Raw genomic sequence first — 57671 nt, 5'->3', positions numbered from 1 at the left:
GACCCGCTGGTTCTTGCTCGTTACCCACACTTCGGCGACCCAGCCAACGAGGTGGTGTGCCTGCACGAATCTCCCGTCAGCGCGTTGCCGTTCCAGGCCGTTGCCAGCCATTGAGCGAAAGCGTGAACCCGCAAGGCAAGGCGGTGATCGTAACTGGTGGTGCAAGAACTCAGCGGGCGTTTCACCGTGTTACGAGTGCGTCCTGCACCTCGGGACTATCTGACCACCAAGATGCGTTGGCGCATCGATCACGACGCTGCGTCTGCGGTTGAGTCTCGCACTCGCAAGCGCACCTCGACACTGCCCGCATTGCGGGTGGAACGGTTGCGGTAGGGACGGGGGTTACCCCCCGCCCCCCGCACAGATCCGTACGTGCAGAATTACCGCATACGGCTCCTGCCTCAGGTATGTGACGCGAAGAACCGCTCCTCAGGGTGTGGGTGCATGTTGCGGGCGGGCGGAATGAAACGATTGGCAATACGGCTGAACCTGTCCCACGGTAGTCGATGTCGCTGACTTCGACGCATCAGTGCATGTCGCCAAGCGCGACATATCTCACTGCGCATTCCTGCCAGGCGATACAGATTTCCCGGTACAGCGTGGTAGTTGAAGTACCCCTGAACCACGCGATTCAACCACTTGCCCACAATGGAGACGGATTCATGCCGTCGTCGCATCAGTTCTACACGGATAGCGTCGAGAGTCGCGCGCATTCTCTTCTTCACCGTCAGGCGCAGGACCTTGAATCGGCCTTGCCTGTCGGTACCACAACAGTGCGTAAACCCAAGGAAGTCGAATGTTTCAGGCTTGCTTTGTCCCCGACGTTTGCGATTGGTTGCGGCGAATCGACCAAACTCGATCAGTCGCGTCTTCTTCGCATTCAGGGTCAGCCCAAATTTGGCCAGCCGCTCCTGCATTGCTGTCAGGAACCGCCTGGCCGTCTCTTCGCTCTTGAATCCGAACACACTGTCATCAGCGTAGCGCACGACAATCACCTTTCCCCGTGCATATTTGCGACGCCATTGCCGCGTCCATAGATCAAGGGCGTAATGCAGGTAGATGTTCGCCAGCAACGGCGAGATCACCGCGCCTTGGGGCGTGCCCTTGAGCGCCGCTACCCTGCACCCGTCCTCAACCACCCCCGCTTTGAGCCATTTACGAATCAGACCCAGCATTCGCCGATCCGCAATGCGGTGTTCCAGAAACTTCAGCATCCAGTCATGGTCGATTTCATCGAAGAATGACGCAATGTCTGCATCCAGTATCCAGTTCACGTTTTGGCTCTTGATCCCGACCGTCAGCGCATCCAGTGCATCGTGCTGGCTGCGCCCCTGCCGGAACCCGTACGAGAATCCAAGAAAGTCCTCTTCGTAAATCGTATTCAGCACGGTCACCACCGCTTGCTGTACGACTTTATCCTCCAGGGAGGCGATGCCAAGCGGGCGCTGTCTGCCATCGGCTTTGGGTATGAGTACCCGCCGCGATGGTTTGGCTCGGTACGCACCGGTATGAATTTCCCGGTGCAGCCCGTGTACCCGCTCGTAGAGTCCTTCCTCATAGTCTCGCCACGTCACGCCGTCCACTCCCGCCGCCGCGTCGTGGCGAAGCGCATAGAAGCTCTCCACCAGTAGCTGCGGCGTGATGTGGTGCAGCAATGCCGTGAAACGCACCGTCTTGTTCAAACGGGCAACTTCGCGTACGCCGTCAAGACCCGTCGACGCGCAACTGTTCCGGCTCTGGGTCCGGGACGCGGGGTTCTTGTTGACGTTTCCTTTGGCTACGCCCCTTCCCTCCACCACCTCCGCCGGGTCATCCCCTTTGTTCGGCGGCTTCCTTGGTACTACGGGCGTATCCGACTTCTCATCTGCGTGAACGACAGGGTTACGGCTTTTAGCCTTGCCTGTCCCGCCCGAAGCTTGTGCATCGGGCACAGATGAGATCTCCCAGCTTCCGTGCAAGAGACTTCCCGGCGTGCTCAGGGTCTTCGACCGCGCGGGATCAGGGCATGACTGGCGTGTAACGCCATGCCCCGTATTGCCTTCTGCTTCGCTTAACAGCATCGGCATCCCGGTTTCCTGATTTCGCGGCTCCATGGCTGGCTCGCCGGTTTCCCCTGTCAACGCTTCGCTCCACACCTCGCGATGTGTAACGCATGACTCGGGGCCTGATTGATTCGCCATTTCTTACCAGTATCAAACTTTCATTGACTATCTCTTGCCAGCTTTGCTGGCGCACTAAGCGTTCCGCCAACCCATATTGACCGGGTGCAGCAACAGGCAGGCGATACGCAGCGGCAAGCTGGTGATCGGTGAGGGGGCGTGGCGGTGGCGCGCGGGTCGCCGGTAGCCCCGGATCAGAGTTGTCTAACTAACACCTGTTCTGTTAACATTCCCATATCACCCGAGTCAGGGGCGTGTCGCAGCCTGACGCTACCCAATCGCGAGGAAAGCTCCCATGTCCGTCGAACCCCCTATCCTGTTTGCGGTTGATGCCGACGGCATCGGCACCCTGACGCTGAACCGGCCGGATCAGCTCAACGCTTTCGATCTCGAAATGGTTGAAGCCTGGCGCGCAGCGCTTGAGCAGGCCGAGGCCGATGAGCGCGTCAAGGTCATCGTCGTCACCGGCGCCGGTCGCGCGTTTTGCGCCGGTGGCGATTTCGAGGAGATGGCCAAGTTCAGCGAAATGGACAGCATGGGGCGCAAGGACTTTCTGTACCGGCATGTGCACCGCATCGCGCTCACGCTGGAGCGCATGGAAAAACCGGTCATTGCCGCTGTCAACGGCGCGGCGCGCGGCGCGGGCTGTGACATGGCTTTGATGTGCGATATCCGGTTGATGGCCAGCTCGGCCACGCTGGCCGAGAGTTATATCAACATCGGGCTGATGGCCGGTGATGCCGGTGCCTGGTACTTGCCGCGACTGATAGGCACTGCGCGCGCGCTTGAGCTGTTCTGGACCGGTCGCGTGGTGGGGGCGGAAGAGGCCGAGCGCATTGGCATGGTCAATCGCGTGGTGCCCGATGCCGAACTGATGAGCGCCACCTACGAGATGGCGCGCACCATTGCCTCCAAGCCGCAGCAGGCAGTGCGCTTCTTTCGTCGCGCCGTCTACCAAAGCCAGACCATGGCGCTCGCCACGCACCTGGACATGGTGTCCTCGCACATGGCGGTGCTCGAAGACACGCCCGAGCATCGCGCCGGCATTGCGGCCTTCCGCACCCGCTCGCGCGCAAGCAAGTAAAAAAGGGCGGCGCCGTGCAAGGCATTCTGAATGGCATCACCGTCATCGATCTGTCCCGCTTGATTGCGGGGCCTTACGCGGCCATGGTGCTGGCCGACTTGGGCGCGCGCGTCATCAAGGTCGAGGCCATGACCGGCGAGGAGGGGCGGCATTTTGGCCCGCCGTTTTATGGCGACTCCAGCGTCGCTTTCATGACCTGCAACCGGGGCAAGGAGTCGATCGCGCTGGACATACGCACCCCGGCCGGGCGCGCGGTGCTGGAGCGGCTGATTTCAAAAGCCCAGGTGCTGGTGCACAATTTTCGCCCCGACTTTGCCGAGGCCCATGCGCTGACCTACGACGCGGTGCGGCGCCTCAACCCGACGATGGTGTACTACATGGTCAGCGCCTTTGGTGAGCAGAGCGACTACCGGCTCAGACCCGCGGTCGACAGCGTGGTGCAGGGCATGACGGGCGCCTTCTACGCCAGTGGTGAAGAGGGCGACGCACCGATTCGCATCGGCTTGCCAATCATTGACGTGGCTTCCGGCATGTGCGGCGCCTTGGGCGTGCTGGCCGCCGTGATGCACCGGCAGCAGACCGGCCAGGGGCAGCGCGTGGAGCTGTCGCTGGCGGACACCATGTTCAATTTTCTTGCCAGCAAGGTGGGTGAATATGCGATTGAACAGCGCGAGCCGATTCGCTCGGTGAACCTGCCGATTGCGGTGCCGAGCCGTCACTTTCGCGGCTCCGACGGTGCCTGGTTCAGCGTGTCGGTGGTGAATGAAGGGGCGTTCAAGCGCTTTTGCGTCGTGGTTGAGCGGCCCGAGTGGCTCACCGATCCGCGTTACCAGCGCAACGCCGTGCGCATTGCCAACCGGCCGGCGCTGCTGGCTGAACTGGAGGCGATTTTCATCACCCGTGCGGCGGCTGCCTGGGTGGCGGCCTTCGAGGCTGCCGACATTCCCTGTGGTCCGGTGAACACGGTGTCCGAGGCCATGACCGACCCGGTGCTGGCCGGTCGCTTTGTTGAACATCCGGCGATGCCCGGCCTGCCGCTGATCCCCTTTCCAGCGCAACTTGCCGCGGGCATGCGCCGGCCCGACGCCATGCCGCCACCGCCCAAGCTGGGCGAGCACAGTCGGAACATTCTCGGCGAGCTGGGTTACAGCCCGGCCGAGGTGGATCAACTCGTGAAAGACTGCGTGATAGCACACGAATTGAACCATCGTCATCAGTAGATCCCCAAACTTTAATAGGAGAGTCAGGCATGTCGGACCAGGAAGTCATTTACGAAGTCAAGAATTTCGTCGCCACCATCACCATCAACCGGCCCAAGACGCTCAATGCCTTCACCGGTGACACGATCAAGGACATGGAGCGACTGCTGGCCCAGGCCGGCAACGATCCGAAGGTCGGTGTCATCGTGCTGACCGGCACTGGTGAGCGCGCCTTTTGCGTCGGCGGTGATGTCAACTGGGAAAAGGGCGAAGGCGGCAAGAGCGGCCTGCAGGACCTGGAGTTCAACTTCAACCGGCAGATCGCCGAATGCCCCAAGCCGGTGATCGCGCGTGTCAACGGTTATGCCATTGGCGCCGGTCACCACATTGCCTACTTTTGTGACTTCACGATTGCCGCCGATCACGCGATCTTCGGTCAGAACGGGCCACGCGTCGGCTCACCGGCGGGCGGCTACATCGTCTCGCACGCGGCCAATGTGCTTGGCCACAAGCGGGCGCGCGAGCTGTGGATGCTGTGCCGCCGCTACAGCGCGAAGCAGGCGTTCGACTGGGGTCTGGCCAATTCGGTGGTGCCGATGGCCCAGCTCGACGCGGAGGTGCAGAAGTATTGCGACGAATTGCTGTCGCTGTCGCCGACCTGTCTGAAGATTGTCAAGCGCTCGTTCTACCACCACATGGCGCCGATCATGGGCAAGGACATGAACGACCTGATCCAGGAAGTGGCACCCAACTATTTCAACACCGGCGAGCAGCAGGAAGGGGCCAGCGCCTTTCTTGAAAAACGCAAGCCCGACTTCAGCAAATTCCGCTAACCGGTAACCTTTGTCCTGCGCGGCTCGGCGGGGAACTTTTAGAGACTGAAAATGATGAACCAAGAACGTTACCCCGAGTTGCGTGCCGCGCTGCGCGATCTTTTCAAACGCTTTCCCGACGAGTATTTTCGCAAGATTGACGACGCCCGTGCTTACCCCGAGGCGTGTGTTGACGCGCTGACCCGGGCCGGCTGGCTGGCGGTGATGATTCCGCAGGAGTACGGCGGTGCCGGCCTGGGTCTGGCTGAAGCCTCGGTGGTGATGGAAGAGGTCAACCGCTGCGGCGGCAACGCCGGCGCTTGCCACGGTCAGATGTACAACATGGGCACCTTGCTGCGCCATGGCTCGGATGAGCAAAAGCGCCGCTACCTGCCCAAGATCGCCTGCGGCGAGCTGCGCCTGCAGTCCATGGGCGTGACCGAGCCGACCACAGGCACCGACACCACCAAGATCAAGACCACCGCGGTCAAGCAGGGCGACCGCTATGTGGTCAATGGCCAGAAGGTCTGGATCTCGCGGATTCAGCACTCCGACCTGATGATTTTGCTGGCACGTACCACCCCGCTCAAGGATGTGAAGCGCAAGTCAGAGGGCATGTCGATCTTCATCGTTGACCTGCACCAGGCCATTGGTCAGGGCATGACGGTGAACCCGATCCGCAACATGGTCAACCACGAGACCAATGAGCTGTTTTTCGACAACCTCGAAATCCCGGCCGAGAACCTGATCGGCGAGGAGGGCAAAGGTTTCAAGTACATCCTGGACGGCCTGAACGCCGAGCGCACCCTGATTGCCGCCGAGTGCATTGGCGACGCCCGCTGGTTCGTCGAGCGCAGCGCCCGCTATGCCCGCGAGCGCCGCGTGTTTGACCGCCCGATCGGGCAGAACCAGGGCGTGCAGTTTCCGCTGGCCGAAGCCCACATCGAGACCGAGGCCGCCGACCTGATGCGCTGGCGTGCCTGCGAGCTGTTTGATGCCCACCAACAGTGTGGTGCAGAGGCCAATATGGCCAAGTACCTGGCCGCCAAAGCCTCCTGGGAGGCGGCCAACACCGCCATTCAGACCCATGGCGGCTTCGGCTTTGCCTGCGAATACGACATCGAGCGCAAGTTTCGCGAAACCCGGCTGTACCAGGTGGCGCCGATCTCCACCAACCTGATTCTGAGCTACGTGGCCGAGCATGTGCTCGGGTTGCCGCGCTCATTCTGAAAGAAATTGCCATGCGTCCATTGGAAGGAATGCTGATCGTCACGCTGGAGCACGCCATTGCTGCGCCGTTCTGCACCCGCCAACTGGCCGACCTCGGCGCGCGCGTCATCAAGGTCGAGCGCCCGGGCGAGGGCGACTTCGCCCGCGCCTACGACACCCGGGCCCACGGCTCGGCCTCGCACTTCGTCTGGTGCAACCGCTCCAAGGAAAGCCTGACGCTCGACCTCAAGCACCCGGATGCCCGCACCGTGCTGCAAAAGCTGGTGGAGCGCGCCGACGTGCTGGTGCAGAATCTGGCGCCCGGTGCAGCCGCGCGCATGGGACTGGACCACGCCAGCCTGGCGCCGGTCAACCCGCGCATCGTGGTGTGCGACATCTCCGGTTACGGCGACGGCGGCCCCTACACCGAGAAAAAAGCCTATGACCTGCTGATCCAGAGCGAAGCCGGTTTTGTGTCGGTGACCGGCACGCCGGAGCAGCCATCCAAGGCGGGGCTGTCGATTGCCGACATCGCCGCCGGCATGTACGCCTACAGCAGCGTGCTGGCAGCCTTGCTGGAGCGCGGGCGAACGGGGCGCGGCCAGCGGCTCGAAATCTCCATGCTCGAAGCCATGTCCGAATGGATGGGCTTCCCGCTCTACTACACGCTGGACGGCCAGCCGCCGCCGCCGCGTGCCGGCGCCTCGCACGCCGCCATTTACCCCTACGGCCCCTTTACCTGCGGCGACGGCAAGCAGGTGGTGCTGGCGGTGCAGCACGACCGGGAATGGGCCACCTTCTGCAACCAGGTGTTGCAGTTGTCCGAGCTGACCGCACAGTACCTGGGCAACGCCAACCGGCTGGCCCAGCGCGAGAAACTGCGCGGCATCATCGAAGGCGTCTGCGCCACCCTGACCGCGGCGCAACTGGTGGCGCGGCTAGACGCGGCGCAAATCGCCAACGGCCAACTCAACGAGATGGCCGACCTGTGGAAGCACCCGCAACTCGCGGCGCGCGGGCGCTGGACTGAGATCGGTTCGCCCGGCGGCCCGCTGCCGGCGCTGTACCCGCCGCACCACGTCCAGGGCAGCGAGCCGCCGCCCATGGGGCCGGTGCCTGCGCTGGGCCAGCACACCGAAGCCATCCTGACCGAGCTCGGCTACGGCGAGACTGACATCGTCCGGCTGCGTGCGGACCAAGCCATCTGACTGCGAGATCGATGCCATGACCCTGGATACAAACCCGAGCGCGACGCTGGCTGCCTTTGCCGCCGATCTGTCATTCGACAGCATTCCGGCGCCGGTGCTGCGCCGCACCGAAGACCTGTTCCTCGACTGGTACGCCTCCGCGCTGGCGGGCAAGGGCGCCCGGCCGGTCGAGGCCATCGAAGCCTATGCCCGCACCATGGGCCCGGCCTCGGGCCGCGCCGAGGTGCTGATCTCGCGCCGCACCACCTCGCCCCATTTCGCCGCCATGGTCAACGCCGCGGCCTCGCACTTCGCCGAGCAGGATGACGTCCACAACGGCTCGGTGTTTCATCCCGCGGCCGTCGTGTTCCCGGCGGCGCTGGCCATCGCGCAGGACATCGGTGCCAGCGGCCGCGAGTTCCTGGCCGCCGTGGTGGCGGGCTATGAAGTCGGCATTCGGGTGGGCGAGTTCCTGGGCCGCTCGCACTACCGCATCTTTCACACCACGGCCACCGCCGGTACGCTGGCCGCCGCTGCGGCGGCCGGACGGCTGCTCAAGCTCGACGCGACCACCATGCTGCATGCCTTCGGCAGCGCGGGCACACAAGCCGCCGGGCTGTGGGAGTTTTTGCGCGACGCCGCCGACTCCAAGCAACTGCACACCGCGCATGCGGCGTCCAGCGGTCTGGCATCCGCCTACCTGGCGCGCGCGGGCTTTACCGGCGCGCGCCAGATTCTGGAAGGTGCGCAAGGCATGGCTGCGGGCATGTCGAGCGACGCCGATCCGGCGCGCCTGACCGACCGCCTGGGCCAGCGCTGGGCCACGGCGGAAACCTCGTTCAAATACCACGCCTCGTGCCGCCACACCCACCCCAGCGCCGACGCGCTGCTGGCGCTTATGCAGACGCATGGGCTCAAGGCCGACGATATTGCCGCGGTGACCACCCATGTGCACCAGGGCGCCATCGACGTGCTGGGCCGCGTCACTGTGCCCGCCACAGTGCACCAGGCCAAGTTCTCCATGGGCACGGTGCTGGCGCTGGCCGCCGAATACGGCTTTGCCGGGCTGAATGAATTTGAAGCGCATTACCTCGCGCCGCGCGTGGCCGCCTTGCGCGACCGCGTGACGATGCAGCTCGACGCCGAGGTTGACCAGGCCTACCCGCAGCGCTGGATCGGCAAGGTGACGGTCACCACGCACGCTGGCCGCATCTTGAGCGCGCGCGTCGATGAGCCCAAGGGCGACCCCGGCAACACCCTGACCCGCGCCGAGCTCGAAGACAAGGCGCAGCGCCTGGCGGCTTACGGCAAATCCGCCACGCCGGCCGAGGTGCAGGCGCTGATCGCACGCATCTGGGCGGTCGCACAGTCACCGCGCATGGACCGCTGGCTGGGGGCATGAACATGGCAACCAGCCCCCGTAGTCTGTCGCGCACCTATCTTTTTGTGCCCGCCGACCGGCCTGAGCGTTTTGTCAAGGCGCGCGCCAGCGGCGCTGACGCGGTGATCGTTGACCTGGAAGACGCGGTTGCCCCGGAGGCAAAGGCGCGCGCACGCGACGCGCTGGCGCTCGCGCTTGATGAGTCGGGGCCGCTGGTAGTGCGCATCAATGCTGCCGGCTCGCCCTGGTTTGAAGACGATCTAAAGTTGTGTCGCCATCCTGGTGTGGCCGCGGTGATGCTGCCCAAGGCCGAGGGCATCGATGCCGTCTGCACCGTGGTCGAGACCACCTTCAAGGACGTGTTGCCCATCATCGAGTCGGCGCGCGGCCTGCATGAGATGGACAACATCGCACGCGTGCCGGGCGTGGTCCGCCTGGCTTTTGGCAGCGTCGATCTGGCGCTCGATCTGGGCATTGACTGTGCGCCCGATGGCGCGGAGACTGAGCTGCTGGCTTTCCGCTCCCAAGTGGTGCTGGCCTCGCGGCTGGCCGGGCTGGCTGCGCCGGTCGACGGCGTCAGCACCGCGATCGACGACCTGCAACGCTTGCAGGCGGACGCCGAGCGCGCACGCCGGCTCGGCTTCGGCGCCAAGCTGTGCATCCACCCGAAGCAGCTGGCCATCGTCCAGGCGGTGTTCACGCCGACCCCCGAGCGGATTGACTGGGCGCGCCGCATCTGCAAGGCATTTGCATCGGCCGGCGGTGCCGCCGTGGCCGTGGATGGCCAGATGGTGGACCTGCCGGTGGTCCAGCGTGCGCGCGCCGTGCTGCGTGACGCGGGCCTGAGCGCCTGATTTTTTTGAACCCACCCCCAACCGACTGGAATTCCTTTTGACCCGCAAAACCAAACCCATACGCTCCGACATTGCCTGGAGTACCCCCGACCGCATCGAAGTGCACGGCAAGAGTCTGCCTGACGAGATTCTCGGCCATCTCAACCTGGGCGACATGGCCTACTTGCAGATCGTCGGGCGCATGCCGACACCGCAGGAATCGAACGTGTTCAACGCCATTGCGGTGACGCTGGTCGAGCACGGCATCACGCCCAGTGCGCTGGTCGCGCGACTGACCTACGCCGGTGCGCCCGAATCGCTGCAGGCCGCGGTGGCGGCCGGATTGTGCGGTCTAGGCAGCGTGTTCGTCGGCAGCACCGAAGGCACCGCCAAAATGCTGTACGAGGCCCTGCCACCCGGAACGAAAGGAGCTGACCTAGAGCGCATCGCTTGCGACACCGTGGCAGCCTTTCGTGCGCGCGGCCAGATCATTCCCGGACTCGGTCATCCGCTGCACAAGCCGGTCGATCCGCGCGCCCCGCGCCTGTTTCAGATCGCCAGGGACAACGGTTTTTCCGGCGACTACATCCGGCTCGAACAACTGATCTGCGCCGAGGCCGAGCGGGTGGCCGGCAAGATGCTGCCGGTCAACGCCACCGGCGCCATCGGCGCCATCTGCTGCGAACTCGGGTTGCCCTGGAAGATCGTGCGGGGCATCGGCGTCTTGGCGCGCGCCATCGGGCTGGTGGGGCACATCCTGGAAGAAAGCAAGAACCCGATAGCGGTCGAGATCTGGCAGCGTGTCGAAGACGAGGCCACCCGGCACATCAGGCCACAAGGCGCCTGATGCGCTGCGGCTGGCCAAATTCGATTTTCAGGGTGACAAGCTGCTCACAACCGGTAACCTTTACTGGGCCAGCGACCTACGCCTGTTTGATACCCCGGGGCTGCTTGCCCGCTGAACTTTCTTGAAGGTGAAACCATGTCCCGTACCCTCCTCAAGTCCAAGATCCACCGCGCCACAGTGACGGCATGCGAACTGCATTACGAGGGCTCCTGCGCGATCGACGAGGATCTGATGGATGCTGCCGATCTGCGCGAGAACGAGCAAATTCACATCTGGAACATCAACAACGGTGAGCGCTTTGTCACCTACGCCATCAAGGGCGAGCGAGGCTCGGGCATGATCTCGGTCAACGGTTCAGCGGCACGCCGTGCTGCAGTGGGCGACCTCATCATCATCGCGGCCTTTGCCCAAGTGCATGAAGAGCGGGTCGCTGGGCATCATCCCCAACTGGTGTTTGTGGACGAGCACAACCGCCAAACAGCCTTGCGCCACCACGTGCCAACGCAGGCACTGTGATGTCGGCAAGCCTCTCCAGCCGCAGCACGGCCAGCGTGTGGCATCCCTGCACCCAGATGAAACGCCACGAGACCCAGCCGCCGCTGGCGCTGGTGCGCGGCAGCGGTGCCTGGCTCTATGACGAAGCGGGCAAAGGCTACCTGGACGGCTTGAGTTCCTGGTGGGTCAACCTGTTCGGCCACGCGAACCCGCGCATCAACGCCGCCGTGAAAGCCCAGCTCGACACGCTGGAGCATGTGATGCTGGCCGGGTGTACCCATGCGCCTGTGGTCGAGCTTTCCGAGCGGCTGGCGGCGCTGACAGGGCATGCACTCGGGCATTGCTTTTACGCCTCTGACGGTTCCTCCGCCGTAGAAATCGCACTCAAGATGAGCGCCCACTACTGGCGCAACAGCGGCCAACCCCTCAAGCGTGACTTTGCCTGCCTCGCGCAGAGCTACCACGGCGAAACCCTGGGAGCCCTGGGCGTTACCGATGTGCCGCTATTTCGTCAGGCTTACGATGGCCTGCTGCGACCGGCCCACATCGTCGCCAGCCCGGATGCGCGTGCAGCCCGTCCGGGTGAAAGCGCGCGGGACGTGGCAGCGCGCGCGGCGGAAACACTGCGGCAGTTGTTCGAGGCCAAGGCCGACACCATCGCCGCGCTGATCGTGGAACCGCTGGTGCAGTGTGCCGCTGGCATGGCCATGCACGATGCGCAGTACCTGCAGGACATCCGCCGCCTGTGCGACCAGTACCACGTGCATTTGATCGCTGATGAAATCGCCGTGGGTTGTGGCCGCACCGGCACCTTCTTCGCTTGTGAGCAGGCCGGGAATGGGGGAGGTGAGGGGGAAAGGATGTGGCCCGACTTCCTCTGCTTGTCCAAAGGCATCAGTGGCGGCTACCTGCCGCTGTCACTGGTGATGACGACGCCAAATGTCTACCAGGCTTTTTACGACGATGGCATCAACCGTGCCTTTTTGCATTCTCATTCCTACACCGGCAACCCGCTGGCCTGCCGCGCAGCCCTGGCTTGCCTGGACATTTTTGAAGAAGACGATGTGCTGAACGCCAACCGCGTGCGTGCCACGCGGCTCAGCATCCTGCTAGGCCCTGTAGCCGCGCACCCGCAGGTGCGGCATTTCCGGCAGCAGGGCATGATTTGGGCCTTTGATGTTACGGTTGAAGATCCCGCGCATGCGGCCACCTTCTCGCGGCGCTTTCATGCCCTGGCCTTGGAAAGCGGGTTGATGTTGCGCCCCATCGGTAAAACCGTCTACCTGATGCCGCCCTATATCCTGAACGACCACGAACAGACATTGCTTGCCGAGGGCGTGCAAAGCGCGTTGGCCGAAGCGCTGCGAACCTGAAACCACCATGCATTTGATCGACACCCTGGAGGCGCGCATGGTGCAACTCGACGCCCAACACCTGCGCCGCCGCACGCGCCCTACGCAATCGCCCTGTGAGCCCCATGTCAAGCTGAACAACCGTGATCGCCTGGCGTTTTGCTCGAACGACTACCTGGGGCTTGCCAACCACCCTGCGGTGGTGACGGCCTTGCAGGAAGGGGCCGGGCTGCACGGCGCGGGCAGTGGTGCATCCCAACCTCATCAGCGGACACAGCCAGGCGCACGAGGCGCTGGAGCACCGGCTGGCGGAGTTTGTCAGCCCCCAGTTCGAGACCTGCCGCACGCTGTTTTTTTGCACCGGCTACATGGCCAACCTGGCGGTGACGCCTGCGCTGGCAGCCACGGGCGAGCCCACGGCGATTTTTTCGGAAATGCTCAACCACGCCTCGCTGATCGACGCGGTGCGCCTGGCCCGAGGCGCGCGCGTGCATGTGTATCCGCACGGCGATTTGCAAACCCTGGAGACGAGGCTAGCGCAAGAGACAGCGACGAACAAGCTGATCGTGACCGACAGCGTGTTCTCGATGGATGGCGACATCGCACCGCTGCCGCAGTTGCTGGCCCTGGCCGAGCGCTATGGTGCTTGGCTGATCGTGGACGATGCCCACGGCTTTGGCGTGCTGGGTGCCGGTGGACGTGGCGTGCTGGAGCATTTTGGCCTGAAGTCTCCGCACATCGTCTACATGGGCACCTTGGGCAAGGCCGCCGGGGTAGGCGGGGCTTTTGTCGCGGCCTGCCCGCAAGTGATTGACTGGCTGGTGCAAAAGGCTCGCACCTACATCTTCAGCACCGCAGCGCCGCCGGCATTGGCGCACGCCCTGTGTACCAGTCTGGACGTGATTGCCGGGCTACAGGGGCATTCCCGCCGCCAGCACCTGCAAGCGCTGATTGCCCACCTGCGCGAACGCATGGCCAGCAGCTCGTGGCGCTTGTTGCCATCCGACACGCCCATACAGCCACTGATTCTGGGCAGCAATGAGACCGCGCTGGCCGTGTCTGCCCAGCTCGAAGCGCAGGGGCTGTGGGTTCCCGCCATCCGCCCACCGACAGTGCCACCGGGCACAGCCCGCCTGCGCATTGCGCTGTCTGCTGCGCACAGCATCAACGATGTGGACAGGCTGGCAGACACCCTGAAAGCACTGCAATGACACTGCCACCACCCCTACCACGCAGCCTGCCCCGTGCTGATTTTTTTGTCACAGGCACGGACACAGGCGTCGGCAAAAGTCTGGTGGCCGCCGCTTTGCTGCGCCACCTGGGGCGAGCCGGTCGGCGGACCGTGGGCATGAAGCCGGTGGCCGCAGGCGCGACACAGGTGGATGACCGCTGGTGCAACGACGATGTGGAAGCACTGAGCGCGGCCAGCAATGTACAAGCCCCGGCGCCATGGGTATGCCCCTACCTGCTGCGGGACGCCATGGCACCGCATATCGCCGCCGACCATGCGGGCGTCCACCTGAGTCTTGAGCATATGCGCGATTGTTTTGCGCAACTTCAGTCGGTATCCGACAGCGTGGTGGTCGAAGGTGCAGGTGGTTTTTCTGTGCCGATCAATGCCACCGACACCTTGGCCGATCTTGCCCAAGTTTTGGCTGTGCCGGTCGTGCTGGTGGTCGGCATACGCCTGGGCTGCCTGAACCACGCCTTGCTGACGGCGCAGGCGATCCGGCAGGCCGGTTTGCCGCTGGCCGGCTGGGTGGCCAATCACATCGACCCCGGGATGTCGGCTCCGGTCGAGAATGTCAACGCGCTGGCCCAGCGGCTGGGCGCGCCCTGCTGGGGGCAGATTCCCTGGCAAAGGCAGAGTCCTCGCTTTAATTTTGCAGATGGGTTGGAGGCAATTCCATCGGTCATTGTTCCGTCTTATTGAAAGAGAGTTTTTCATGTCCTCTGTTGTCGAGCAAACCGTTACCCTGCATCGCCGCGCTGATGCCATCGCCGCGCCCCAATCGGCGCGATGGACGGTCGAAGCCGTGCAAGCCCTATTTGCACTTCCCTTTCCTGAGTTGATGCACCGTGCGCAGACGGTACACCGGGAACATTTCGATCCCACTCAGATCGAATTTGCTACGCTGCTTTCAGTCAAAACCGGGGGCTGTCCAGAAGACTGTGGCTACTGCCCTCAATCCGCCAAGTTCGACACTGGCGTCGAGGCCAGCAAGCTGATGGAGCCCCAAGCCGTGCTGCAAGCTGCGCAACTCGCCAAGGCAGCCGGTGCCACGCGTTTTTGTATGGGTGCGGCCTGGCGCGCACCGAAAGACCGCGATATTGAAAAAATGGCCGAACTGGTCAGCACCGTCAAGGCCCTGGGGATGGAAACCTGCGCTACGCTGGGAATGCTGAATGACGGCCACGCCGAAACCCTGCGCGATGCCGGGCTGGACTACTACAACCACAACCTTGACAGCGCACCCGATTTCTATGGCGACATCATCACCACCCGTGACTATCAGGACCGGCTGGACACCTTGGAGCGTGTGCGTGGTGCCGGCGTCAAAGTCTGCTGCGGCGGCATCGTAGGGATGGGCGAGACACGTCTGCAACGTGCTGGCCTGATCGCTCAGTTGGCCAACCTTGACCCCTATCCTGAATCGGTGCCAATTAACAACCTGGTGCCCGTTCCCGGCACGCCGCTGGCCGACCAGCCACCGCTCGACCCTTTCGAGTTTGTGCGCACCATCGCTGTGGCGCGCCTTACCATGCCCTTGGCGCGCGTACGCTTGTCGGCAGGTCGCCAGCAGATGGGCGACGCGGTGCAGGCCCTATGCTTTTTGGCCGGTGCCAATTCCATTTTCTACGGCGACAAGTTGCTGACGACCGGCAACCCCGATACGCACGCCGATCTTGACCTGCTGCAGCGCCTGGGCCTGCGTCAAGCCACTACGCCTGCGACTGCGTGAGAACACTATGAGCGAGCAAACCACCCCACGCAAACCCCTGACCCTGCACCGCCTGCGTGAAATGCCCACCCTGGCGCAAAAAGTGACACAAACGCTCACGATACCCGTCATCGGCATCGGTGCGATGCGTGGCCGGCAGCGGTCAGGTGCTGGTGCTACACGACATGCTGGCCGTAAGTCACGGCAAACGCCCCCGCTTTGTGCACAACTTCATGGATGACAGCGCCTCGGTGCAATGTGCCGTGCCGTGCAGTGCAGTGCTACGTCGAGGACGTGAAAGCCAGCCGCTTTCCCGTTGAGAACATCCATACTTGCTGAGCGGTTGCGAACCCAGCGTTAGGCCACGGCCAGCCCCCTATTGAGCCTCACCTCCGTCCATCCTGACCCAACGATAAATGTACATCGCCCACACCATCGCGGATCTGCGCAACCACCTGGCGCGCTTTACCCGCCCCGCCTTCGTACCCACCATGGGTAACCTGCATGACGGCCATATTGCGCTGGTCAAGCAGGCCAAAACCCTGGGTGACGTCACGGTGGCCAGCATCTTCATCAATCGCTTGCAGTTTTTGCCGCACGAAGACTTTGATACCTACCCACGCACCTGGGACGCCGATTGCGCCCAACTCGAGGCTGCGGGCTGCAACGTGCTGTTTGCACCTGACGAGAAGGTCTTGTACCCTGAACCACAAACCTACAAGGTACACCCTCCGGCAGCACTCGCTGACATCCTGGAAGGGCACTTTCGCCCTGGCTTTTTCATTGGCGTGTCGACTGTGGTGATCAAGCTCTTCAGCTGCGTTTTTGGTAGCACACCCGGTGGGGTGGCTGTGTTTGGAAAAAAGGACTACCAGCAGTTGATGATAATTCGCCACATGGTGCGCCAGTTCGCGCTGCCTATCGACATCGTGGCAGGAGAGACCCAGCGCGCGCCTGACGGCTTGGCACTAAGTTCGCGCAACGGCTACCTGTCTGAGTCCGAGCGCGTCGAAGCTGTGCAGCTGTCACTGGCGCTCAAGCAGCTGGTGCGGGATGCCCACGACGCGAATGCAGAGCTTGCGGCGCGGTTGCCTGAGCTTGAAGCACGGGCCATGTCCAAGCTCACCAAACGCGGCTGGGTGCCTGACTACCTGACGGTGCGTCGACAACCTGACCTGCAGCCGCCGCAAGCCGGAGATGCGCTGGTGGCGCTGGGTGCCGCAAGAATTGGTTCGACACGGCTTATCGACAATCTGGAAGTCGCTTGAGCGGAGCGAGACCGGCACGGCCAGATGTTATTTATTCAGCAGAGAATTCAATATCACTACCACCACCCCAAACCAGGAAGCATCTGCACACGCGCAGGGTTACGTTTCGCGGCTATCAGCGTGAGGACGGGCTCTGAGACATCGAGGCCGAGATAGTCGACGTTAAAACCTATGTCCTGAAAACGCCTGCCTGCAGGCCTAGGACCCGATGCAGCAAATGGTTGGCTGCACAATGGGGCCGGGCTGGCGTCACACCATCGAGGAAAACCTCGGTGGAATCAAGGGCTGCACCCACTTGCGCGAATTGCTGTTCAACATGGCGACGGTGGCCTACCAGACTATTCCTGGCTATCGCGAGCATCAGAGCAAGCTCGCAGGCCTGCCAGCTCCGTCCGCAGGACAACCGCCATACTGAATCGCCCCGGTTTTGAACTGACCCCCAGAAGTTGGACGGTTGCGATTCCGCCAATCAGGCGGTGTTTCTCAGCCGGTATTCCACCGGGCTGAACCCTTGCAATCCGAGCTTAATGCGCTCGTGGTTGTAGTAGCGGATGTAATCGTGCACGCCCGCTTCGAGTGCCGCGATTCCATCAAGCGTAGCAAGATGATAGTACTCGGCCTTGAGGGTGCCGAAGAAGCTCTCTATCACCGCGTTGTCAAAGCAGTTCCCTCTGCGACTCATGCTTTGCCTGACGCCATGATGCGCAAGCATCGCTCGGTACGGCTGCATCTTGTAATGCCATCCTTGATCCGAATGCACAATCAGGTCACAGGTACATTCTGACCGGGCAATGGCTTCTCGAAGCGTGTCAGACACCAGGTCAAACACGGGCCGCTTGGCCATGCGGTACGCGATGATCTCACCGTTGTAGAGGTCCATGCAGGCCGACAGATAGAGCTTCTGCCCGTGCACGTTGAACTCGGTGACATCGGTCACCCACTTCTGATTCGGAGCCTTCGCGAAGAAGTCGCGTTGCAGGACATTGGGCACGTGCACATCGCTCAAACCCAGGACATTCAGGAAGCGCTTCTTCGCCCGAATCAGCGCGCGCAGTCCCATCTTTTGCATCAAGCGCTGCACGCACTTGTGGTTGACGGGCTCTGCCATTGAACGGCACAGCGTTGCCGCGATTCGTCTGTAGCCGTAGCGGCCCTTGTGCTCGTCATAGATGGCGCGGATCTTGACCTCCATGTCGCTCTTTTCTTCGTTACGCAGTATCGCCTGGCATTGGTAGTAGAACGTGCTGCGGGCAAGGCCCGCTACCTGCAGCAGGTCCGCCAGTTTATGGTGACGCCTTAACCCGGCGATCAGACGCGCTTTGTCGGCGCAGCCGATCTCTTCGCCCGGATTAAGGCTTGCAATTTTTTTAGGTACGCCACCTCCGCGCGCAGTTGCTCGTTCTCTTCACGCAGTGCCTGCGCCGAATCGGTGATAACGGTGCTTGGCTGCGCCGAGCTGCGTCGTTCTGACTTCATATTGGTGCGCCTTTGCCCCCCTTCGAGAAAGCCTCCACGCCGCCTTCATCGAAATTGCGTCGCCAGACCACCACCTGGTTGGGATTACGGATGTCATAGACCGCCGCCACTTGACGGCTCGAAAGCTGTTCACGGTCCTGATGGGACAGAACCTGCAGTTTGAATTGCGCACTGTACGCGCTGCGTTTAGGTAGCAAACCGTCTATGCCGTGCAGGCGGTAGTGGTTCACCCAGGTACGGATTTTTTCCTCGGGCACTATCCAACGACGCGCCAGCAACTTCGCCCCGCCGTCACCGGCCAAAAAGCTCTTTACGACTTTGAGCTTGAACTCTGTTTTGTACTTTTCCATGAAACCCTTTGAAGTTTGTCCAACTTCTGGGGGTCAGTTCAAATACGGGGCGATTCAAACCTTGCAATCAGGACTTCCTCAATTCAACTGGTACGCCGGTAGGGGGCAGGTCACAGTTACGCTCCGAAGTCTGGGCTTTGAGCTAATGCAGCGGTCACTGCAGTGTTGACAACTTCATTTCACAATTTTGGTCTAAAAATGACGGCTCAACGGCCAATGTGAGTTTTATGCGGATTTTCTTTCCGAGCAGCAGGGCGCATGGATGCTGGCTCTGACTCTGCGTGTTGACACTTTCATTTCCAAAGTGTTGTCAACTTCATTTCGCCGGATGGCTTACGATTCGCCGTACAGGAAATCAAAAAAACGAAACCTTGGCGATACCTGTTGGCACTTTCATTTCACAGAAAAGCTCCAAAGAAACTGTGGAAACGCGGAATTTCTGAAATTGACGGATTGTGATGGTGGCTCGGAACCCGCATGGGATAAGGAAAGGTGATCGAGTGTTGACACTTTCATTTCCAAAGTGTTGTCACTTTCATTTCGCCGGATGAAGTTGGGGATGCTCATTGGAGCCGCACGCGCGAGAGATGTTCGGCCACCACGTCGAGGATGGCCTCGGCGCGCTCCTCGAGCTTGAGGCCCTCGAAGGCGGCCGGCAGACCGCCCACCAGCATCTCGATCGGCGTCAGCTTGTCAAAGATTCGTTGCGGCGTGCGCAGGAAGCTCCAGAGCAGCGTGGTGTTGACATCGGCATCGACGAAGGCCTTGATGATCTTCACGAGCAGGCGCTGGTTCAGCTTGGGATGGAGCTGAAACGCGGGGAAGTGCCGCCCGCTCTTGCGGTAGGGCTCCAGCACCGAGAAGAGCTCGCCGGCCGTTTCACGTTGGTAGACCACAGGCGGCGTGAGCTTCATGCGATCGGCCATCTCCTTGGCGGTCAGCACCTGATAGAGCTCGTCGGCCGCGGCATCGGCGCTCGGCGTCTCCAGCAGTTTGACCGCATCGTGGAGCTGTTCCGGCGCCAGGCCGCGTAACGCGGTCAGGGCGCTGAGGGCGAAGTTAGACCACTCGCTGTCGTCGCGCATCGCCTCGGCCGTGGGAAACCCCATTAACTCGATGTGGGCCAGGCGGATTCTCCCCAGGATCTGCCCCGCGTCTTCGCCGGCATTGACGATCTTTCCGAGGTCGACCGCGCGGACCCGGTTCATGTCGACGCCGGCAGCGGCAAGGTTGCGCCCGCTGTCCAGCATAAGAAATATTCCTTCATCGTCGTCCGCCACGGCGGCAGCCACGATGCCCTTGGACGTCCGCGACGCACCCAGCGGCGCGCCGGTTCGGGCCCAGGCGCCCGTGCTGGCGCTCGGCTTGGCACTGGGCTTGCCCGGTGCCTTGAAGTGAAGATCTGTGGCCATGGTGCGGCTCCTTTTACGCGGTTCCTGATGAACACAGCATATGGGAGGGGCGTGGCTATAGTCAATAGCGCGGATAAACATTTACAAGAAAGTAAAGTGAATTAATTCCCTCATCAGGCTAAGTAACATTGACATGATGGCAAATTAACCCATAATGAAGTCACTTGCAAATTTGAATTGCGGCTAAGTCCTTGATTTGAAACCAATTTTTTGCGCCACCGACTTTGACCTGTCCAAAATCACGACCCAAACTCGCCCTGGTTGGCCGCGCCGCAGCCGCCCGGTGGGCGCACGCGCCGGCATGCCGGCGGGCTGTACCCCGGCCGCCGGGCGGCCCGGCAACGAGCGCGGACGGCAGGGCGCCCAGCACCAGGTGCGGATCAGCGGCGTGCCGTCGACGCGGGCGCCAGCAGGGCGCTCGTCGGCCGAGCACATGACAGACGCGTGGGTCATATAGAAAACTACACCATATGGAAAACTACACCATGCCCCGGCGGGGCCAGGACCCGGTGAAATGACCCAATCATTGAATCCCTCGGCCAGCGACCTGTCAACACCGCCCGACGCGCCGCCGGCGCTGACGCTCGAAGGCGCGCTCGACCGGCTACGCAACGGCGTGCGCATCGCGCCGTCCACGCAGTTTCCCGACGCTGTGAACGCACGCCTGGCCAGCGCCGCCCAGACGGCCGCGCGGCAGTGCGCCAAGGTGCCGCCGGCGGCCAGCCGCCGCGTGCTGGGGCTGCTCGATGTCGCCGTGAAAGCGCCGACGGCAGGCCAGCGCGTGGCCTGGCACCGGCGCGCCGCCGACGCGCTGGCCAGCGCCTTTGCGCCGCACGCGGCCTGCCGCGCTGGCTGCAGCCACTGCTGCCACATCCCGGTCAAGGTCAGCGCCGTCGAGGCGCGCGCCCTGGGCCGGGCCATCGGCCGCGCCCCGGTGCCGCTGGCCGATCACGAACCTGCCGCCATCGCCGGCTACGCCTCGCCCTGCCCGTTCCTGTCGGATGGGCGCTGCAGCATCTACGCGCAGCGCCCGGCCGTCTGCCGCAGCCATCTCAACATGGACGAAGACGCCCTGCTCTGCCAGCTGCTGCCCTCCGGGCACCAAGTCCCGGTGCCCTACCTCGACACCCGGGCGCTGCTGGCGGTGTCGGTGCTGATCGCTGGCGAGGACCTCGGCGCGGCCGACCTGCGCCAGTGGTTTCCCGCGCCTGCCGCCCCCACACGCCCCCCCAGAGAATGACAACCATGCCCGTTGACAACTACCCCTTCCGTCCCCACCAGGAACCGGCCCGGTCCATCCATGACGCGTTCCAGCGGGAGGCCGGCAAACGCAAGGAGCGCGCGCTCGACGTGTGGATCGCGGCCGAGCTGCAGGCGGTGTTCGCGGCAGCGCAGCTGGCGGCCGAGCGCCATGGGCTGCGCATGCTGAGCATGGACGAAATCAAGAGCGCGGAGCGCTACGCGCGCGGCTCAGCGGACTACGGCTCGAAGTGGGCCTACACGGTGGTGGACAGCATGCACCGCCCGGCGGCCAGGTCCGCCGCATGACGGCGCGCACCACCGTCTCGGGTTTCGTGGTGCTGGAGGCGCCGCCGCCGGCCCCCGGCGAAACCGCCCTTCCCCTCAAGCCCAAGCGCGGCCGACCCGTCGGATGGCGCATGCCCACGCTGGCGAACCTGGACCAGCTCACGCTGGAGGACTTTTCGTTTGTGCGCGGCGTCATGAGCGGCATGAAACCCGCCGTGGCCTACAAGCAGTTTTACGCGAACCGCCACTTCGACGCCGACGGCAACCCGATCATTCCGCACGGCACGGAGATCAACAGCCACGCCGACCGCCTGCAGCTGGCGATCCTCGCCGCCGCGCGCGCCTCCAACAAGCCCGAAGCCAAGTCGGCGGCGCTGGCCCTGGAACGCCCTACCCCCGAACCCGTGGCCGCGCCGGCCGCCGTCGCGCAGGCGCACCTGGCCTATACGCAGTGGACCGAATCGCAACCCGAGGACATGTATAACGAAAACGAGATAGTCGAGCGCTACAAGGACTACCTCGCCGACCAGGGTGTTCAGCCCGGCAGCGGCGGCCACTTCGAAGTCGCGGACCAGTCCTTGAGCGTCACCGCCAAGGTCAAGGCGATCAACGCCCTGCAGACCCAACTGGCCACCCTGCCCCAGCCCGAGCACAGCACGAAACTGTGGCTGGCCGCTTCGCTCGTCAAGGCGTTTGCGCGCCGCGGTGTCACGACCATGGCCGGTGTCGTGCAGTCGATCTCCGTCGCCGGCCGGCACTGGCACCGCGACATCAAGGGACTGGGCCCGGGCCGCGCGGCACGTATCGAGGGCTGGCTCGAAGACCACGCCGACACGCTGGGACCGTTGTTGCGCTGGGGTGCGCACTGGGAAGTGGCCCCTCCCCTGGCCCAAGTCATCGTGCCGCTGCAGCGCGCGCCCGCCGCCGCCCTGCTCACCTACAGTCAGGAATCGGGCATCGCGTCCCCCGCCCCGAACGCGCTGGCGCTGCGCTCCGGCATCGCGCCGCTGGAGCTGCTGCTGGTGCCGCCTGCCCTGGACGGCCAGGCCGGCATCTTCAGGACGCAGACGCCGAATCACCTGGGCGCGACAACCGACATCGAGGCCATCGGCGCCTGGCTCAATGGCTACCTAACCGCGGGCAAACAGCGGACCTTTGACGCCTACCGCCGCGAAGTCGAACGGTTTTACATCTGGGCTATGCTCGAAGCACAGTGCCCGCTGTCGTCGATCACCTTGAGTCTGGCCCAGCAGTACCAGGCGTTTCTCAGGGCGATCCCTGGGCGCTACACCACCACTGCACGGGTCCCGCGTCACGATCCGCGCTGGCGGCCCTGGCGCGGCCAGCTCGAGGCGAGCAGCCAGAACTACGCGCTCGGCGTGTTGTACCAGATGTACAATGCGCTCCACAAAAACGCCTACGTGACGGGCAATCCCTTCGAGAGCATCCAGTACGATGCCGGCGGGATGAAGCGCCACGCCATGGATGTGACGCGCAGCCTGCACGCCGACGACCTCTACCTTGTGCGCGAAGCGCTGGCCACCCTCCCCGGCCTCACGTCCGCAACGCTGCGCAAAGCCGCCCTCGCCCGCCGGACCCGGCTGATCCTGCACCTTGCCTTGACCACCGGCATGCGTTTGGCCGAGATCTCCTCGGCGAACATGAACAGCCTTGCCCACCCGCGTGTCGATGGCAGGGCCGCCGATGATTGGGTTATTACGGTCGTAGGAAAGGGTAAGAAGAAGCGCGCAGTTCCAATTAGCGTGAAGCTTATGAACATGATTGAGGAGCACCATGCGGACTGGCGGGCCTTGATGCCAGAAGATGCGGCACGCATTGCAGCCTTCGATCTCTCCCCTCCCCTCATCGCCGCCCTGGAGGCGCCGGTTCGCTCGGGTGGGCGCGCCATCACCGATGACACGGCGATGGCCCATGACAACGGCGCGCTGAGCACGAATGGACTCTATCGAACCCTGAAGACGTTTTTCCGGCAGATGGCCAGAAAAGAGCGGGGCCCAGAAATGCAGGCTCGCATCCTGAGGTTCAGCACACATTGGCTTCGTCATACCTACGCACACGAGGTCCTGCGCGAGAACAACGGCGATGAAGGCCTCAAACTTGCCCAGCAGCTGCTCGGTCATGCATCGATTACCACGACCGCGGAGTATGTGGAGCAAGATATTTCGGCACAGGTGAAGGCAGCTCGTAAAGTCAATCCCCTAGGAGACTAGGACTCGAAAGCTGGACTCAGAACCATGGTAGTGCCAACGCAGTTTCCCCGGGGAAACTGGAGGCCATTTTCGCGACGTTTTTTCAGTACCGACTACAAAAGAGCGAATGCGAATCTTCTTTCCGGCACCAATCCATCACCGGCGATAGGGTACAGCGGCACAGTTTCCCCGGGGAAACTGGAACTCGACCGCGACGCTTTGTCCAGCATCCCAGCCGTGAAAGCTATTGCTGCGGACTCCTTAGCGCCAAGCGATTCGCAGCACGAGGGGTGAAGGCCGCTCAGTTTCCTCGGGAAAACTGAGCGGCCTCGTGGCCACACATCCTCCTAAAAACCCGTCGAACGAAATTACCTCAACATTTAATTGGCGCTGCCCTGGCGGAATCCAACTGAATATCACTGAGCGTCTCTGCAGTTTCCCCGGGGAAACTGTCTGCGCAAGCCAGAGATCGTCCTCCCGATCAGGGGAATAGCTGCGGCGCCGTTTCACTAGAGCTTTCTAAGGCTGATAGGTTGCTACGCTCGCCCGCCCCGCCCCTGGCGTGCAATTCACTCGACACATTCAAATGGTCTGGAAGTGACGCAGCATCCCCGCATAGGCTAGTTAAGCGACGATGGTTAATATCAATCGACAATAGCTAATGGCGAGGGCAAGAGGCAAGACAACACCATTGGTCAACACGGAGCTCGATAAGCGATAACACGTATGCCCCTTGCAGCAAAAGACAGGCGAATTCCGATAGACGCGCATTGGACAACCGGAAAATCGGCATGGCACGCCGTGCAACAGTAGTTCAGTTTCACCGGGGAAACTGGTTCTCGCTACACGCGCGAACAATTTCACACCATCAACTCGCTTTTGGCCAGTATTACCCCTTGACAGAGTTATCTTTGCTGTTAAATTAGCTTCAGACCAAATGAGAAGCCGATTGTGGGCTGTTATCTGAATAAAAACTTTCAAAGTTCGCTGCTGGGGCACGTCCTCGGTGCAGCTATCGTTTTAGGAGCACTTGCCGGATGCTCCGAATAATCCGCGCCAAAAACCGCCGCCGGCCAAAGCAGCAGCAGAGGACTAGAGCGTCACTCAACAACGCCTCAAAGATCGAAAGAAGGAACACGATGCAAAGAACAAGGCGGTGTGCCTGGAAACCATCGGCAAAGCCAAGTGTGAGGAAGTCGGCTACGTCTTCGACTGATGCTTGCCAAAACTGGCGATTTCGCCAACCTTAAAACCCTATAGGAGAGTCCCGTGATCGTTCAAATTGGAGCCGAAAAAGGAGGGGTCGGAAAGAGCACCTATGCGGTGAATCTCTCCGCCTATCTTGCGCAGCAAGGATACAGTGTCATCCTGGTCGATACAGACACCCAGAAGACTTCCAGCAAATGGGGGGAGTTGCGTTCGCATTTCAAGTTGCAGCACAACTTCACCATCGTCGACAAAGCTGTTGACCCAACCGAGCACATCCGCATGCTCTCCGAGAAGTACGATGTCGTTGTCGTTGACGTCGGCGCCCGCGACTACGCCCGGCTGAGCGAACTCACCCGAATTGTCGACTTGTGGATTGCTCCGACTCGGGTGGGGCAGGGCGATCTTGAGTCCACCCTTGAATTGGCTGATGCCTTTGCCAAGGCGGACTCGAAGCACAAGAACGGGAAGATCCCACTGGTTGTCTCGATCAACGCAGTTCCCGGTGCCTGGAATACCACTGAAGGCGCGGATGCCTACGAAGCGCTTAAGGAGGCCCTCCCAGGCGTGCCTATTCTCGAGGCCTTAGTCCGCGACCGGAAGATCTGGCGTGACGCGCACCGCATGGGGCGAACCATCTTTGAAATGCCACCACGCGAGCGCGAGAAGGCAGAAGCGGAATTCACCCAGATGGTCGATGAAGCTTTTAAAGCATTCAACAAGTTCAACAAGGGGAGCAAGAAAAATGGCGCCTAACTCCAAGTCAAAACGCAAGCCAGTTCTCGGCCATATCCACCGCAACACGGACCAAGCGGCAATGAGCTTGGCGCTGAGCGACGTGCGGCCTCCCACCCCGATTCCTGCGCCGCCAGTGGCGCCCGCAGCTCACAGTTTGCCAACCGCGGACACCGACATTTCGACTTTGTACGCGGTTGGCAGCAAATACCCGGTTCCGTTGTTTCTCCTTGCGCGAAGCCCAAATCAAGCTCGGATCTTCTACAGCACAGAAGAGCTTGACGACATGTCTAAGTCGCTGCGAACAAACGGACAGCACCTGGCCGGGCTTGGATACGTGAGGTCTGGCCGAGTGTTCTTGATCGATGGCGTGAAACGCTTCCAGGGAGCCACCATCGGGGGTCTGGGCACCCTGGAAGTTGAAATCGTTCCCACGCCCGTTGATGACGCCGCTGAGTATGAAATGTCGCGGCGTATCAACCTTGAGCGCAGCGCGCAAACTGCGCTGGACGATGCCGTTCGGTGGAAGGACTTGCTGGCCAAAGGCGTCTATGCGGATCAGGACGCGCTTGCCCAGAGCCTCGGTATATCTAAGGCCACGGTTTCGAAGACGATGGGGCTGAATCGCATCCCCGAGAGGTTGCTTCGGATGATGAGTGACCATCCCCAAACTCGCGCTCTCACAATCGCGTATGAGATCAGCAATGTCTTCGCGGCCGACCAATTCAAAGAAGCGCCCGAGAAGGCTGAGTACATGGCCGAGGACGTCATTGAAGAGACGGCAAAGCTTGACTTGAGCCGGCACCAGGTGAGCACCCTTATCGCTTCGAAGCTCAGCGGTCCGAAATCACGACTTCGAGGTGAAGCCCATCCCGTCAAGTATGGGGAGAGCAAGGGGTCCTTGAAGGTTGTCCCATCGCGCGGCCAAGTGGAGCTGGTGTTCAAAGGGCTACCAGAGCCCAAAGTGGAAGAGCTCAAGGCACTTATCGAGCAGATGCTCGCTGGCCAACTGAGCATCTAAGCGCGCAAAGGTACCCGGGAAACCAACTATCGGTGTGGGCGTCCACTCACCAACAAAGGCCCAAAAAGCGAAGCATCATGCCCCCATTTGGCTCGTTAGACAGTTAGAAAAATGCCTCGCATGTGCTAAAGGTACCCGGATATGGGGCTTCGGTGACCTAAAACCTGAGAATGATCCGAATTCGCCCCATAAACGGGTACCTTAGACGCCCTTAAAGCTGGTTTTCGGGCCGCGAGCCCACCTTTTGGTATCTTTCACCCCATAGACGGGTACCTGATGTTTCCCCATAAACCGGTACTTTAAGCAATCCCCCATGGAAGGGTACCTTAGGAAATCCAAGCCTAACTGTCGCCAGATACTTGGGGAGCAGGTTCAGACGGGCACCGCGGATAGGGACCCATGCAGAAGGTAATTCCCCACAAACGGGTACCTTCATGCTGACCCATAAACAGGTACCTAAAAGTACGTCCCTGAGTCTGACGCCGACATAATGAGGTCCGCCGCCGAGCCGTCAGGGGTCGGTCCGCCGCCCCATAGATGGGTACCCAGGCCGTGCCCCACAAACGGGTACCTTTTGCGCTCCCCATAAACGGATACCTAAGATGGACCTGCACAGAACGAAGCCTGCCTCTTCAACTCAACCTTGGGACACGGGATTAGATCGAGGCCTGGGCAAGCCTCATAAACGAGTACCTATGAAGCGCCCCATATTCAGGTACCTTCAAAACGCCCCATAAACCGGTACCTTTGAAATTCCCCATTGATGGGTACCTTTGACCCCATATCCACATACCTGAAGACCCATAGAAGGGTTCCAGTCACCCATAAATGGCTACTTATTCCCCCACAAAAGGGGACCTTCCGCCCCATAGAGAGATACCATACCCCGCTGGAACCCGCATGGCTGCTGGGTTTCAGATCCCTAAATGTATTAAATTCTTAAAGTGTTAGTTAAATAAATACACAACGGGTGGTGACATCCAAACAAGGTCGTCCAAAGAAACAATCCAAGAAAAGAATTGCCTCAATCGCGGTACATAGGTACCATCAGAAATCTACATTCCGCCAGGCCCCGGCATGGGAACATCTCCACCACCTCCAGAGCACCAGATCAGTCTGTTCATGAAAAAGGAATCCCCGGATCCTTTTCGGAAAGCGGTTCAGATCGTTCACAGTATGCCGCTCGGCGACCTTACCGCTGTGCAGCGAAAGATGTCGAACAACTGGCTCAAAAAGGCAAACTCGACTGAACCCGATGCCGATGGATACTGGTCCATTCGCATCGATGAGATGAGCGATGACATCGGCTTCAATTCAAAGAATCGTAAATACCTCAAGGACGCTGCGCGAGCCCTGCAGCGAATTGTTTTTGCCTGGGACGTAGTAGCTCCAGAAGCGAAAAGGGCAAAGTGGATCTCCTCAGTGCTGTACCCCGACGTGGAGATCACCGCTGATACCATCCGCTTTCGCTTGAGTGAACCACTGAAGCCGTACGTTCGTAATCCAGATGTCTATGCGTTGATTGACGAAACGGTGGTTCGAAAGTACAGGCGCCTGGCGTCTATCGGTATCTATGAACACTGCGTCCGATTTGAAAAAGTTGGAACAACTACGACGGTGCCGTGGCAGAAGTTTCGCGACATCGTCTTGGGCGAATCGGCTACTCGCAAAACCTACGAGCAATACAAGGTGTTCAAGGCAAAGATCCTGAATCCCTCAATAGCCGAGATCAACGCCGAGGGAGCTATCAATATCGTCCTCAGGGAGACAAAGGCAGGAAAGTCTGTCGAAGGTGTCTTCTTCAAGGTAGCAAAGGGACGCCAGTACGCAGACGCTGCGGGTCTCGATGAGAATGAGACATCCCTGGTCGCACAGATGGTGAAACTTGGCGTCCTGTCCTCAGAGGCAAAGCGACTATTGAAGGACTATTCGCCCAAAGTGATCCAGGCAACGCTCGCATATACCAACGAGCGGAAGACCAGTAAAAAGTCGGAAAAGCTTGAAAACCCCCCCGCGTATTTCAGAATGGCGCTGCAGCGGAAATGGGCGATAAACGGCGAAGCTGTGGAGGATGTAGAGCCGAAGGGCGCGGAACCACCACCGTCCTCAGGAAAGCCGAACTTGAGTGCTCTCTATCGCACCAACCAAATTGCGAAGGCCGAAGCCTACTTCAAGGTGCTCGACGCGGATGATCAACAGGACCTCATCGCCAAGTACAACGAGCAACAAATTACTCCGGCACTCCGCCTAAAAACCAAAGCAACAAAGCCCTCTGAGGCCGCATTTTTTCAATGGCTAATGAAGGATTTGTGGGGCGAGCCAAATGCGGAAGACCTGCTTGAGTATGCGCAGACCCTTCTAAGCAAGATTTAGAAGGTTTCCCCCGCCTTCCACGGCTGGACTGCGATGATGGCTTCATGCCTTCCGATGCCCCTGAGTTACGCCGCCACCTGGCCAGCCTCACTCAGAATTGATCGCGAGTTCCACCCCAACTATGCCAACATCAGCCGACATCATGCTGTTCTGCGGCGACCCGCACGGGAAGTTCGACCACATCCTGCAGGCCGCCGGCGATTTGAGAGCGTCAGCTGTCATATTGCTTGGCGATATGGAGTCCGGGCAGCCGCTGCACGAAGCGATGGCGTCGATTGATGACAAGCTGTGGTTCATCCACGGCAATCACGATACGGACAGCGAACTTAACTGGAACAACCTCTGGGGCGGCAAGCTGGCAGATAGGAACGTCGATGGGCGGGTTGTAACCTTGCCCAACGGTATCCGGATCGCCGGGTTGGGAGGGGTCTTCCGCGAAAGCGTCTGGTATCCCAGCCTGCCGACACCGCCAAATTTCCGCAACCGCAAAGAGCATGTTCGGGCAACGCCATGGCAGGGGAGCGTGCCGTGCAAGCACTGGTCCACCATTTATCCGGACGAGCTGGATCGTTTGTCAGGAATGCCGGCAGACATCCTCATCACCCATGAAGCGCCTGGATATCACAACAACGGCTTTGAGCTCCTGGACAGCCTGGCGCAGAGCATGGGCGTCAAAGTGGCCGTTCACGGGCACCATCACGATAACCTGGACAGCTCCGATCGGTGGGACCGGCAGGGCTTCAAGAGTTTTGGCGTCGGCTTGCGAGGCATCACAGCCATCGACGCAAGCGGAATCTCCAAGGTGATAGTCCCGGGCGAACTGGACGCGCAGCGGGACTTCCGGCAAAAGTATCTGGATGTGTTCAAGGATGTCGCGCCTTGAACCCGGTTGACCTTGCTTTACGTCGGTACAGCGGCATTCGTGGCCAATGCAGCCTTCCAGTCATTCTTTGGTGAGAACGCCTGCCAGTGATCAATCTCCGCGACCAGATCGCCTCCAGAGTCAGGCCAGTACTCGGCTGCCATGCAACTCGAATAGACCGACAGAATCTCCTGGAACTTCTTGGCGCCATTGTTCATGAAGCTCTCGCCGGCGGTGATGACATGGATCGAATGCGGCTCATCACTTTCAGCAGCAATGAATTCGAACGGCTTTGCGCTAGCTGAACCCTCATAAAGGGAGCGCCCGAAGGTATACATGAACGCCTGGAAGTCGTAGCCCATGTCGTTCGCATCGCGCAAGAACGCTGAGCTGGTGGCGTGCCGGGTGGTCTTCAAATCGAAGCTGATCTCCGGGTGGTACAGATCGAACCGAACCTTGAGCATCAGTCCGGTCGTCGGCTCCTGGAAATAGATGCTCACCTCCGCCTGCCCCTCGGCGAGAAAATCACCAAAGAAGCGACCCCGAACACGGCGATACTTGATTTTTTCAGCAAGGAGAAGGCCCTTGCGAAATGTGGGTTCGTCAATTACCAGACGTGCCGGATTCGCAGCCTCAAAGGCCTTGTAATCCTTGTTGCGAGCATCCGCCAGTCCAGGAAAGACAGCAATCTCGTTGCCCACCTGTTGAGGCTCCAGCACGAGCGCATGAACGAGGCTTCCGAAATCTTTCGCTTTGCTTGATGAATGCAAATTCAGAAGGCTGGCCTGGAAATGCGCCGGCGAAATCAGAAGTGGCTTGAGCATGCTGCAGCTCAGAACCTCGCGGTCCGCATGGTACGCATGAGAGGTCATGTCGGCGTACATGCGGCTGAAGGGGGTAGCTCCTGCCGTCACGTTGAGACTCAGCTCGTCTGTCGTGCCAAACAGTGCCGCGGATGAAGTGAGGTCGAATACTTTGTTCATGTCTTGGTTGCTCCATTGATGGGCTTGATCTATGAAACCACGGACGCACCATCTGTCAAGACGCTCGATGGGTGTGAAAGGCCTCAAATATCGGAACAAAGCGGAAAATTCGTGCGTTGAGCGGGGTTGACGGTGCCGCTTCGCGTGATAGCTTTAACGTAAGGACAGCCGCTACTTTAAGAATCAAGAAAATGACCCCAGAAAAATTGACTAACTCCGCTGAAATCGACTTCAATCCTGAGCTTTTGCCTGAGACGTGGAGGGCTGCGCTCCAGACTGCCATCAAGTGCACCGATGAGGCTGCGATCTGGAAAATCATGAATGCCCAGCAACTCAACGCGGAAGCGCATGAGGAATTGGTCAACAGCATCAGCCGGCTGCACTACAGGCACAGGAACATCGATGTGTATTGCGAATTGTTCATGATGCCCGTTATCGTTCCCTCGGAGTGCGAACTCATCAACGAACCTCTCGTCTGGAAATCGGCGCGGGACACTATCAAGTCGGCCCTGAACAACTGGTTCGGGAAAAAGACCCGGATCGTCATCTTCGAGGGAGTCCTGCCGATGGACTGGATAACCACCTGGCGCCCTCGCGTGATTCGGCAACACCTCCAGAGGCTGGTTCCGGAGTCATCGAGGCAGGCGACTGAGTTCCCCGCAACGACCATTGAGCTGCCAGAACGGGCCCCTCGCCTCGGGTTCGTCCTTATCGCCTGCCAAAAGCAAGGGGAGTGGCCGGAGATACCGGAACTGAATTCATTGATGGACAAGCGTCTCAAGGACGTTGTCCGTTCATCTTTGTACTTAGCAGCCTCGCCGGCCGAGGCAATGGCTCCCTACGCTCCGCACGGTGGCTCGCGAGACTTTGAGGGCGAGCCGTTAGTCCTGGCCCCTGAACGGGTCCAGTTCGCTATTACGGATGGCATCGTCCTTTGGCTGATGAAACTCCACGCAATGTTCCCGGTTCTCGGATGGACCGTCTCGCAATCCATCGCCGCGTCGGACGTGGTGAAGTTCACCCTCCACTTGGCTGACTCCGCTGTTCGGCTTACCCAGTTCACGGTTCGGATGCACCAGATTGGCATGCAGGGGTTGAACGACATCACCATTGGCCTGGCAGGAATTGCTCCAAACATGGAAACGCCAGCTGACATGAGCAAAGACCAGTACCTCGCCATGCAAACACCCTCAGCGGTTGCTTGACAACGACCCCTTTCATGTTGAGATAGTCCCAACTATTCGCAACGCGCGCTCTTGGCGCACTTTTCCTGGAGAGTCAAATGGACATGAAATCACTAAGCATTGGCCCGTTCAACGAGGGGTTCATTCGCGTGGCTACGACCAGCGATCCCGCCTCCACCGAAACGAAGTTCACGGGCGAGATCGAAATACTGGCGCGCCACCATACTCGCCTTCCTAGTGAAATCGACGGCGAGCGCATGCGCCTGGCCAGTCACCCCGCAGGCAAGATGTTGCTTGAACGCGAGGCTGCGAACAAGGCCGCAGGGAAGTTGGTTGAGGTGCCGATTCGGATGTTTTTCAACAAAACAGCCAACGCATTGACTGTGAAGTATCAGGCGTTCGACGGGGAAGGTCGGCCGGTCTGTGTCGGTGATGGCTGCAATGCAAGGCGCACCTCACTTATCGAGGGTAATCAGCCTGTAACTGTGGACGCGCCATGCGCCGGCTCGGAGGATTGCGAGTTTGCTCAGTCCGGGGTTGTTTCTTGCAGACGCCAAGTCAAGATGCCGGTCCAGATCAAAGGGCAGGCGAACGCGCTCAGCGTCTTCGAGGTTCGAACCTCGTCGTTCAATGCCTACAAGACGCTCCGTGCCCAGCTGGAGCTCATCGAAAGCCGTTTTGGAGGCCTCCGGCATGTGCCCCTCAAGCTCTCGCTCTGGCAGGCCAGCAACGAGGCAAGCTCGTTCGAGCCGTTCGATGTCTTCAAACTCTCCTTGGATGGGAACTCGGAAGTCGAAGTGATGCGACAGGCGAAGAAAGAACGTGACGAAGAAAAAGAATGCGGCCTCGTTTCCGATCAAGACGCTATTTACGAGAAGCTCCAAAACGGCGATGCCGACAGCAAGCTCTCGCTGGCATTCGACGACTTCAATGAAATTTCAGATTTTTACGCCCCCGTTGCCATCCCCAAGGCGGAGCGGCGGAAGGGGAGCCAGTCGGTCTCCTCGCCGCTGACTAAGAGGCACGCGCGCAGTTCTGCGCCCCACTTAGCCGCCGATTTGATCTCGTCCTCCCTTGCGCAGGCTGGACTCGCACCGGCAGCGGAACAATCAACACCTACTCAATAGACTATGAGCGACCCAAACATCACGCGCCTAGTAGTGGGCCCGACAATGACACTCGCTATGGGTGTCCCAGTCGGCCAGGCGGTCACGCAAACCGACCTGTCTAAAACCCTACGCTGGAAGGACGGCCATTGGCAGAATTCCGCAAGCATTATAAAAAAGGCGCGCCAGTTCACCTTCCTGCCTGTGGATGTTCTCGAAATATCGGCGACCAGGCGAGCGAGTACCTTCCGGCACTTGCGCGCATACGCGCTGCCAGTTGCGGCGGTAGTCATCTTCTTGGGGACGGCGCTGGGCTTCGTCCTCCAGCAGCGCGATAGCGCGGAAGACATACCGGTAGCGACTTCCATCGCGCCTGCAGAGACACCCGTGGCGGTCAGGTCCGTGGATGCGCCTTACCCCTTGCCAGGCGCCTCGCCATCGGCACCGCTTCCGGGTAATAGCCAGTTGGAGGAAGAAAGTAGCGCGCGTGAGCTTGCGCCACCAGTGCCCGGCGCAAAGGGACCGGTGCAGGTACCGTCTGCCCCGCTGCCCACTGTGACTTCAGCCAAGGCCCCCGCATTGCCCGCCGTGCGACCGACCCAGCAAGCGGCACCAGTCGTCCCATCCCACAAGCAGGCGCCTGCCGTAGTGCCAAAGGAGGATGCCAAGGACGAAAAGGCCCGTCCTGCAGTGATCTTGGACGCGGATGTTCCATTCGCGAAGGCAAAGCTGCCCGAGGCGGTCTCGCAGCAAAAGGCCACTGCTCCACCACCGGCCTTAGGGCAGCTACCAAAGCCGCAGGCTTCCACAAGCGGATCTAGCAGCGTAAGCAGCGGCCTTGTCGCCTTGACTCAGGACGGCAAGTTCGCTCTTTTTACGAATGTGAAGACCCGGCTGCCTGAGAAGTTTGCCGTGGGCGACAGGCTCCCCACGGGCGAAGTTCTGAAGGCAATCGACAGAGTCAATGGCAAGGTCCAAACGGACGCAAAAGAATACAGGCTGGAATGAACATGACCGACGAAACCATAATTATCGATCCCGTTGGGATGAATATCATCAACCGACTTGCACCCGGGAGCAAGTTCATCGGGCAACTGGAAAGCGAAGGCGGACTTCTCATCGAGGGAACTATTGTCGGCAATGTGCTGGTAAGTGGCGGGCCGCTCGTTCTCATGGAGCATGGAAGCATCACAGGTGATGTGACGTGCGAAGACGATGCCTACCTGTTCGGCAAAATCCATCCGGCCGAGGGCAAGGACCACAGCGAACTGATCGCGGGTGGCGCTGTTTTCATGGCGCAAACCTTGGAAGCCCGCGCAAACATTACCGCCGGCGCAATCAAAACCTATGACGGCGCTCAGGTCGATGGCCGCATTCGCACGGTACGGCGCGCCAAAACAAAGTCCGCGGACGCTGGTTGACGCGCATGAGCGAAGTTGTTGTCAGCCATCGGTGGATTGCCCAGGTACTGAAGCAACGCGGAATCCCAGTACCGGACATAAAAGTATTGGAGGTTGCGGTTGCGCAGTGCAGTGAGGAAATCCGCGCACGGCTTCTAAACGCAGTAACTCTGATCGAGCGAGGGACGGAGGAGGCAGGTGACATCGAATGGGTAAGAGGGATCCTCAAAGCGCCGGCGCAGAAGGCTCGTAAGGTTTCGCCTGATCATGAGCATCCGCCTTTCGTGGTGAGTGCCGCGCCCGTTCCGCCCCAGGCGACTGAGCCAAGGCTGGACCGCGCCCAGTTTCAAGAGAAACGACGTCTGGCCGAAGTGCCTGGCGGCACCGTTGTACCGGTGAGGCGTGTAAAGCACCACATATACGCATCCAAAGCCGCGTTGACCATCGAGCTCGACACATTGAGACAACAGCCCGGTGAGGAGGATGTGGTGCGTACAGTTCTTATTGAAGCGGCGGTGACCACCTCCGGTAGCGGGTATGACTGGGAGCGGAAGATTCCGTTTCAGCTCATGCGCCGTGAGCTGCCGATCGTTGCATGTGCGCTCCTTGGACTACTCGACCGGCCGCTTGCAATTGAAAATCATGGGCCAGAGCGAAATAAATCGCTTCGGATCGAGCAACAAGGCAGCAAGCTTTTCGTGAAAGTCTCACAGGGCTCCCGCTCGATTGCGCTGCCTGTCGATTGCTCGGACGCATACGCATGGAACGCCATCGTGCTCCAGGCACTTCAGCTCAATGCTCCGTCGCTGTCCGACAGCCTGCAGCTGCAGCTGATTCATCGGGTCGCTGAAATGATGAACCACACCCCCACCAAATGAAAAACACCCATCTTGCTGAGCTGGTGCGGCGGTTCCAAGGCCCAGTGCTCGCTGCCGCTGCCGTTGCCGGGGCCGCGCTTGGTTTCCTCTCCTGGGGGGAGGGGAGAACGCCAATTCTCGCTGCCCTCCTTCCAGTGGCGGTTGGTATTTCCGGTTCAAGGACCAGGGCGCTCGCGCTCTCGATGGGATATGTGCTTGGAACAATGCGAGGTCTGCCGGCGTTCGCCGCGGCATGGTTTGACAACAGTTTGATCATCGGGTCGATGCTTTGGCTTTTGGTGGGCTTGATCGCGGGCGCCGCATGGTCACTTGCCTGGACCGCTTCAGAGGTGCCTTGGCGAAAGGCACTTGCCGTCGCAGTAGCGTGGGTTGTGACTCTGCTGCCGCCTGTGGCAGCGTCATCGCCTGGGCACGCTGTTGTCGCGTGGGGGTACATCACTCCCGGATGGGGGTGGATCGGCGTGGCGCTGAGTGTCCTTGTACCCGCGGCCGTCATGGCGGTTGTCACTGCGAAGAGGTGGTCAATGGCCTATGTACGAGGCGCGGTCGTTGGCTTGGCCGGTGCCCTAGCGGTTGTGTCGCATTTCCACGAGGAGATCGAAAACCGGTATGTCAATGACATGGTGGCGGTGAGCACCCGGTGGGGCGCCGCCTCAGATCCCTTCGAAATGCTCGATAGGGTAGAACGAATGGGGAAAACGACGCGGGCGCTGTCAGAAGAGAATGTCGCGTCAGTGGTCGTATTCCCTGAAAGCATCGTGCAGACCTATCACCCAACGCTCTATCCCATTCTCAAGGAAATCATCCTCGACGATGCGGCAAAGGCCGGCCAGACGGTGGTTATTGGGGCGGATTTGCCGACCGCTGATGGCAATTTCCAGACTGCAGCACTTGCCTTCTACCCCGATGGGAGTAGCGTGACCGCCTTGACGCGCCAACCGGTCCCCATAGCGCTGTGGAAACCTTGGAATGCGACGGGCAGCTTCCTCACGAACTGGCGGAGCAGCAACATCCTGCCCTTTCGCAGCGGCATCAAGGCGCGAGTGATATTTTGCTTTGAGGAGTTCATGCCGATTCTGAGCCTCCTCAATGAGGCGCTTGACGATCACCAGATGGTGATAGTGCTGGCCAACACCTGGGCTTCAAGGAGCGCAGAAACGGCGGTCATCCAGTCCCGGCACAGCGAAGGCATGGCGATCCTGTTCGGGAAGCGACTCATCAAGGCGGACAATAGGCCGAAAGTCGTCAAGGGGGAGCCAGAGAGGCGGTAGAGCGGTGGCTGTCGAAAGGCGAGTTCAATCCATGATCCCGAAATACTGTGAGTGAGATCTTTGCAGGCGTCACGGCCAGCGGCGAGACGCGACTAATCGGCGAGGTGGCGCAAGGTGCTGCCTGTGGGTGCTTTTGTCGAGCCTGCGGCAGTCCGCTGGTCGCAAAGCAGGGGGATGTTCTGTCGTGGCACTTTGCGCACGTTGCCAGACAGGAGAACCCCGAATGCTATGTGGGAGCGCTGAATTTGATCCGCAGGCTGGCCATTGAGGACATCCTTGGCAACGCTGTTTTGAACCTGCCCGAATGCCACGTCACGATTCGTCGCCGGAGTGGGCTGGGGCATTCTGATGCGAAGCTGGTCTGGCAGCCTGAATTCGAGCGATGGGTGGACTTTTCGATGGATGCACCGAAGGGGGCCACCGTTGCACGCATTCGCCTGGTGGACGGGGAAGTGGCAGAGCTTTCCGTAGAGGCTACCGAATCGTCAATTTCCGCGTTGCCGGTCGCGGTGGGCGACACTGGAATGATCGCTTGCCGGTTTCCGATTCCAGCTCCCCAGCACCTTCGGACGTTTGAAGCGGCGATGGCTCAAATTCGAGCTACGGCCGCATGGCAATGGATCCGTGTGCCGGCGGGCGCAGCACCGGTGAGGCACGCAATTGAGCAACTTGACGCCCAGGAACGCCTTGAGGCCGACAGAATCAACAAGTTGGCACATCAAAGGGCGGTGGAGGCAGGTAGCCGGTGGGCGGGCATAGCCAAGCGCAACCGTGCTGGAGAAGCTTTCCTGCGGCCACGTCCAGCGTCTGGCACGCCTCCCGAGGGGGGCGGGGCTGGGGCAGGGAATGCGCTGCCCGGCCGTTCGCCGGGGTGCACGCTGACCTTCTACAAGCTCCCTGGGGAAAAATTGTGGGTGCGCTACATGCGCGCGGATAAACGATACGTGGTCATCCCGGTTCCAGGCCATCCTTGGGTCGGGTGGGAAAATGACCTTCCGCCGGAAGTGGGGCGTTTTGACCCGGAGCTCCAGGCTTACGTTTTGGACGACGTGTTCCGTGCCATGGAAGCTTTGGCCGCGCTTTCTTCGACTGTGAAGTCTGGCCGAAGCTTGGCGGAATTCATTTCAGACCCCTGCGAGGACTGAGGGAAGCGTCCCGAACGCTGCCCTGGGGCACCGTAGAGCCCTGTGGCGCCATGTTCATAGGGAATTTGCTTCGGAGTGGATTCAACCTGCAGCTACTATCAACGGCCAGCGGAAGCGCGCAACGGATCCGCTGCCGCCCACCAACAAGGAAAACAAATGATCCCGTTTCAGAATTTTGCAGAGCAGAACGACCCCTCCATCACGGCTATTTGCGAGTCTTGTGAATGGTCAGGGCCCAGCAACACGGCAAACCACCTCGCCAATGATCCCATCTGCCCGCAATGCAAAGCTGCGGACCTGCAGCTCGTTGAGGCAGGTGAAGAAACAGGACGGGATCTCTGAACTCTCTGCCTTGTAGGACTTCCCGGACGGGAGGCCCCCTGCAGGGGAGCGATCACTAGCGAGCCACCTTCTGACTGGTCGAGATCTGTTGCAGCGCGGCAGATCGGCTGCTAATATGCCTCTGCCTCCTCACTTTGAGGACTCGCGTGCGCAATGCACGCCGCATTTCAACCCATACGGGGATTCACATCCCCTTGGGATTCGTGGGTCCCCGTTTTTCTTTTCAGAAAGACAAACCCATGACAGAAGTACTGGAACGGCCAATCGGCCAGGAATCGCCCGTCGTTCACGATCAGGGCGAGGACGTAAACATCGCTGTTGGCGAACTCGTCTCCGGGTTCAACTACCGTCGCCGCCTCAACGCAGCGAAGGAAGCCTCGTTCGATGAGGACATCAAACGCAACGGACAACTCCAGGGCCTGATCTTCAGGAAGCTTGAGACCGGGGGCCTTCAGATCCTTGCCGGCCACCGCCGCGCAATGTCGATCAGCCGCGTGTTTGGTCCGGAGTACCGGGTTTTTGGCAAGGCCAAGACGTACTCCAACGCCGAAGCCATCGCGGTGATGGTGAGCGAGAACTACAACCGCGAAGACCCCACCGCCATCGAAGACGCCGAAGCGGCGACCCGCCTCCTCGGTGAAATGAATGGCGACAAGGACGAGACCGCTCGCCGGCTCGGCTGGAAACGGCCGCTGCTCGATCGCCGGCTGGCGATCATGAATGCGACTGACAGTGTGCGTGACGCCTTCGTCGAAGAGAAGTTGCACCTTGGCCATGTCGAGATTCTTGCTGCCATGCCCCGCGAGGCGCAGGAAAAGGTTCTCGTGAAGTTGCTGGCTGCGCCAGTGATGCCCACCGTGGAACAACTGAAGGCCATGGCCGAACAGGTCCTGCTCGGGCTCGAGGCCGCGATTTTCGACAAGGCCGACTGCAATGGCTGCAAGTTCAATACTGGCAACCAGCAGGCCCTGTTCGACACATCGTTTTCAGGTACCCGCTGCACAAACGGTGCTTGCTACGGTGAGAAGACCGAGAAGGAACTCGAAACGCGCCGCATGGCGTTGACCGAGACCTACCAGGTCGTGCGGATTGTCCGCCCAGGGGATAACTTGACGGTCAATCCCTTGCGCGCCGAAGGCAAGCTTGGCGTGGGTGCTGAACAGGCGCTCGCGTGTCGCACCTGTGCTGACTTTGGTGCCTGCATTTCAGGGGTACCGGACAAGCTGGGTATGAGCTTCAAGGATGTCTGCTTCAACAAGACGTGCCTTGACACCAAGGTCGGCATCCGTGCCGCGGCAGAGGAGGCCGCGCGGGAAGCTGCAGCTGCTTCGATCGAGAGCGCCGCAAGCGCTGCAATTGACGCAAGCGCCAAGACGGATCGCGCGCCGGGAAGCGCTGGTGAAGGCCAGGGTTCCAACGAGGATCGGAAGCAATCGCAGAAGACCAAAACGTCCACCGTGAAGGTCGCTGCTTCTTCTGAGCCGCGGAACGCAGTGAAGGAATTTCGCGAGAAGATCTGGCGCGGGGTGTTCCATCGGGGCGCGCTCAAGTTGTCGGTGGAGAAAAGCCGGGCCTTGTTGCTCGCGCTGTGTCTCTACCGTCCGTCTACCCTCGACTCGCACGCAGCAGTGGAGGCGATTGAACGCGAAACGGGAATGGGAAGCGTTGGGAAACTTGATGCTTTCCAACTTACCAGCGAGATCCTGGCCATGGACGTTAAGGCCCTTGGCAGTGCGTTGTTTCAGATTCCAGCGGCGGTCACAACCAGCCTGGAGATCACGGCGGTTGTCGGATTTCTGAAGGCCTTGGGGATTCAGATCGAGAGCCACTGGAAGATCAACGCAGCGTTTTTTGATCTACTGACCAAGACCGAAATCGACGCCGTGTGCATCGAACTCGGGATGGACAAGGCAGTCGGCAAGGAATACGCAAAGCTGAAGAACGGCGGCAAGGCCGATTTCATCAAGGCCATCATGGCAATTGAAGGTTTCGAGTATGTAGGGAAAATTCCAGCGTTCATGCGCTGGTAGCTGCCCCTCGCTTCAGACCAATCACACAAACCTACGCGGGTGTTCTGCCCGAACGGGTAGTTCATCCGCATTTCTTCTCTTAGGATATGCAATGAATCTTTTTCAACAATTGGCCCCTCTGGTTTCGAGCGGGATCGTGATGCGGATGACAGTTCGCATGCATGGCGACAAGCTGCAGCTGGACATCATCCCCGAGGTCGAGGCAGGCAAAACCGGCATTTCCGTGCCGGCGCAGGCCTTGATCGGGACCGCTGAAGAACTTGACGCTGGTGTGCCGGGCTTCCTTGCAGCCTACGCACAATCAGCGGCAGACCTCAATGAGCAGATCGCTGTTGCAAATGCCGTTATGGGCAAGGCGCAGGATGCTGCCAAAGAGGTGGTGAAAGCTGCAGCATCCAGGGTCAAGCCTGCGAGTTCAGCCGGCGCCAAGCCAACTGGCAGCACAAGCGAAGCCAAAGTCGACCGCGCGGCTGCCGGCTTCCTGGATATGGATGAGGACGAGTCGCCAGAAAACGGGGCAGAAGTAAAGGCCCCTGCAGCTGTGGAGACCAGCAGCGTCGTAGCGACTGAGCTTCCGGTCAGCGAGACCGGCGAGAATCCGAACCTCTTTCTGTTGTGAGGCGAACATGCAAGTACTGAATATTGTTCGCAAGTTCAACTACAACGGGATTGCCTTGGTGGACCCGAATCCTGCGTTGAGCATTGATGCTGTGCGCGAGTTCTACGCCACCCAGTACCCGGAGCTCAACAATTCGGTCATCGAAGGCCCGGTTACCAAAGGGCAGGAAGCGACCTACAAGTTCCTCCGCGCTGTTGGCGACAAGGGTGCCAACAACCAGGGTGCAACCCTGCGTGGCAAGGTTCGCGATCTCGCCGCCGGCAAGGGCGGCACGACCGTGAAAGCGATTGAGCCAGTGTTGACTGGCTCGTGCGGGGTGATTTACGCCGCATGCATTAGCGTTGTCACTTCGAAGCAAGTCGGCCGCCCGATCAAGATGCCGTCACAGGCATTCGGAATCTGGGGCTGATCGTCGGGAACTGAACCCCGGCAGTGAATCGTTAAGTAAGAAACCACCTGGCCCCATTTATGGGGCCAGGTGGTTTTTTTTTGCCTGCTAATTTTCAATGGCTTCGATCGTTTGCCAGGCCGGTCAAACTTTAGTAAAGTCTTTTCGTCTTCGCATCATTGCGAGTCCGCGAGCAGGCCTCTAGCCTGTTTCGCATTACTTTTACCCACTGGGAATCCATACACCCAGCGGGTCCGTGGGTTTCCGCTTTCAATTGGAAAACCCATGAAATCATCAACCCAAGATCTTGCTACTCGCGCTCAGCTGGCGCGCTCGTCTGTGCCGTTCGAAAAACGCACATTCCTGAAATTCACTGCGCCGGGCCTGAATGGCCAGGATGTGACTTTGGTCTTCGAGGCAAGTAGCTACAAATGCGGCGCTCCGTTGCATCTGCAGCTCTGGTCGAACGACCGCGAGGAACCTTGCTTCTGGTCGCCGTATGTGACGCTCACGAAAAGCGCGGAGCCCAGCGGTTGCCAGGACGGTGAGATCGTCGTCAAAACCAGCGACGAGAACGTCCACCTTCGTGACGTTCTTCTGGCCCGCGGATTCTTCGAGGACACTGGCCGTCGCCTGCGTGCTGGTTATGGCGTGCTGGAGATTTGGACCCTGACGGACCTGTTCACGGCCGCACTTGAGGAAGTGCTCGGTGCGCACAAGCCAGCGAAGAAGACAAAAGCGAAAGCGGCTGCTTTGACTTGACCTGACACGTCGAATCTTCACCCGCAACACAACCAATTGAGGGGCCGGACACACATTGTGTGCCGGCCCCTTTTCACTATGGAAATCAAAAATGACTGATCAGTTTAGCTTTAACCTGGCTTTCGAACCGCAGGGGAACTACACCCTCCGTCTCGCAAGTGGAGCCACAGAGGCGTATCCGACCTTGGGCGACATGATGGTAGGACTCAACCGCACGCGTCGGGATCCCGAGGCAAGAATCCTGGGTCTCACTGGCAGCACGAAAGCAACCCTGAAAACGGGTGAAAGCTGTGAAATTGTCCAGGCCCACAATCACCTTGGGATTCGTTTGCCATCCGAGGACGGGAATTGCCAGGCCTTGATTGACGCGTACCTCGATGAAGTTGAGCCATACGGGAAGGACACGAATGGCCGCATCAAGCATCCGTGGGAAATGACGCAGGGCGAGTGGGCCGCGTTGACCTCGTTCGGGAGTGTCCTCTATGGGGTCATTCCGTGGCTATCACCCACCCAGAGGGCTCAGACCTGCGTGACAGCTGGAGCAGAGCGGTGTGGACCACTTGACTACGGACTCGACCTTTTCAGGCGGCGGATGGGCTACGGGCACAACGGCCCGACCTACGACGGCGAAAATACCAACTCGCGCCACGAGGTACACGTTGGGTACGCATTGGCGGCCGGCAAACCAGTTCCGCAGGCAGTGATCGACGAGTACCTGGACCAGGGAGAAGAGGTTCAGTATCGGGATCCGTGGTTCGAGGCACTGTTGGCGAAGCCTTTCCTGCGCGGAAGGGTAAGCCGTGATCGACTTGCGCAGTTGGTCACATTGTTGGACTGGCGCGGCGATGGACTTGCAAACCTTACCGAGGAAGTGGCCAGTCATGCAATTGAGCAGATCGCAAGACTTCCGGCATCTGCAGGACCCATTGAGGTCGACAACGAGCTCTACCTTGCCGGGATCCTTAAGGTACGCACCTTGAACGATTCGCTGAGCGCGAGCGACATTGGCACGGCTCACAACGAGTTTGCAGGCACCGTCCGGGACCTACTTGCGGCGGAGCACCGAAAGGCTGGACACCTCCGCGTGCAGAAGGGCCTGGATGACGGGCAGATGACATTTCGGGAGGCTGCTTTTGCTCGGATACTGGCAGATTCCACCGAGCGATCGACAACTTACTGCCACGCCAATCGGCTGGCCAAGGCGATTGAGGCAGGGGACATCGGTTTCCTGCTGGCCACACTCGACGGCAATGGGAACGACGTAAGCAAGAAGGCTATCGAAGCCTACTTTCAAACGAAGTTGCGCAATGTGAAGGCCGCCGAGCGGCGCAAGGCGATATTCGCGCTTGCCGGGCACGTCACCGAGCAGCAGATTGCTGATGCCGAGGCCGAATTGAAGGTCCGCCAGGAGGCAAGTCAGGCGGCGCGGGAGGTCATTGCGGAGGCAAAGCGCAAAAAAAACGCGGATGAACACGCGAAATGGAAGGCCTCTTCAACGAAATACAAGTTTGAGGGCCAGATAATGACGGGCGCTGAGTTCGTCGAGCTGGTTGTCAGCCGGGGATTCGTACGGTTGGGGGTCCGGAAGGTTGGGGCGGTAACACACCATCACCTCGCCAATCCGGCGACTTCGCAAAGCTACCGTTTGCGTGTCAATGACGGGACTCTCGACTATGCGAAATTGGTACTTGAGTGCCAGGTCGAGACCATCTAACTGCTGCTGTAGCAGCACCAAAAACACCCAGGCGATCGCCCTGGGTGTTTTTTTGGTGCGCCCGGCAGGGCGTACCTACTTGGAGGTGAAAGTCCTCTACTCGCCCGGCAAGGGGAAGAGTTAGCCAAAGGCAAGGGTTTCGCGGGCGACTGCGAGTCTGAAGGAAGCCGGAGGCAAAGCGCTGGCCTGACGAACAGGAAGCGGATATGAGGCGATGCAGCAGGGTGAGGTGGCCGAATTCATCAAAGCCCGAAACTTGCACGGAATGCTGCATCGTAGATCCGACAGGCATAAGCGTGAAGGTGGGTACGTGATACCCGGGGAGATCTGGCCACGGTGCCCGAAAGGGCTACCGGCATCGAGAGGTGACGGGAACCCACCAGCACCTCCAGCGTCCTGTTTGAACCGCCGTATGCGGGACCCGCACGTACGGTGGTGTGAGAGGGCTGAGGGGGCAACCCCTCACCCTACTCGATCCTGCCTCGAGACCCCGGATCACGGTCGAGCATTCATGCATATAAGAAAAGGTTGCTACAGATCCTGCCCGAATCGCTTTTCAGGTGTGCGCCGGCCGGTTGCCGGCAAAAAAGGAAAGAAATGAACGATTTCAGATTTTGGCTTGTAGCACTGCTGTGTCTGTTTCTCTTGAAGTACTGTTCCTGAGCATCCTCCCGGGGGGAGTCGTTGGCGCCTCCCGGGATTTCCCCCTGCCAGCCCGTCGACCCTTCTCCAGGTGACCCTGGGCGCGCGCCCGCTTAGTTGTGACCGGATGACGCATAGACCACCATCATTTGCGAACTCGTTCACTCCGGGGCACAATTCGATCGTCATTGGCTTCATGCCAGTTTCGCCGGACTAGTTTCGGCCCTCAACATCAATCCACCGGGATCCTCATCCCGGTCGGGCTGAGGCTCTCGGTTTTCTTACTTTAGGAATCCCGAAAATGAGTCTCAAACAACAAGCTGAAATCTGGCTGCGTGCCGTCGTTTCGAAACATCTTGGCAGCAACATCCGGCGCTACAAGTGGAGTTCGTATTTGGGCGACGTCAGCCACAACTCCCTCGGCGGAATCGCGTTCCTTCCACCATGTGAGGGAAAAGTGGCGGAAGTCGGTGGAGAGTTCACCCTCGTCAAGACCGCCGCAAGCTGCTTCTGCGTCGTTTCGAACGCATTGCTGGGTCAGCCGGTCGCTGAAGGCGACAAGATTGGCCTGACCTTCTACAAGCCCAAGCGCTTCGACGGAACCAAGGCCGACGGTTCGGACGATCCCTCGCATCGCGGGGTCCGAACCGTCATGCTCACCGGCGCGACAAGCCTGTTTCCCGTCAAATGGGAGGGCCGGTACCTGGGAATCAATGAGCGCTTTGCAGACGCCTACACCGAGATTCGCAATCCCTACCTGCGTGACTTGATTACGCAACTTGAACGGATGCCGGTGAGCAATGGGCTGCGCGCAGTTGTGAACGTGCTGATTGACGCCAACGCCACGGGTCTGACCTTCAACGATCCGGTGGAAAGTGAAAGCGCGTCAAGTCCTCCGGCAATCCGGATGTCTGTGAGCACTGAAAAGCACAAGGGCCAGGTCGAAATTTCGTATGACCGGGCAATGGACGTCTACTCTGTCAGGCTCACCCCCGACAGCGGCTCCGGTCCCCTGGTGCTCGAAAATGTGTACTTCAACCAGCTCGGCGAGGTGCTCATTGACGGCATTGATGACGGCCGCTGGATGCTCGCCGCGGTCGCGATGATCAAGCCGGCGCCGAAAAAGCGGAAGCTGGCCCAGCCAGCCGAAGCCTGACCGGTTGATTCGCAAAGGTCGTGGCTCTTGCCCTGAAAAGGGGTAGGGCCACTGCCTGACGCGACAACTGAGAGCTTTCCCACAAATTCCCTTCACGAGTCCTGCTCCTTTAGGGCGCAGGGCCATCCTTTTGGAGTCGCCTTGTCATCTTGCTCAAACTATCACCTGCTCAGCAGAACACGCCAGGCATTCTTTGGCCATCTTCGCGCCACTGGTGTGTTGCCGATTCATCACCTTGTCCGAATCATCCTTGACAAGGGCTACAGCGCACGGGTTCGCTCTGCTGCGCTTCGAAACTTGGTTGTCGCTGCGCCCGTTGAGGTCACCCTCGGGCAACCGTATGCCGTTCGCCGGCTGCTGGTTCGAAAGCACTACCAAGTCTGAAACGTCCATGTGACTGATCAGAAGCTGAATTTACAGACCAAACACGCTAATCCGCCTTCCCCTGGGAGGCGGATTTTTTTTGGCCGTCAACTTTTGCACTTCGCCCCGAAACCAGCTAGATTTGGGGTGTTTGGCTTCATGCCTTTCGCGCGCCTGCTCACTGCAGAGTGCGCATCTCATTCACCCTCGGGAACTCATCCCGTTGGGCATGGGTTCCTGTTCATAAGGAACTCCATGAAAAACAGTCTTTTGGAGCGCCCACGGCTGAGAAGCCCTGGCAGATTCGTGCTCCCCCAGATCGCCTCGGATATTCCGGTGCGTCTGGGAAAAGAATCCGTCAAGCACCAGGTACTGGCCAAGTTCGCGCTGGCTGCCGAAGCGATTGGCATACCACTGCCAGGTGGCAATTTCGTCTCGATCGAAGAGGTAGTGAACCAGCAATGGGGGAACTACTACAAAGCGACGATGGGGCCAGAATCGAACGATTTCCTCGCGGGCAACCTCGAAATCGTTGTCACGAACAAGCGACTGGAGGCGCGAATTGCGTCGAGTCCCAACCTCGTCATGGTTCAGGCAAAGCCGGTCATTACCGCTTTGGAATCGAAAATGGCCGGCCTCGGCTGGTATGTGCTAGATGTACTTGGACGGGCCGCAGGGCACGCCATGAACGTCTATGACTGCCGCCTCCTTGGGTATCAGTCGCAGGCCTATCTCTTCGAAGCTGAAAGCGACGAAGAGTTTGCCAAGAACCTTTACGCTGAAGAGCATGGCAACCATCCAGAGGACGCAGATATCCCAAAGCTCATTGAGGCCTACCGGGATGACTATGCGTACCTCCCGTCTGACGTGCTTCGCCAAGTTGATGGGCACAAGCACCTGCTTGGCTGGGCAGATAGCAGCGGCCCAGGTAATCGCAGGGCTTTCGTAAGCAAGCGAGCAGAAGCGGCGTTTGCTGGCATCGCTTTTGAACCCGAATTGGCCAAATGCGTTCAGGCTGCAATCGCGCTGGACAAGTTGTTCAAGAAGGACAAGGCCCACGCGTTCAGCTGGTCTGGCGAAGATGTCGACCCTGAAGACGGAGAAGACTTTGCCGACTATCCCGAACAGGTCGGAGCGGTCTGCATCGTGGCCTGGGAAGAGACCGACATACTGCTTGAGATGATTGAGCACTCGGAGAGGGGGGCCTATGAAAATGGGACAGCCTACGAGTACCAGGGTAGGGCCTGGGTTCCGCTCGATGCCTCAAGCAAAGAAATCAAAAATCTGGCCCGCGACCTGCGGGATTACCTAGGACGATGGAATGCGATGGCCATGCTGGTCTCGTGTTTCCCGTTCGCAGAGGAACAATGAAATGAAAACAAGTGTTTTAGTAACTGGAAGTCAGTTTGAAATCACCGGGGCGATTCTGCTCTACCGACAGAATCTTGATTCGATGTACGGACGCCAATCGAACGCCTTTGCAACGATTCACGCAGTCAGCGCGGATCAGAAACGGCCACAAATCGAAGCAGGACGCCCAATGACGGAGGAAGACTTTGCAGCACTCGTTGCTCAGCTCGCTCCGAAAAGTCGGCCCCAAGTTGAGTGGCAGGATCACAGTGTGCTGGCCAGGGGCCTCGGACGCATGATCTGGTGGACGCCACCAATGACGCGAGCCATGTTCTTTGCGGCATCAAAGCACAACGCCAGGTCCTTCAGGGGCCAGGCGATGTGCCCGGTGCCAGGAATGGTGTGGCAGGCGACAGGCACCAGCCTGTACGTCTACGCGTTTGAAGGGGATGGAATGCCAACGCAGGAGACCCCATTGTTTCAGGCGCCGCTCTTCAATGTTTGGGCGAGTGGGCAGGTCTGTCATGGCAATGCTGTGGCCCCTGTCGACGGGAAGAAGGGAGAAACCAGGGAGTGGGAGAAATTCCTGTTCGGCTCCCGGTTTACCCATCCGAACTTCACTGAAAAGGACCGGTTGATCCTCGGAGAGGATCCGGCTGTGTTTTGGAAAATGATGGTCACCAAGCCTCTGAAGACGTTTCCGAAAAAGAAGCTGGTGAAGATCGGTTTCAAGGTAGGCGATCTGCTGGCGCCGGATTTCACCGCTCGGGCATCCAAGATGACGGCGCAAGGGGAATTTTGATGGAGACGATGGACCAGGTCGTTCAGGCCGCCTTTCCGGTTGTCTCCGCGCCTCGCTTCTCAAGCCTTGAAGCGTCGGTAAAGCCGGGAGCGCGGCACATTTTGGCCAAAGATGGACTGTGGCGTGAGGTCACGCTTCCCTGGATTCGTAGCATTCATCTGATTGCTGCGTGCGATATGCCGCTGCCCTATGGGACGCTGCATGCCGAGCTCGAGTTGCTTTGCGGCCCGATACCAAGGGATCTGCGCCAGAAGTTTGTGCGTGACGCTTACGCTGCCGGTCCCGACGAGATGGCGGCGGCAATGATATGGAACCAGGCCACCGGTGGCTGGCGTTATGCAGTTCGCGAAAGCCTCTCGGCGGGGCACGCGTTCGTAAATTACAAGGAAGTCAAGTTGGAAGAAGGGGAATTCCTTGTTCTCGATCTCCATAGCCATGGGCAATTTGACGCACATTTTTCAAGAAAAGATGATGCGGATGACGCAGGTTCAATGAAATTCAGTGGTGTGATCGGCGACCTGAACAAAGGAACGCCGACGACAGTGATGCGTTTGAATCTGCTTGGGAAAACATGGGCGGCCACGATGGCCGCCGACGGAACACTGGAGGTTTTGGAATGATGAAACACAGTTTGCAATCTGACTTGCTGACGAAGCCCGTGAAGATCCTTTTGGTCGGCGCGGGCGGAACGGGAAGCAGGATGCTGGAGAAGCTGGTGTGCCTGCACAAGGCGCTCAAGGCGAAAGGGCACCCACACGGCTTCGACGTTGTGGTGGTGGATCCTGATACCGTCTCGCCGGCCAACATTGGCCGACAGGCATTCTATCCGGGCGACGTAGGCGCATACAAGGCCGACATCCTCGTGACAAGGGCAAACATGGCGCTGGAAGATGCGGTCTGGGAAAGTTGCGTTGCAAAGCTGGACACGCAGAGTAATCTGTCTGCCTACGACATCGTGATCGGCGCAGTCGATAACCGGGCAGCCCGGCTCGGAATCCTTCGGGGATTGGAGAACACCATGAGCGGGCTCCGCTACTGGATGGACATGGGTAACAGGCGAGCAGACGGCCAGGTAGTCCTCGGACAAGTCAGCAGCCGCCGAAAGGTGGGTGAGGACAAGTTGAGGCTACCTCATGTAGGCGAGCTCTATCCGGAACTCATCGATCCTGCATTTGAGGATTCTGACGATACGCCATCCTGCTCATTGGCGGAAGCGCTGGAGAAGCAGAGCCTGTTTATCAATCCAACGCTGGCTGACTTTGCCGGCAACCTGTTGTGGAATCTCTTCACAAAGGGGGAAGTTGACACGCACGGGGTATTTGTGAACCTTGAGCGAATGGTGGTAACACCACTTCGTGTGGACCCTGCGGTTTGGGCGCGCTTCGGCGTGGTCAGAGACGGCCGGCGTCACAAGGTGATACGTCCAAGCATCAAGGCGAGGACGGATGCGAAAGCGGCGATTGCGAACGCAGCATCTGCCTGAGGGAAAGTATGAAAAAAGCCACTGAAAAGTGGCTTTTTTTTTGCCCCGCTTAGGCCGATTATTTCAGGACGCCTAACACGCGAAGCCCGGCCGTGATCATCAACAGGCAACCCCAGAGGATGGCAGCGCCTGCACCTATCGCTGCGGCCAGTGCTGCCAGTTGCAAAAAGAAAAACACAGTTTCCATGGTTTCCGCCTTTAACGTTTCAGGGGCCGAAGACTTCGAGCCCGACAATCTGCATTCTCTCTATACGATGAGACCGGCCTTTGCAGCTTGCCAGTGCACCAAGGCAGCAACTGCCCCATCCCGAAAGGCATCGCTTTCGTATCAATTGTAGGAAGGGCAATAGTCCAGAGGCACATCATCGCCACGAGTAAGCAGCACGCGCAACGACTCACGCATGGCCACTGAGGCAGTGTTCCCAAGGCGCGCTGTGCGGCGGTATCCAATCACGCCTATGGCCAGTGAGGCGCCAAAGAGCAGCAAGGTCAGAATTGATGGGTCCATGTTTAGCCGACTATTTTCTTGAAGCGCTTATCGAAGCGTAATAGCCAAACCTCAACGACGATACGACCAAACACAAAATGAGCAATGAACATTGCCAAGGCGCCGTAAACCAACCATTCAGTTGCGAGCTGAACTATGTTGCATAGGACCATCCCGAGCACGGCGGAAATAAAAAGCGCCGTCCATTTCAACCAAAGCAGCTCTACAGTAATCGAGAGGGGGGTGTAAGAACTTTTGTGTAAACGGTCAATTGGCAGGAAACTGCTGCACTTCAATGGAACTGCAAACAAATGACCGTCACGAACGAACTGATCGACAGCCTGCTGGCTGACTACAAGAAACCTGAAGACCTCATCGGTGAGAACGGCTTGCTCAAGCAACTCACCAAGAAATTGGTAGAGCGAGCCCTTGAGGCCGAAATGGCCGAACACCTGGGCCATGCCAAGCATGAGAGCGTGGCCAACGCTGCGGGCAACACCCGAAACGGCAAGAGCCGTAAAACCCTCAAAGGCGACTTTGGCGAACTGCCCATAGAAATCCCCCGAGACCGCCACGGCAGCTTCGAGCCGCAGATCGTCACCAAGCACCAAACCCGCTGGGCAGGCTTTGACGAGAAAATCCTGTCGCTGTATGCCCGTGGCATGACGGTGCGAGAAATCCAGAGTCACCTGGAAGAAATGTACGGCGCAGAGGTGTCGCCCACCCTGATCTCATCGGTGACAGATGCCGTCATGGAAGAAGCCAAAGCCTGGCAGGCCCGTCCGCTGGACGCGCTGTACCCCATCGTCTACCTGGACTGCATCCACGTCAAAACCCGTGATGCCGGTGCGGTACGTGCCAAAGCCGTGTACCTGGCACTGGGTGTCAGCATGGCCGGTGAGAAGGAAATCCTGGGCCTGTGGATCGCCCAGACCGAGGGTGCCAAGTTCTGGCTGCAAGTAGTGACTGAACTCAAGAACCGGGGTGTACAGGACATCTTCATTGCTGCGTGGATGGCTTGAAGGGCTTCCCAGATGCCATTGAAGCCGTGTACCCCAAGACAGCGGTACAGCTTTGCCTGGTGCACATGGTGCGCCACAGTCTGAACTACGTGAGCTGGAAGCTGCGCAAGGCGGTGGCTGCTGACCTGAAGACTGTTTATGCTGCCGCCACCGTGGACGAAGCAGCCATCCGGCTCAATGAGTTCGAGGATAAGTGGGGCGCTGACTACCCGACCATCGTCAAATCCTGGCGCAGCAACTGGGCACGCATCACACCGTTCTTCGACTACCCGCCGGAGATACGACGCATCATTTACACGACCAACGCGATTGAGTCGGTGAACATGAGTTTGCGCAAGATCACCAAGAACCGAGGGTCATTCCCCAGTGACGATGCGTTGCTGAAATTGTTCTATCTGGCCCTGGCCAACATCAGCAAGAAATGGACGATGCCGCTCAGAGACTGGAAGGCTGCATTGACCCGGTTTACCATCCAGTTCGAGGAGAGAATGCCCAAAACTTAACGCTCGCCCCGTTTACACAAAATTCGGGACACCCTCATCGAGAGTTCAGCCTCCAGTTTGTTCGTCCAATGGGTGTGATTCTTATTGACGGCCGCTATGTTGTGCATGAATTGTTTTCCTCTTGGTTTGAGTTTGCTTCACGCACCTGGCGCAAAAGGCCACGATACGCGGCACGCTCGCCTGCTGTCGCATCGACGGCCTTGGGGTCGATATAGAACTCGCAATCGGCCGCAATCTCTCTGGCCACCTCTGCCGACACCTTGACCTGACCGGAAGTCCAGTCCACTGCACCAAGGGCCGGAATCACGTCGCTGATACCGCGCACTTGCCATTCATTGCTGATGGCTGGTATTCTGAGCAATTAAAGTCGTAAACAGCCGACTAGCATTCATGCGCCTTTGCGGTGTACCAAATCAACAACACTCAAAGCCAAAGTCGTAAACACATTGGCGCGCTGCGTCATCCAAAGGCATGCGGGCCGCGCGATCAGTGGAGCGGTGGACTCAAACAGGTATTCGGCTGGCTGTCAATTGGAACGGCCATATCCGGCTTCATCGGGCCGTTCGCGGCGGGGCTGTTGATCGATCACGCGGGTGCTGTTAGACAGACCCACAATGGACCTTAGTCTATTTAAGGTAGCGTCGACCTTTACTATACCGGTCCCCAGTTACTCTATCCCGCGGAACGCGCTTTCAAAACGGGCCGCGCCAGAACTGGTGGACCCAGCCCTTTGGCAGACTGACCAGAAGCAGACAATTGAGTCGTCGCCACGGAGCGGACATCAAGAGTAGGCCGAAGAACTGAAGAACGCTAGCGACGCATGGTGCAGCGGGAGAGTTCCTGCTTGATGTAGACAACCGCGGACGTGAGCCAGCGCATGAGGTCTTCTTGGCTGTGCGGTGCATTGAAGTGATGCTGCCCGAATTCAGCGGTGTTACTTAGCCACCATGGCGCAACGCTTGCAAAGTGCATTTTTTCGATGGTCAGTGCCCGGATGCGGTCCAACAGAGGCCGGGTAGTGATTTCGGCATCGAAGTCTTCGACGTCCTCCTTGGGCTCAGGGTCGAACGGCGTACTGTCGCGCCGCGCATGAAGGCTCTCAAGCACATCAATCTGCCAATGTGGATGACCCGCGCCACGACTCTGAAATCCAATGCCGGAGCGGTCCCAGTCTCTCAATCCCGGCCATTCAAGTCTGAATAGCTGAGGTTTGACGGGGTCACTCAACTCGCCCACATGCACCGTGAGGCCAGCCTGTCGGAAGGCAAAGTTCCGGCCACTGTCGAGATCCCAGATCTCCTGGTATCCCAGCCATGCGAACAGATCGCCGGGTAGCGGCAGGAGCTGGGCAACGCTTGCGGTTCCGCGATTACGCTCGACCCTCTCGATGGCCTCGCCCGAAAGTCCCGTCCACACGCCATTGACCTGGTAGTCGGCTTCCACGCGGATCGCCCGCTTGGGACGCTCCAAGCAGGTATTGAGAAGAGCCTCGATTCTGCCCCATCGCTGGTCCAACTGCGCCTTCGTCGCCTGTAGGCGACGCCTTTTAAGCTCAGAGGGCGTCAAGGTCGATACCACCGTACAGCAGTTCGGCCAGTGCGATCGCCTGCTTGCTCCACAGAGGGCTGCCCACATCTACCTCTCGTCCGAGGACTGCCAGTTCGCGCACCGCGCGACCTGTCTCCGGCCCGAGAGAAAGCTGTTGAAGGTCTGGGACTGGTATCGGCGTCAAGTGGCGGGCGCTCAGGTCGAACTGACCTCCGGCGACGTTCGGGGCATATAGGCCCAGGAGTTTGACGAAGACTTCCGAGTTGCAGAGAGCGACGAACGCGGCCAAGAGATCCTGCTCTGGCATCTGCTCGACGCCTTGCTCTCCAGTGTCTGACGAGTCGGTCACGCCCCTCGGTTTCAGCGTCCACACATGACCCATGACCGCAAAGAATGCGGCCTCGTAGTCGCCAACAAACGCGCCTTCGGCTCCAAAGAACTTCGTGATGATGCGGGGCTTGGCAAGCAAGCTCCACTCACGTGGATGCATCAAGCCCCACCAGTCAGCGCGACGGGATCGCACGATGGCGGCTCTGCCTTCAAGCCGAGTGCGATTTGGCGTCAGGAACAGCTCGAAGTACTGAGGCACTGCTTTTTGAACGGCCGCCTCATCCGGGAACATTGGCCCGCTTGCTTCGTGCGGGAAAAACAGCCAGTAAGGCTTCACGATGTGACCATTGCGAATAGAGTCGGTCATTGTGGCTTGACGGAAGTAGCGGCGCTCCCTCGCAGGTAAGCCCCGTAGTTCTTCCGCCGTGAGCAGCAGCGCGTTATTCAGTCCAGTCTGTATACCCTGAGATATCTCGAACAGATCGCCGAGGGCCGGTAGGCCGGACTGAGAAAGCCTCCTTATCAGGCGCTCAGCGCTCGGCTTGGGTAGGCGCCAGGTCGGTCGGTCGCGTAGTACGGATACCGGCACTGGGAAAATACTCCAAGCATCCTCGGCGACAGGAGCGACCGGCGCGCTGTGGCCGGCCTTTCGGAGCTGGCGTAAGGCCACGCTCGTGGCCGCTGGATCATTCTCTGTTATCAGTGCGATGAGCTCGCGGTCGGGAGCCTGCCCCTTGTTAAACACAGCCGCTGCAACCTGTACCAGAGCATGAGAAAACAGGCCGAAATCGCCGATAGAAGCCAGGAAACAGAGGTCGGACACTTCCAGCAAGCGCTCGCGCCAGCCCGAGGCTGCTTTTAACGACAACAGGCTTGCGGGAAACAGCGTTCCCAATGCACCGCCCGGATTGAGCGCATCGAGCGCGCGCAACACGAAGGCCATGCTGTAGTCGCCTCGCCCGGCGCTTGGCCCTCCAAGTGCCGCCGTCAACTGATCGCGCTGTAGGGGCGTCTGCGCGGTGAACCCGACGAATGGAGGGTTCATGACGATAACGTCCGCGGCAGGCATGCCGAGTTCGCCGAGTGAGTCTCCGACGGTGAGATTGAGGTCGACCCCGCCCGCGGGCGCCCAGTCCCTCAGCGACGCAGCGACTACGAAGCGGGCCATAGAGATAGCGGCTGACGAGATGTCGTAGCCGACCAGCCGCAACCGTCCCTTAAAACCGTGGCGTCGAAGCGCGCGCAGGGCTTCTTGGAGAAATGCGCCCGAGCCGCAGGCTGGGTCGCAAATTGTCAAGCTTTCGCGGCGATTCAGTGCTCCGGGAAGCGTTGCCAGCGCTTGTTCGACCAAACTTCGCGCCAGTGTCGGCGGTGTGTAGTGGGTACCTCCGCGGCTCGTAACTGCAATCTCGGAGTTGCCGACTAAACCAAAGAGATCGAAATCCGTCGCCCCCCGAAGCAATTCGAAATGAGCCTCCTGGAACAGTTGTCCGCCAGCATGTCGCACTGCTAGCGATGGATGCAAGTCTAGCAACGAAAGTACTGCCGAGCCGCGGCCGACCTCCTCCAAGATGGCCTCAAGCGCGTTACGATCGAGCCTCCCCAATAGTTCTTCCGAATCTTCGGCTAGCCCATAGGTCCCAGGAGAGATGCGCTGGTCTGCGGGCGCCATTAGCCGCGCAAGTGAAGCAGTAAATAGATCGGTTGAGCGCGCGTCTGGCAAACGAGCCAGGTTGCCCAGAGAGCGCAGGCGGCGGAAGAAACCGAGGAGGTGGTCGACGACTGTGCGGTTCGAGCGCAGTCGGTCTTCGATCAGAAATTTATAGAAGCGGTCGAGACTGCGCTCGATGCTCTCCCGCGCAAATACGCGAGGGTCCGAAGGCCGGTCCCATCGCAGCACCGCAACCTTCTTGGGTGTGATCGTGACGTGATGCGGGATGTCACTTGACCAAACCCAGTTGGCCGGCTCGGCTGTGCGCCACAGTTCGTCTTCCGACACTGACATGGCGAAGGTACCCTCTGCCCCGTCTAGCAGAACCGAATGTGAGCCGGGGATTGAAGCCTCATCGTGCTCGAAGAGCGGCGAAATCGCAAGTCCGAATCGCTGTGCCCACTCGCTGGCGCTGTCCTTTGCATTCATTGCCGAATTCCTACCGCCGGAAAGAGTTGCCGTTGTGGTGGCTCCACAGGGAAAGTGAAAGAGTTGGCCAGCGCTTGAAGGTGTGGTGCGAGTGGAAGGACTAGAAGACCTTCGATAGGGACAGATCGCTCGTCAATCAAGCGCGCATGGGCGCAATCCGGGAAGACCACGGCCGTACTCCACAAGGCGGGGAAGGACCTCCCCTGGAGATGTTGCCGAACTTCCTTAATGGCATCTTTCCAGGCGCCCACTTCGACACCGAAGCGGTCTTGCAATTCCAGCAGCAGCCTGAGCGCAAGCACGGATTGCCACGAATACAACGCGTGTCGACCACGCCCCGCACCGGGGACGTCTGGCGCCAGCAAAGTACGACGAGCACACCACTCCCTCAGCTGGTGCATGGTAAGCCCAGCCAGTCGTGCCGCGTCGGATGCTTGCAGTAATTGCATTTATGAAGGGTAACACACCCGTCATCAGACTTGTCAGAGCATTCAATGTATCAGAGCATCAACCTCGCCTATCCCAGGGACAATACTTTCGCGTCGCGCGAAGTTGCGTGGGTTTTTTCTGCCGGAGTACGCCACAACCGATCTCGGAATTTCCTCGGCTAGGCTGCTCCGTCCCTTTATGAGGCAATCGCGAACGTCTGGTCCTTGCTATTTCGAATGCTGCCAGTGGGCTCATACTCGCCGCTTGGAATTGATCTGATTCCGACCGCTCCTTGGCAATGCCGCCGATCATTCCCCTGCTTGAGCATATGTTTACGACTTTGGAAATCCGTCTCAAAAATCCAACGCCCCGCAAACCCGCATGGATGCTAGAGCCGTGTTTACGACTTTAATTGCTCGGAATATGTGCCCGCCATCACTTTGTTTTCTGTGTGTTCCATAGTTGTTTTCCTCTAAATCGATTGTTTACTTGTCTTTAGTATATATCCCCATTGGGGATATCTCAAGTGGCCTTTTCAGCTTTCTTTTTCACACGCTCATGAACAAGTTTCAACTTCTCGTGCGCAAGGATCTCACGCACCAGATTCCAGATCGTTTCATCCATGTTGCGGAAATCCTTGGACTCTCCAGGCAGCAACCACTTGTCGAGTGTGCGACGGGCACACCCGAGGCGCGCGCAGAAGAAATCGCGGGTCATGTTCAGCTCAGCCATGGCCGAGCGCAAAAACTCTTGCTGGGTACTCATCAGGTTTTTAACAATTTCGCACCTGCGGCCTTTGATGCTTTGGCATCGAAGGTCCAGAACGGCAGTGCGTGACCGTATTGGGCAAGCGCCAGGTGCAAATACTCACCAAAGTCGGCTCCGCCCTCTTCGTAGCTGGCTAGAGCCTGTTCCAGTGCACCCTCCGACTCAAACACCAGCTCCATCGTCATCAACAGCGAGGCAACAGCCCTGATCACTTCTGCTTTGGCGAACTTGTACCTGGAACGCAAAACCCATTCAAGCTCAAGAACCACGGTGATCGGAATCCAAAGGTTCTCGGATCGTCGGACGTGCCGGTCCAACATCCTTGCGGCAACTTCCGCCTGCGCTTCGTCATCACGGACGATCAGGCGAACCAGGACATTGGTATCAAGTGAACCAGCAATGCTCAAGGCTTCATGTCCTCAATTGCGACATGCTTGCCCTTTGGGGGCGTGAGCATGCCCTTCATATCCAGGATGGACTTGTTCTTGACGCGTACAAACAGCCGCCCGTCATTGAGGGCATGCCAAACGAGCCGCGTTCCAGGAGCGCCACCAATGGCCTGCCGGATGTCAGCCGGAACCGTGGTCTGGCCCTTGGCTGTAATAGTTGATTCAGTCATAAATACCCCTTACATTGAGCCAATTGTAATGCGCCTAAATCGCATTTGCAAACATCTCGCTCAACACATCTTGGTCAACGTCCACATAACGATGTGGTGCAGTCGATGCTGGAGTGGCCTAGGAGCCTGTCGGACTTGAGTGCGCGCAAGCGATGATTTGCGGGCGAGGTGAATTTTTGAGGGCCCGAGTCGTGCTTTGCGCGTGATCGCACGATTGCGCGAAGCCTGGCAAGGCCTTACACGCTGTCTGTGGCCTTCGTTGGGCGA

At 59.5% G+C, this 57671-nt stretch carries 50 protein-coding genes and 4 pseudogenes (1 of these 54 running past the window's edge); 41 read left to right on the top strand and 13 right to left on the bottom strand.

Going from position 1 to position 57671, the window contains the following annotated elements; translation table 11 throughout:
- Window positions 1-114 carry the 3' portion of an N-acyl homoserine lactonase family protein gene (locus tag B7G52_RS11130; protein ID WP_096697667.1) on the top strand. 708 nt of this gene lie to the left of the window's left edge, so the window shows 114 of its 822 coding nt (coding positions 709-822); its start codon lies off the left edge, out of view; its stop codon occupies window positions 112-114.
- 228 nt (window positions 115-342) lie between these two features.
- On the opposite strand, the pseudogene ltrA reads toward B7G52_RS11130, so the two are convergent.
- Window positions 343-1931, bottom strand: a pseudogene (gene ltrA, locus B7G52_RS11125) (group II intron reverse transcriptase/maturase).
- Between the two features lie 523 nt (window positions 1932-2454).
- Here ltrA and B7G52_RS11120 point away from each other — a divergent pair.
- The 15 genes and pseudogenes from B7G52_RS11120 (at window position 2455) to B7G52_RS24065 (ending at window position 17183) form a co-directional block, all read left to right on the top strand.
- The gene (locus B7G52_RS11120; protein ID WP_096697665.1) at window positions 2455-3243 is read left to right on the top strand and encodes an enoyl-CoA hydratase/isomerase family protein; all 789 of its coding nucleotides are present in this window, start codon (window positions 2455-2457) and stop codon (window positions 3241-3243) included.
- 14 nt (window positions 3244-3257) lie between these two features.
- Window positions 3258-4463, top strand: a complete 1206-nt coding sequence (locus B7G52_RS11115; protein WP_096697664.1) for a CaiB/BaiF CoA-transferase family protein — start codon at window positions 3258-3260, stop codon at window positions 4461-4463.
- A 29-nt stretch (window positions 4464-4492) separates the two neighbouring features.
- On the top strand, window positions 4493-5275 hold the full coding sequence (locus B7G52_RS11110) for an enoyl-CoA hydratase-related protein (protein ID WP_096697663.1): 783 nt from the start codon (window positions 4493-4495) through the stop codon (window positions 5273-5275).
- A 51-nt stretch (window positions 5276-5326) separates the two neighbouring features.
- Window positions 5327-6484 (top strand): acyl-CoA dehydrogenase family protein, encoded by a 1158-nt coding sequence (locus tag B7G52_RS11105; protein WP_096697662.1) that lies wholly within the window; start codon window positions 5327-5329, stop codon window positions 6482-6484.
- Window positions 6485-6495: 11 nt separating this feature from the next.
- Window positions 6496-7671 (top strand): CaiB/BaiF CoA-transferase family protein, encoded by a 1176-nt coding sequence (locus B7G52_RS11100; RefSeq protein ID WP_170954747.1) that lies wholly within the window; start codon window positions 6496-6498, stop codon window positions 7669-7671.
- A gap of 16 nt (window positions 7672-7687) precedes the next feature.
- The gene (locus B7G52_RS11095; protein WP_096697660.1) at window positions 7688-9052 is read left to right on the top strand and encodes an MmgE/PrpD family protein; all 1365 of its coding nucleotides are present in this window, start codon (window positions 7688-7690) and stop codon (window positions 9050-9052) included.
- Window positions 9049-9885, top strand: a complete 837-nt coding sequence (locus tag B7G52_RS11090; RefSeq protein ID WP_371329013.1) for a CoA ester lyase — start codon at window positions 9049-9051, stop codon at window positions 9883-9885. Before B7G52_RS11095 ends, B7G52_RS11090 begins: the two co-directional genes overlap by 4 nt.
- Window positions 9886-9922: 37 nt before the next feature.
- On the top strand, window positions 9923-10711 hold the full coding sequence (locus B7G52_RS11085; protein ID WP_096697659.1) for a citryl-CoA lyase: 789 nt from the start codon (window positions 9923-9925) through the stop codon (window positions 10709-10711).
- Window positions 10712-10846: 135 nt separating this feature from the next.
- Window positions 10847-11227 (top strand): aspartate 1-decarboxylase, encoded by a 381-nt coding sequence (gene panD, locus B7G52_RS11080; RefSeq protein ID WP_096697658.1) that lies wholly within the window; start codon window positions 10847-10849, stop codon window positions 11225-11227.
- Window positions 11227-12579, top strand: coding sequence for an adenosylmethionine--8-amino-7-oxononanoate transaminase (bioA, locus tag B7G52_RS11075; RefSeq protein ID WP_096697657.1), 1353 nt, complete (start codon window positions 11227-11229; stop codon window positions 12577-12579). The genes panD and bioA overlap by 1 nt, the downstream gene beginning before the upstream one ends.
- 7 nt (window positions 12580-12586) lie before the next feature.
- Window positions 12587-13769, top strand: a pseudogene (gene bioF / locus B7G52_RS11070) (8-amino-7-oxononanoate synthase).
- On the top strand, window positions 13766-14491 hold the full coding sequence (gene bioD / locus B7G52_RS11065) for a dethiobiotin synthase (RefSeq protein ID WP_096697656.1): 726 nt from the start codon (window positions 13766-13768) through the stop codon (window positions 14489-14491). The pseudogene bioF and the gene bioD overlap by 4 nt, the downstream one beginning before the upstream one ends.
- A gap of 13 nt (window positions 14492-14504) precedes the next feature.
- On the top strand, window positions 14505-15521 hold the full coding sequence (gene bioB, locus B7G52_RS11060; protein ID WP_096697655.1) for a biotin synthase BioB: 1017 nt from the start codon (window positions 14505-14507) through the stop codon (window positions 15519-15521).
- Window positions 15522-15916: 395 nt separating this feature from the next.
- Complete coding sequence (gene panC / locus B7G52_RS11055) at window positions 15917-16768, top strand: pantoate--beta-alanine ligase (protein WP_096697654.1); 852 nt, start codon at window positions 15917-15919, stop codon at window positions 16766-16768.
- 208 nt (window positions 16769-16976) lie between these two features.
- Window positions 16977-17183 (top strand): DUF2889 domain-containing protein, encoded by a 207-nt coding sequence (locus B7G52_RS24065; protein ID WP_240523401.1) that lies wholly within the window; start codon window positions 16977-16979, stop codon window positions 17181-17183.
- Between the two features lie 54 nt (window positions 17184-17237).
- Here B7G52_RS24065 and B7G52_RS11045 read toward each other — a convergent pair.
- Both B7G52_RS11045 and B7G52_RS11040 read right to left on the bottom strand, forming a co-directional pair.
- Window positions 17238-18594 (bottom strand): annotated as a pseudogene (locus B7G52_RS11045) (IS3 family transposase).
- Between the two features lie 563 nt (window positions 18595-19157).
- Window positions 19158-20006 carry a hypothetical protein gene (locus B7G52_RS11040; protein ID WP_096697653.1) on the bottom strand — a complete coding sequence of 283 codons (849 nt, stop codon included), beginning with the start codon at window positions 20004-20006 and terminating at the stop codon, window positions 19158-19160.
- Window positions 20007-20520: 514 nt separating this feature from the next.
- Here B7G52_RS11040 and B7G52_RS24060 point away from each other — a divergent pair.
- From B7G52_RS24060 to B7G52_RS11005, 7 genes are all read left to right on the top strand, one after another.
- The gene (locus B7G52_RS24060) at window positions 20521-21246 is read left to right on the top strand and encodes a YkgJ family cysteine cluster protein (RefSeq protein ID WP_240523400.1); all 726 of its coding nucleotides are present in this window, start codon (window positions 20521-20523) and stop codon (window positions 21244-21246) included.
- Between the two features lie 5 nt (window positions 21247-21251).
- Window positions 21252-21554: a hypothetical protein gene (locus B7G52_RS11030; protein ID WP_096697652.1), complete on the top strand. Its 303-nt coding sequence runs from the start codon at window positions 21252-21254 to the stop codon at window positions 21552-21554.
- Window positions 21551-23764, top strand: a complete 2214-nt coding sequence (locus B7G52_RS11025) for a site-specific integrase (RefSeq protein ID WP_096697651.1) — start codon at window positions 21551-21553, stop codon at window positions 23762-23764. The genes B7G52_RS11030 and B7G52_RS11025 overlap by 4 nt, the downstream gene beginning before the upstream one ends.
- 1248 nt (window positions 23765-25012) lie before the next feature.
- The gene (locus B7G52_RS11020) at window positions 25013-25705 is read left to right on the top strand and encodes an AAA family ATPase (protein WP_096670103.1); all 693 of its coding nucleotides are present in this window, start codon (window positions 25013-25015) and stop codon (window positions 25703-25705) included.
- Entirely contained in the window at window positions 25695-26705 is a 1011-nt protein-coding gene (locus B7G52_RS11015) for a chromosome partitioning protein ParB (protein ID WP_096697650.1), read from the top strand. The genes B7G52_RS11020 and B7G52_RS11015 overlap by 11 nt, the downstream gene beginning before the upstream one ends.
- 1122 nt (window positions 26706-27827) lie before the next feature.
- On the top strand, window positions 27828-29078 hold the full coding sequence (locus tag B7G52_RS11010; RefSeq protein ID WP_240523399.1) for a replication initiation protein: 1251 nt from the start codon (window positions 27828-27830) through the stop codon (window positions 29076-29078).
- 121 nt (window positions 29079-29199) lie between these two features.
- On the top strand, window positions 29200-29961 hold the full coding sequence (locus B7G52_RS11005; protein ID WP_096697648.1) for a metallophosphoesterase: 762 nt from the start codon (window positions 29200-29202) through the stop codon (window positions 29959-29961).
- 17 nt (window positions 29962-29978) lie between these two features.
- Here the strand turns inward: B7G52_RS11005 and B7G52_RS11000 are convergent, their stop codons facing one another.
- The gene (locus B7G52_RS11000; RefSeq protein WP_096670112.1) at window positions 29979-30923 is read right to left on the bottom strand and encodes a PD-(D/E)XK nuclease-like domain-containing protein; all 945 of its coding nucleotides are present in this window, start codon (window positions 30921-30923) and stop codon (window positions 29979-29981) included.
- 191 nt (window positions 30924-31114) lie between these two features.
- Here B7G52_RS11000 and B7G52_RS10995 point away from each other — a divergent pair, with 191 nt between their 5' ends.
- The 13 genes from B7G52_RS10995 (at window position 31115) to B7G52_RS10935 (ending at window position 45560) form a co-directional block, all read left to right on the top strand.
- Window positions 31115-32128: a hypothetical protein gene (locus B7G52_RS10995; protein WP_096670115.1), complete on the top strand. Its 1014-nt coding sequence runs from the start codon at window positions 31115-31117 to the stop codon at window positions 32126-32128.
- A gap of 77 nt (window positions 32129-32205) precedes the next feature.
- Window positions 32206-33234 carry a hypothetical protein gene (locus B7G52_RS10990; RefSeq protein ID WP_096697647.1) on the top strand — a complete coding sequence of 343 codons (1029 nt, stop codon included), beginning with the start codon at window positions 32206-32208 and terminating at the stop codon, window positions 33232-33234.
- 45 nt (window positions 33235-33279) lie between these two features.
- Window positions 33280-34221, top strand: coding sequence for a hypothetical protein (locus tag B7G52_RS10985; protein WP_170954746.1), 942 nt, complete (start codon window positions 33280-33282; stop codon window positions 34219-34221).
- Between the two features lie 2 nt (window positions 34222-34223).
- The gene (locus tag B7G52_RS10980) at window positions 34224-34634 is read left to right on the top strand and encodes a polymer-forming cytoskeletal protein (RefSeq protein ID WP_096697686.1); all 411 of its coding nucleotides are present in this window, start codon (window positions 34224-34226) and stop codon (window positions 34632-34634) included.
- A 5-nt stretch (window positions 34635-34639) separates the two neighbouring features.
- The gene (locus tag B7G52_RS10975; protein WP_096697645.1) at window positions 34640-35491 is read left to right on the top strand and encodes a hypothetical protein; all 852 of its coding nucleotides are present in this window, start codon (window positions 34640-34642) and stop codon (window positions 35489-35491) included.
- The gene (locus B7G52_RS10970; protein ID WP_096697644.1) at window positions 35488-36762 is read left to right on the top strand and encodes a conjugal transfer protein TraB; all 1275 of its coding nucleotides are present in this window, start codon (window positions 35488-35490) and stop codon (window positions 36760-36762) included. The genes B7G52_RS10975 and B7G52_RS10970 overlap by 4 nt, the downstream gene beginning before the upstream one ends.
- Window positions 36763-36809: 47 nt before the next feature.
- Window positions 36810-37907, top strand: a complete 1098-nt coding sequence (locus B7G52_RS10965; RefSeq protein WP_141397429.1) for a competence protein CoiA family protein — start codon at window positions 36810-36812, stop codon at window positions 37905-37907.
- A gap of 581 nt (window positions 37908-38488) precedes the next feature.
- A complete protein-coding gene (locus B7G52_RS10960) occupies window positions 38489-40279 on the top strand; it encodes a PRTRC system ParB family protein (protein WP_096697642.1) in 1791 nt (596 codons plus the stop codon).
- A 91-nt stretch (window positions 40280-40370) separates the two neighbouring features.
- Window positions 40371-40898: a PRTRC system protein E gene (locus B7G52_RS10955; protein WP_096697641.1), complete on the top strand. Its 528-nt coding sequence runs from the start codon at window positions 40371-40373 to the stop codon at window positions 40896-40898.
- 7 nt (window positions 40899-40905) lie between these two features.
- Window positions 40906-41307 carry a PRTRC system protein C gene (locus B7G52_RS10950; RefSeq protein ID WP_096697640.1) on the top strand — a complete coding sequence of 134 codons (402 nt, stop codon included), beginning with the start codon at window positions 40906-40908 and terminating at the stop codon, window positions 41305-41307.
- A gap of 264 nt (window positions 41308-41571) precedes the next feature.
- Window positions 41572-42048, top strand: a complete 477-nt coding sequence (locus B7G52_RS10945) for a hypothetical protein (RefSeq protein ID WP_096697639.1) — start codon at window positions 41572-41574, stop codon at window positions 42046-42048.
- A 91-nt stretch (window positions 42049-42139) separates the two neighbouring features.
- Window positions 42140-43762 carry a hypothetical protein gene (locus B7G52_RS10940; protein ID WP_096697638.1) on the top strand — a complete coding sequence of 541 codons (1623 nt, stop codon included), beginning with the start codon at window positions 42140-42142 and terminating at the stop codon, window positions 43760-43762.
- Between the two features lie 943 nt (window positions 43763-44705).
- Complete coding sequence (locus tag B7G52_RS10935) at window positions 44706-45560, top strand: hypothetical protein (RefSeq protein WP_141397428.1); 855 nt, start codon at window positions 44706-44708, stop codon at window positions 45558-45560.
- A gap of 153 nt (window positions 45561-45713) precedes the next feature.
- Here the strand turns inward: B7G52_RS10935 and B7G52_RS10930 are convergent, their stop codons facing one another.
- Entirely contained in the window at window positions 45714-45953 is a 240-nt protein-coding gene (locus B7G52_RS10930; protein ID WP_096697636.1) for a hypothetical protein, read from the bottom strand.
- A 225-nt stretch (window positions 45954-46178) separates the two neighbouring features.
- Between B7G52_RS10930 and B7G52_RS10925 the strand changes: the two genes are divergently transcribed.
- Genes B7G52_RS10925 through B7G52_RS10910 form a run of 4 tightly spaced genes read left to right on the top strand, consistent with a single transcriptional unit; the run spans window position 46179 to window position 49558 of the window.
- Window positions 46179-47294, top strand: a complete 1116-nt coding sequence (locus B7G52_RS10925) for a PRTRC system protein F (RefSeq protein ID WP_170954745.1) — start codon at window positions 46179-46181, stop codon at window positions 47292-47294.
- A gap of 1 nt (window position 47295) precedes the next feature.
- Complete coding sequence (locus B7G52_RS10920; RefSeq protein WP_096697634.1) at window positions 47296-48075, top strand: PRTRC system protein B; 780 nt, start codon at window positions 47296-47298, stop codon at window positions 48073-48075.
- On the top strand, window positions 48075-48695 hold the full coding sequence (locus B7G52_RS10915; protein ID WP_096697633.1) for a PRTRC system protein A: 621 nt from the start codon (window positions 48075-48077) through the stop codon (window positions 48693-48695). The genes B7G52_RS10920 and B7G52_RS10915 overlap by 1 nt, the downstream gene beginning before the upstream one ends.
- On the top strand, window positions 48692-49558 hold the full coding sequence (locus tag B7G52_RS10910; protein WP_371329012.1) for a PRTRC system ThiF family protein: 867 nt from the start codon (window positions 48692-48694) through the stop codon (window positions 49556-49558). Before B7G52_RS10915 ends, B7G52_RS10910 begins: the two co-directional genes overlap by 4 nt.
- A 58-nt stretch (window positions 49559-49616) precedes the next feature.
- Here the strand turns inward: B7G52_RS10910 and B7G52_RS24335 are convergent, their stop codons facing one another.
- The gene (locus B7G52_RS24335; protein WP_256387726.1) at window positions 49617-49745 is read right to left on the bottom strand and encodes a hypothetical protein; all 129 of its coding nucleotides are present in this window, start codon (window positions 49743-49745) and stop codon (window positions 49617-49619) included.
- 611 nt (window positions 49746-50356) lie between these two features.
- On the opposite strand from B7G52_RS24335, the pseudogene B7G52_RS10905 reads away from it, so the two are divergent.
- Window positions 50357-51570, top strand: a pseudogene (locus B7G52_RS10905) (IS256 family transposase).
- A 94-nt stretch (window positions 51571-51664) separates the two neighbouring features.
- On the opposite strand, the gene B7G52_RS10900 reads toward B7G52_RS10905, so the two are convergent.
- From B7G52_RS10900 to B7G52_RS10865, 7 genes are all read right to left on the bottom strand, one after another.
- Complete coding sequence (locus B7G52_RS10900) at window positions 51665-51895, bottom strand: hypothetical protein (RefSeq protein WP_096697632.1); 231 nt, start codon at window positions 51893-51895, stop codon at window positions 51665-51667.
- Window positions 51896-52380: 485 nt separating this feature from the next.
- Window positions 52381-53013 carry a hypothetical protein gene (locus B7G52_RS10890; RefSeq protein WP_141397427.1) on the bottom strand — a complete coding sequence of 211 codons (633 nt, stop codon included), beginning with the start codon at window positions 53011-53013 and terminating at the stop codon, window positions 52381-52383.
- A 109-nt stretch (window positions 53014-53122) separates the two neighbouring features.
- On the bottom strand, window positions 53123-55588 hold the full coding sequence (locus B7G52_RS10885) for an N-6 DNA methylase (RefSeq protein WP_096697629.1): 2466 nt from the start codon (window positions 55586-55588) through the stop codon (window positions 53123-53125).
- Window positions 55585-56037 carry a MerR family transcriptional regulator gene (locus tag B7G52_RS24440; RefSeq protein WP_096697628.1) on the bottom strand — a complete coding sequence of 151 codons (453 nt, stop codon included), beginning with the start codon at window positions 56035-56037 and terminating at the stop codon, window positions 55585-55587. The genes B7G52_RS10885 and B7G52_RS24440 overlap by 4 nt, the downstream gene beginning before the upstream one ends.
- Before the next feature lie 502 nt (window positions 56038-56539).
- Window positions 56540-56782, bottom strand: coding sequence for a hypothetical protein (locus tag B7G52_RS10875; RefSeq protein ID WP_096697627.1), 243 nt, complete (start codon window positions 56780-56782; stop codon window positions 56540-56542).
- On the bottom strand, window positions 56782-57192 hold the full coding sequence (locus tag B7G52_RS10870) for a PIN domain-containing protein (RefSeq protein ID WP_240523398.1): 411 nt from the start codon (window positions 57190-57192) through the stop codon (window positions 56782-56784). The genes B7G52_RS10875 and B7G52_RS10870 overlap by 1 nt, the downstream gene beginning before the upstream one ends.
- Entirely contained in the window at window positions 57189-57404 is a 216-nt protein-coding gene (locus B7G52_RS10865) for an AbrB/MazE/SpoVT family DNA-binding domain-containing protein (protein WP_096697626.1), read from the bottom strand. The genes B7G52_RS10870 and B7G52_RS10865 overlap by 4 nt, the downstream gene beginning before the upstream one ends.
- Between the last annotated feature and the right edge of the window lie 267 nt (window positions 57405-57671).

Source organism: Polaromonas sp. AER18D-145, from assembly GCF_002379095.1.
In the GTDB taxonomy this organism is placed as follows: Bacteria; Pseudomonadota; Gammaproteobacteria; order Burkholderiales; family Burkholderiaceae_C; genus Polaromonas.
The sequence above is the reverse complement of the archived record's forward strand: the minus strand, read 5'-3'. Positions and strand labels throughout refer to the sequence as shown.

Bases quoted from the DNA above. Each gene is read 5' to 3' on its own strand.
- B7G52_RS11120 (WP_096697665.1), top strand. From the start codon at position 2,455: ATGTCCGTCGAACCCCCTATCCTGTTTGCGGTTGATGCCGACGGCATC.
- B7G52_RS11110 (WP_096697663.1), top strand. From the start codon at position 4,493: ATGTCGGACCAGGAAGTCATTTACGAAGTCAAGAATTTCGTCGCCACC.
- B7G52_RS11105 (WP_096697662.1), top strand. From the start codon at position 5,327: ATGATGAACCAAGAACGTTACCCCGAGTTGCGTGCCGCGCTGCGCGAT.
- B7G52_RS11100 (WP_170954747.1), top strand. From the start codon at position 6,496: ATGCGTCCATTGGAAGGAATGCTGATCGTCACGCTGGAGCACGCCATT.
- B7G52_RS11095 (WP_096697660.1), top strand. From the start codon at position 7,688: ATGACCCTGGATACAAACCCGAGCGCGACGCTGGCTGCCTTTGCCGCC.
- B7G52_RS11090 (WP_371329013.1), top strand. From the start codon at position 9,049: ATGAACATGGCAACCAGCCCCCGTAGTCTGTCGCGCACCTATCTTTTT.
- panD (WP_096697658.1), top strand. From the start codon at position 10,847: ATGTCCCGTACCCTCCTCAAGTCCAAGATCCACCGCGCCACAGTGACG.
- bioA (WP_096697657.1), top strand. From the start codon at position 11,227: ATGTCGGCAAGCCTCTCCAGCCGCAGCACGGCCAGCGTGTGGCATCCC.
- bioD (WP_096697656.1), top strand. From the start codon at position 13,766: ATGACACTGCCACCACCCCTACCACGCAGCCTGCCCCGTGCTGATTTT.
- bioB (WP_096697655.1), top strand. From the start codon at position 14,505: ATGTCCTCTGTTGTCGAGCAAACCGTTACCCTGCATCGCCGCGCTGAT.
- panC (WP_096697654.1), top strand. From the start codon at position 15,917: ATGTACATCGCCCACACCATCGCGGATCTGCGCAACCACCTGGCGCGC.
- B7G52_RS24065 (WP_240523401.1), top strand. From the start codon at position 16,977: ATGCAGCAAATGGTTGGCTGCACAATGGGGCCGGGCTGGCGTCACACC.
- B7G52_RS11040 (WP_096697653.1), bottom strand. From the start codon at position 20,006: ATGGCCACAGATCTTCACTTCAAGGCACCGGGCAAGCCCAGTGCCAAG.
- B7G52_RS24060 (WP_240523400.1), top strand. From the start codon at position 20,521: ATGACCCAATCATTGAATCCCTCGGCCAGCGACCTGTCAACACCGCCC.
- B7G52_RS11030 (WP_096697652.1), top strand. From the start codon at position 21,252: ATGCCCGTTGACAACTACCCCTTCCGTCCCCACCAGGAACCGGCCCGG.
- B7G52_RS11025 (WP_096697651.1), top strand. From the start codon at position 21,551: ATGACGGCGCGCACCACCGTCTCGGGTTTCGTGGTGCTGGAGGCGCCG.
- B7G52_RS11015 (WP_096697650.1), top strand. From the start codon at position 25,695: ATGGCGCCTAACTCCAAGTCAAAACGCAAGCCAGTTCTCGGCCATATC.
- B7G52_RS11010 (WP_240523399.1), top strand. From the start codon at position 27,828: ATGAAAAAGGAATCCCCGGATCCTTTTCGGAAAGCGGTTCAGATCGTT.
- B7G52_RS11005 (WP_096697648.1), top strand. From the start codon at position 29,200: ATGCCAACATCAGCCGACATCATGCTGTTCTGCGGCGACCCGCACGGG.
- B7G52_RS11000 (WP_096670112.1), bottom strand. From the start codon at position 30,923: ATGAACAAAGTATTCGACCTCACTTCATCCGCGGCACTGTTTGGCACG.
- B7G52_RS10995 (WP_096670115.1), top strand. From the start codon at position 31,115: ATGACCCCAGAAAAATTGACTAACTCCGCTGAAATCGACTTCAATCCT.
- B7G52_RS10990 (WP_096697647.1), top strand. From the start codon at position 32,206: ATGGACATGAAATCACTAAGCATTGGCCCGTTCAACGAGGGGTTCATT.
- B7G52_RS10985 (WP_170954746.1), top strand. From the start codon at position 33,280: ATGACACTCGCTATGGGTGTCCCAGTCGGCCAGGCGGTCACGCAAACC.
- B7G52_RS10980 (WP_096697686.1), top strand. From the start codon at position 34,224: ATGACCGACGAAACCATAATTATCGATCCCGTTGGGATGAATATCATC.
- B7G52_RS10975 (WP_096697645.1), top strand. From the start codon at position 34,640: ATGAGCGAAGTTGTTGTCAGCCATCGGTGGATTGCCCAGGTACTGAAG.
- B7G52_RS10970 (WP_096697644.1), top strand. From the start codon at position 35,488: ATGAAAAACACCCATCTTGCTGAGCTGGTGCGGCGGTTCCAAGGCCCA.
- B7G52_RS10960 (WP_096697642.1), top strand. From the start codon at position 38,489: ATGACAGAAGTACTGGAACGGCCAATCGGCCAGGAATCGCCCGTCGTT.
- B7G52_RS10955 (WP_096697641.1), top strand. From the start codon at position 40,371: ATGAATCTTTTTCAACAATTGGCCCCTCTGGTTTCGAGCGGGATCGTG.
- B7G52_RS10950 (WP_096697640.1), top strand. From the start codon at position 40,906: ATGCAAGTACTGAATATTGTTCGCAAGTTCAACTACAACGGGATTGCC.
- B7G52_RS10945 (WP_096697639.1), top strand. From the start codon at position 41,572: ATGAAATCATCAACCCAAGATCTTGCTACTCGCGCTCAGCTGGCGCGC.
- B7G52_RS10940 (WP_096697638.1), top strand. From the start codon at position 42,140: ATGACTGATCAGTTTAGCTTTAACCTGGCTTTCGAACCGCAGGGGAAC.
- B7G52_RS10935 (WP_141397428.1), top strand. From the start codon at position 44,706: ATGAGTCTCAAACAACAAGCTGAAATCTGGCTGCGTGCCGTCGTTTCG.
- B7G52_RS10930 (WP_096697636.1), bottom strand. From the start codon at position 45,953: ATGGACGTTTCAGACTTGGTAGTGCTTTCGAACCAGCAGCCGGCGAAC.
- B7G52_RS10925 (WP_170954745.1), top strand. From the start codon at position 46,179: ATGAAAAACAGTCTTTTGGAGCGCCCACGGCTGAGAAGCCCTGGCAGA.
- B7G52_RS10920 (WP_096697634.1), top strand. From the start codon at position 47,296: ATGAAAACAAGTGTTTTAGTAACTGGAAGTCAGTTTGAAATCACCGGG.
- B7G52_RS10915 (WP_096697633.1), top strand. From the start codon at position 48,075: ATGGAGACGATGGACCAGGTCGTTCAGGCCGCCTTTCCGGTTGTCTCC.
- B7G52_RS10910 (WP_371329012.1), top strand. From the start codon at position 48,692: ATGATGAAACACAGTTTGCAATCTGACTTGCTGACGAAGCCCGTGAAG.
- B7G52_RS24335 (WP_256387726.1), bottom strand. From the start codon at position 49,745: ATGGAAACTGTGTTTTTCTTTTTGCAACTGGCAGCACTGGCCGCAGCG.
- B7G52_RS10885 (WP_096697629.1), bottom strand. From the start codon at position 55,588: ATGAATGCAAAGGACAGCGCCAGCGAGTGGGCACAGCGATTCGGACTT.
- B7G52_RS24440 (WP_096697628.1), bottom strand. From the start codon at position 56,037: ATGCAATTACTGCAAGCATCCGACGCGGCACGACTGGCTGGGCTTACC.
- B7G52_RS10875 (WP_096697627.1), bottom strand. From the start codon at position 56,782: ATGAGTACCCAGCAAGAGTTTTTGCGCTCGGCCATGGCTGAGCTGAAC.
- B7G52_RS10865 (WP_096697626.1), bottom strand. From the start codon at position 57,404: ATGACTGAATCAACTATTACAGCCAAGGGCCAGACCACGGTTCCGGCT.